Origin of the sequence: Phycicoccus flavus, from assembly GCF_004025965.2 — a bacterium.
Lineage (GTDB): Bacteria > Actinomycetota > Actinomycetes > Actinomycetales > Dermatophilaceae > Phycicoccus > Phycicoccus flavus.
The window spans coordinates 1-56,915 of sequence record NZ_SAYU02000018.1 but is presented as its reverse complement, the minus strand read 5'-3'; the positions used below and the strand labels follow the sequence as shown (position 1 = coordinate 56,915).

Here is a 56,915-nt window from a genome sequence, read left to right as displayed (position 1 = left end):
GCACCGCCACGCGCTGCCGGCGGGCCAGCCAGGCGAGGACGACGAGGCCGGCCCCGGCCGTGCCGAGGCCGCCGAGCAGCACCGGGTCCGCCGGTCGGGTCGCGAGCCCCCCGAGGCCGGTCTGCACCCCGGACACGGGCATCGTCCCGGCGCCCTGGGCGTCGGCCACGGGCTTGAGGACCACGCCGCCCTGGCCGTCGGCGAGGACGAAGACGGTGAAGACGCCGCCGGCGGGCACGTCGACCGACGCCGACACCGGGTCGCCCCCGCCGCCCGTCGTCACGTCGAGGGTCCAGGACCCGGCCTTCACCGACCGGTAGGGGGTGGGCCGTCCGTAGGGCGCGTCCGTCGCGATCGTCGGGCCGTCCTGCGCCCGGACCGTGAGGGTCGAGGCGTCGGGGACGGCCGGCAGCAGCCGGATGCTCGCGGTGCCGGCGGGCGGCGGGGACAGCCGGTCGGAGATGGCCTCCACCCGCGGGTCCTTCTTCGACCCGCCGAGCGCGGCCAGGGTGACCGCCCGCCCGGGGCGGGCGTCGAAGGTCCCGGTGAGCACCGGCGGCCCGTCGGTGCCCGAGCCGGCCGGCCGGATGGTGACGGCGTAGAGGCCGGAGGGCACCTGGCGGTAGTCACCGATGCCGCCGTAGCCGACTGCGCGCTCCAGCACCCGCGTCGTGCCGTCGGCCTGGGCCTCGGGCACGCCCTCGGTGGGGATGTCCGAGGTCGAGGAGCCGGAGAAGGGGACGAGGCGGATCGTCATCGTCCCCACGCCCGGGACGAGGTGCGCGGCCCGCACCCACGCGGTCGTCTTCGCTGCGGGGACGGCCGGGGCGGCGGCGCCCGCGGGTCCGGCGCCGACCGCGACGAGGCCGAGGGCTCCGGTGGCCGCCGCCACGGCGGCGAGGAGGCGCCGCAGCGTCCCCGGGGTGGTGCGTGCCATGGCAGTGGTCCTTTCGGGAGCCGGCCGGCGCGGTCGCCCGCGTCCGCCGGGGTGGGAGGTCACGGGGCGCCGTCGCCGAGGACGAGCAGCAGCCACGGGTTGCCCGCGGCGTCGGCGTCGAAGTACGCCTCGGGGTGGTAGTCCTCGCGCTGGGCCGCGAGCTCGTCGAGGAGGGTGCGGACGGCGGAGGCGTCCTCGACCGGCGGACCGCCGTCGACGCGCACGAGGCGCACGCCGGTCAACGGGGCGGCCGGGTCGGCGCCCTGCGCCGTGACGAAGTCGCCGACCGCCAGGCGGTGGTCGAGGGCCATCAGCGCGAGCAGCGTCGACAGCCGCGGGTCGACCCGCCCGCGGACGAGGTCGCGACGGGCGTCGGGCGCGAGGTCGAGGGCGGGGTTGCCGGCCACGGCGCGGCCGGCCTCCACGGCGGCCCGGTCGCCACGCGGCGGCCGGTCCGGGACGGCGCCGTCGGCGGACGGGCTCGGGGCCGCGGCGCTCGGACCCGGCGCCTCGGGACCCGGCGCGTCGGGGGCCGGCGCGTCGGGGGCCGCCGGTCGTGCGGCGGCCGGTCCGGCGCGCCCCGGACCGACGAGCCCGCTCAGGGCGCCGGCCCACGTGGGCGCCACGAGGCCGACGACGACCCCGGCGGCGAGGACACCGACGACGGCGCCCGCCCGCCGGACGTCGCGACCCGCGAGGCGCGTCGGACGGTAGCGGGCGACGGCGTAGACGGCCCCGGCGACGAGCAGGGCGGCGAGCGGGACGAGCAGCGTGACCGGGGTCGCGTTCCCCCCGCCGACGAGCAGCACGCCGAGGAGCAGGCCGGCGGCGGCCACCGAGTGCGGCCGCAGCCGGTAGACGAGCAGGCCGAGGACGGTGGCGAGGAGGACCGTGGCCGGCACGACGAGCGAGGAGATGCTCGGGTCCTGCCACCCGGACCAGGGCGCGAGGGTCAGGGTCTCCCCGCGGTAGACGGCGACCGCGAGGGCCACGGCGACGACCGCGAGGGCGAGCAGGGCGTCCAGGGCGTCGATGGCGCCGGCGTGCTGCCGGACCCGGTCCCGCCACAGGAACATGACGAGCGCGGGCAGGACGAGCATGGCCGCGGGGGTGAGCAGGCAGGCCGCCGCCAGGCAGAGCGCCGCGGCCTCCATCGAGCGCCGGCGTCCGCCGAGGCCGAGCACGAGACCGCCCAGCACGAGCGGCAGGGCGAGCCCGGCGGGGGTCACCGTGCGGTGCGCCTCGACCGCCGCGGGCGCGAGGCCGGCCAGCAGCACCGCGAGCGCAGCGACCCACCGGGGCAACGGCACCCGCTGCGCGAGCAGCCACAGCAGGGCGGCGTCGAGCACGGCGAGCCCGACGACAAGGAGGCGGTCAGCAGGTCCGGCGGCGAGGGCCGTGACGACCCCGGTGACGACCAGCAGCGGGAGGAGCACCGCGAGGTCGACGACGTACCCGCCGGGACGGCGGGGGTCACGGGGTCCCCCGGGGGACTGCGGCGGACCCGGCGTGGGCGTCTCGACCGCGGGAAGCCACGGGCGCGCGTCGGCGTCGCGGCGGACGGCCGGCCCGTGGTGCTCGACGACGGACATGTCCGTCCTCCCTCTGCGCGCGCGCAGGGGACGCCGGCGAAGCCCGGGCCCCTGCAAACCCGATCGCTCCTCGACGGTAACCCGCGGTCGGCGAAATGGGAAGTTCGCGACCCCGCGAAACCGCTGGTCAAGCGGGGGCCGGGCGTGCGCGCGCGAGCGTGCGGGACGCGGCGGGTCAGGCCTCGGGCAGCCCGGTGCCCTTCCCGACGACGCCGTTGGGGTCGATGAGGTCGTAGACGCGGGGCGCGACGAGCAGCTGGGCGCGGGTGAGCTCCGGCGGCCCGATCCGGCGCAGGCGCCCCGGCGGGCGGACCTGCCCGCTGCCCCCGGTGGCCGGGCGGCCCCGGCGGCGCCAGCGCACCGCCGTCCCCCGGCGCGGGCCCTTCGGCCGGGGCACGTGCACCCGCCCGCGCGGCGGACCGGCGTCACCGTAGTACGCGTCGAGGGCGTCCGCGGAGGCGGCCATGAGGTCCCACAGCTCGTCCGGGTCGTCGGGCACCTCGTCCGGGTCGAGCCCGACGTGCTCGCCGACCAGCTGCCGGCGCAGCCGCAGCGGGAAGGAGTCGTGGCCCGCGGGCTCCCCCGCCGCGACCCGCTCGTCCTGCACCGCGAGCGAGAGCTCGGAGTCGTTGGTCCAGGAGCGGCGGTTGAAGTTGTCGGACCCGATGCTCGCCCAGCGCCCGTCGACGACGCAGACCTTGGAGTGCACGTACACCGGGTACCCGGCCGGGCTGGTGAGCCCGTACAGCGCGACCCGGTCGCGACCGGCCTCGAGCAGCAGGTCCATCGCGAGCCGGCGCCCGTAGAGCTGCGCGGCCAGGGTCAGGGAGCCGTCCATGTCCGGGGCGATGGGGATGACGGCGATCATCCGCAGCTCCGGGTTGTCCCGCAGCGCCCGGCCGAAGTGCCGGCCGACCTCCTCGGACCACAGGTACTGGTCCTCGAGGTAGACGAGGCGGCGCGCGGTCCGCACGACCTTGCCGTTGGCCCGGGCCACGCTCTGCTCGCCGTCGGGGGCGAAGTCGAAGCCCTTGGTCAGCAGGTCGGGGTAGGTCCGCAGCACCTGGACGGCCTCGCGGGCGCCCTCGGGGGACGGCGGCGGCGGCGCCTGCTCGGGCAGCGGGGTGGGCTCGAGGTCCTCGCGCCGGACGAGGCTGGAGACGAAGCGCCCGGGGTTGAGGGTCAGCGGCGTCGTGTCCTCCCACCGCTCGCGGAAGGTCGTCTCGACGTCGTGGACGGCCGGGCCCTGCACCGCGCAGTGCACGTCGTGCCAGGCCGGCCGCGGGCCGAAGACGCTCGGCATGGCGATGGGCTGCGGGTCCCCGTCGTGGGCGATGGTGTCGCGGCGGCTGTGGCACAGGTCGATGCCCCCGACGAACGCGATGTCCTGCGTCGCGTCCTCGCCGTGCCGCAGGACGACGAACTTCTGGTGGTGCGAGCCGCCGGGCGCCACCCGCATGTCGCGCAGGCACTGGCCCCCGGCCCGGTCGATCTCGATGCCGAGCAGCCGTGACTTCTCGGAGTGGAAGCCGAAGTGCCGCCAGTGCGAGCGCCACAGCAGGCCGCGGACGGTGACCCCGCGCCGGGCGGCGGCGGTGAGCGTCGCCGACAGGGTGGCGCGCGCGTCGTCGGTCAGCTGCTCGTCGGGGTCGCCGCGCCAGTCGGCGAACAGCAGCAGGTCGCCGCGTCCCATCCGGCCCACCCGCTCGTGGAGCTCGGCGAAGTACGGCGCGCCGTGGACGATCGGGCGCACGCTGTTCCCGGTGCTCCACGCCTCGCCCTGCGGGTGCCGGGCGTCGACCCGGGTGTCGGGGTTGCCGCGCTCGTCGGCGCGCAGGAAGAGGTCGTCGAGCACCGTGCCATCCTGCCCGCTCGGCGACCGCCGCGGCGGCGCGGGTCAGATCGCGAAGAAGGCGATGAACACCGCGAAGACCAGCGGCACCCCGAAGACGACGTCGAGGACGTGGAACGGCACCCAGAACAGGTGGGTCACCTTCCAGCCGTAGTCGGCGTCCGGCCACTCCGGCGGCCGCCACGACCGGGCCCGGTAGAGCCGCTGCCCGACGAGCAGCAGCGCGTAGACGACGACGGCGACCCACCAGGCGTCGACGAGGCCGGTGGTCTCCCTCACGGGCCCGGGGTCGTCGGCGGCGCGATCATGCCCCGATCATGCCTGGCCGATGGACTCCAGGAGCTCGGTGAACCACGACGTGGAGGGGTCGAACGCCTTGCCGCCCTTGATCCGCGGGAACTCGATGGGCCGCAGCTCGTCACCGCGCTCCTCGTCGTGCCCGACGACCCCGGCCTCGCCGCGCAGGGCGGCGTCGACGGCGAGGTCGGTGCACTGCTTGATGAGGTCGAGGTCGGCCTCGTTCGCCGGGGCGCTGCGCGAGAAGTACCCGGACTTCTGCACCATCGTCTTCTCGGCGCCGAGGACCTCGGCGAACTGCTTGGCGAACCAGGCGCCGGGGTTGACCTTGTCCAGCTGGACGTGACCGAACGGGTCCTTGGGCACGTCCTGACCGGCGGCCTCCAGCTCGGCGACGACCTCGGCGACGCCGGCGCCCTCGGACAGGAAGATGTTCACGCAGCCGACCTCGTCCATGACGGCCTTGAGGCGCTCGCCCTCGCCCGCGATGTCGATGGGTCGCTCGGGGACGAAGACGGCGTGGACGTCCCAGGCCCGCGGGTCGTTGCCGATGGCCGGGACGTACTCCTGCTCGCCGACCCAGCGGTGGTACTCGGCGGCGGTGGCGGCGGTCAGCCAGCCGCAGTGCCGGCCCATGACCTCGTGGACGACGAGCATCCTCGGGTTGCTGGAGTGCTCGGCGACGATGTTCTGCGCGAAGCGGCTGCCCTGCTCGGCGGCGGTCCAGGCGCCGAGGCTCTGGCGGATCGGGACGACGTCGTTGTCGATGGTCTTCGGCAGCCCGACGACGGTCAGCTCGTAGTCGTTGTCGTGCAGGTAGGCGGCGAGGTCGGCGGCCGTCGTGTTCGTGTCGTCGCCGCCGATGGTGTGCAGGACGTCGACCCCGTCGGTGGTCAGCTGCTCGGCCGCGACGTGCAGCGGGTCCTGACCCTCCTGGACCAGGCCGCGCCGCACGCAGTCGGCGACGTTGGTGAGCTTGACCCGGCTGTTGCCGATGGGGCTGCCGCCGAAGCGGTGCAGGAGGTGCGCCTGCTCGCGGACCTCGGGCGTCACCTCGACGTACTCGCCCTTGAGCAGCCCGGCGTAGCCACCCACGTAGGCGATGATCCGCACGTCGGGCGCGACCTCGGTGTACCGCTCGATGAGGCCGCCGACGGCCGAGGACAGGCACGGGGCCAGGCCACCGGCGGTGAGCATGGCGACGGTCCGGACGGTCATGGGAGGTGCTCCTTCGTGAGCGGACAGGGTGTCGCCGACCATCATGGCAAGCCCGGTGGCCCGGCCGTGACGCCGGTCACGATGCTGGACGAGCGACTGTCAACGGCCGCTGTGCGCGGCGCCGGGGACGAACCGGCGCACCGACACCGGTCGGCCGCGACGTCTACCCCCTCGCGTGCCGCCACCACTCAGGTGACGTCGTCCCACCGAACCGACTGCTCCACACCCGCCCACCGCTCTGTCAGCCCCTCCCTAGTGACGACGATCGTCCGGTCAACCATCCGCCCGGACCACGTGAACCACGCGGCCAGCCCGAGCCAGGTGGAAAGGAGGCGGAGGCGACAGCGCCAGGGCGGCCACTTCGTGAGTTCCACAAAGCCCGCCGACACGCGGTGAGACGCGGGGGCGGGTCGCTCGTCGACGAGCGGTACCACCGCTAGGGCCTGACCTAGATCCCGCTGCGCGGCGCCGCCGACCTCGTTCCCGCGGCGGGCGGGGGGCGCCGTCGAGGGGTACCCGCATTCCCCGCCGCCGCAGAAGAAGGCCTCGTCCTCGTCCCTCTTCAACGCGACGACGACGATGTACGGGCGGTGCGGGTTCGACCTCGCCCGGCCCAAGGGGATGCGCAACTCGGTAATGCGGTGGACCGACGCTGCCGGCAGACCTCGTCTCTCCGGGCCGGCCGCTACGAGCGAGCCTTCTACTCGGGGCGGGTCAGGACATTGAGGAAGTCGTGGTTGACGAACAGTAGCTCTCGACCGACCTTGACGTCGCTGAGCAGCCCCGCCTCGACGAGTGCGTGCAACCAGGTTGACGCCGTCTGACGAGAGACGTCGCATCTCCTGGCAACCGTGGTGATCCGGCAGTACGGCTGCTCGAACAGCACGGCGAGGAACTGCGCGTCCCGACCGCCAGGGGTGGCCAACCGGGCCCGCTCAGCGATGTCGTCCTGGCAGGACCGAATGTTGCTGATCTTGCGCGTGGTGGACTCGGCGGAGTCCCGCACCACGTCGAGCATGTACAGGACCCATTCCGTCCATGCCTGCTCGGCCGTGACTGCCCGCAACAAGCGGTAGTAGTCGTTCTTCCGAGCGATGATCGCGCGGGAGAGGTAGAGGATCGGGTCGTTCAGCAGGCCGGCCTCGATGAGCATGAGGATGTTGATGACGCGCCCGGTCCGGCCGTTTCCGTCGTGGAAAGGGTGGATCGCCTCGAACTGGTAGTGCGCGACGGCCATTCGAACGAGGGGGTCGAGGTCGTCCTCGGCGTGGACGAAGCGCTCCCAGGCCGCGAGTTTGTCGCGGATGACGTCCGCTCCTTCCGGCGGGGCGTAGATGACCTCCCGAGTCGTCGGGTTCGCGATGCGGGTGCCCGGCAATGCCCGGACCGCCATCTCTCGGGCGTGCAGCGTGGAGCAGATCTCGCCCGCGGTCGTCGCCGTCAGTGGACGGTGCTTGATGGCTTCAACTCCCGTGAACAGCGCCGATCGATAACGCAGCGCTTCCTTTGTCGCGTGGTCGCCGCCACCAGACTCCGCGTGCTTGAAGAGCTCGTCGGCCGTGGTCACGATGTTCTCGATCTCGGAGCTCGCCTGGGCCTCGAGCAGCGGAACCGCGTGGATGAGGATGTTGGGGTTCGGCAGCAACCGGCCGGCCTGCGCCAGCGTGGCCAAAGCAGTCCGTGCCTGGATCGTGGCCTTCAGCACTGGCTTGGTCTCGAGCTCGATACCGTGCGGCGGGAGGGCCGGCAGAGCGTTGTACGGAACGTCGGGGCTCCACGGCATCTGTTCGCTCCTTCGACACGTTCACGATTCGTGTTAAGAATATCGATCAAAACTAACACGTTCTTGGAATGTGTCGAACACCTCGACATGTCCGTCGACGAAGGCCCCACCCATCGCGGAACTCACAGAACGGGCACTGCCGCGCGCTCAGAGGTCGGCGGCGACGAGCTCGGCGGTCTGCACCATGTTGAGCGCGGCGCCCTTGCGCAGGTTGTCGCCGCAGATGAACAGGTCGAGGGTGTTCGGGTGGCCCTCGAGCTGCCGGATCCGGCCGGCGAACCGGGGGTCGGCGCCGACGACGTCGTTGGGGGTCGGGAAGTCCGGCTGGTCCGGGTCGTCGAGGACGACGACGGCCGGCGCCTCGACGAGGGCCTGGCGGGCTGCCGACGGCTTGATCCGCCGGGCGAACGTCGCGTGCACGGTCACCGAGTGCGAGGACACCACCGGGACCCGGACGCACGTCGTCGCCACGGGCAGCTCCGGCAGGTCGAGGATCTTGCGCGTCTCGTCGCGGACCTTGCGCTCCTCGGAGGTCCAGCCGTCGCCGGCGTGGTGCCCGACGAAGGGGATGAGGTTGAGCGCCAAAGGCGCCGGGAACGGCGACTCCTCCCCCAGCTCGTGCTCGACGAGCCGGCGCACGTCGCCCGGCCGGGTGCCGAGCTCGCGGTCGCCGTGGACGACGTCGAGCTCGTCGTGCAGCCGGCTCATGCCGGCCCGGCCGAGCCCGGAGGCGGCCTGGAAGGTGGTGACGACGAGCTCGGTCAGCTCCCAGCCGCCGTGAAGGACGGCCAGGACGTCGATCATCGTCATCACCGTCGCCCCGGGGTTGGCGATGATGCCGCGCGGCCGGTCGCGCACCTGGTGGCTGTTGACCTCCGGGACGACGAGCGGGACGTCCTCCTCGGTGCGGAAGACCGTGCTGTTGTCGATGCAGACGACGCCCCGAGACGCGGCGAGCTCGACCCACTCGCGGGCGATGCCGGGCGGGATGTCGAAGATCGCGATGTCGAGGTCGTCGAAGAAGGCGGCGTCCACGGCCTCGACGGTGAGGTGCTCGTCGCCGACCCGGACCGTGCTGCCGACGTCCTCGGCGCCCGCGGCCACCCGGACCGCGCCCCAGTGCTGGCGGCGCATGGGCAGCACCTGGAGCACGACGCGCCCGACGGCCCCGGTGGCCCCGACGACCCCCAGCGTGGGTCGCCGGCCGAACGCCGGGGCGGTGCTCATCTCAGCGCCCGGTGCCCCCGTAGACGACGGCCTCGCCCTCGGTGGAGTCCAGGCCGAAGGCGGTGTGGACCGCACGGACGGCGTCGTCGAGGACCTCGTCGCGGGTGACGACGGAGATGCGGATCTCCGAGGTCGAGATCATCTCGATGTTCACCCCGGCGGCCGCGAGGGCGCTGAAGAAGGTCGCACTGACGCCGGGGTTGGAGCGCATGCCGGCGCCGACGAGGCTCAGCTTGCCGACCTGGTCGTCGTACTGGACCTGGGCGAAGCCGACCTCGCCCTGGATCTTCGTGAGCGTCTGCACCGCGGTGGGGCCGTCGCTCTTGGGCAGGGTGAAGGAGATGTCGGTGAGTCCGGTCTCGGTGGCGGACACGTTCTGGACGATCATGTCGATGTTGATCTCGGCGGCGGCGACGGCCTCGAAGATCTTCGCGGCCATGCCGGTGCGGTCCGGGACGCCGACGACGGTGATCTTGGCCTCGCTGCGGTCGTGGGCGACACCGGCGATGATCGGGGCTTCCACGGGCACTCCTTCGGGGGCGGGCTGGTCCGTGACGGTGGTGCCGGTCTTCTGCGAGAACGAGGACCGGACGTGGATCGGGATGTCGAAGCGCCGGGCGTACTCGACGCTGCGCAGGTGGAGCACCTTGGAGCCGCAGGCCGCGAGCTCGAGCATCTCCTCGGCCGAGATGCGGTCGATCTTGCGGGCGCTGGGGACGATGCGCGGGTCGGCGGTGAAGACGCCGTCGACGTCGGTGTAGATCTCGCACACCTCGGCGCCGAGCGCGGCGGCCAGGGCGACGGCGGTGGTGTCGGTGCCGCCGCGGCCGAGGGTGGTGATCTCCTTGGTGTCCTGGCTGACGCCCTGGAACCCCGCGACGATGACGACGTGGCCCTTGCCGAGAGCCTCGGTGATGCGCCCCGGCGTGACGTCGATGATCTTCGCCCTGCCGTGCACGCTGTCGGTGATGACGCCGGCCTGGCTGCCGGTGAAGCTGCGGGCGCTGTGGCCGAGGTCGGTGATGGCCATGGCGACGAGGGCCATGCTGATCCGCTCGCCGGCGGTCATGAGCATGTCGAGCTCGCGCGGCGGCGGCAGCGGGCTGACCTCCTGGGCGAGGTCGAGCAGCTCGTCGGTGGTGTCCCCCATGGCCGAGACCGCGACGACGACGTCGTTGCCGGCCTTCCGGGTCTCCGAGATGCGCTTGGCGACGCGCTTGATGCTCTCGGCGTCGGCGAGCGAGGAGCCGCCGTACTTCTGGACGACGATGGGCACGCTGCTACTCCGGGTCGGACGGGGCTGGACGGATCGGCGCAACTCTACCGGGGTGTCCACGGACCGGACACCGTGCCCACATCCCGGCCCTCCCCCCGGCGGACATTTCGGGGTGACCCCGAAATGTCATCGAGACAGGGGTTGCGAACGGGGGGTCTCGAGGACGAACCGGGGTGTCGGGCCCCGGGGGTGGTCGCCAGCTCGGACGGCGACGGCGGAGTCCCGGCGGCGAACTCCCACCGCGGACGGCGCGCGGCGTAGCGTCGGGCGCATGTCGATCGTCATCGTCGGAGCAGGGCTCGCCGGAGCCACCGCCGCCACCGAGCTGCGCGACCGCGGCTACACCGGGCCCGTCGTCCTCGTCGGGTCCGAGGAGCACCCGCCCTACGAGCGCCCGCCGCTCTCCAAGTCCTTCCTCCTCGGCGAGGACCCCTTCGAGAAGGCGCTCGTGCACCCCCGCGAGTGGTACGCCGAGCACGACGTCGACCTGCGGACGGGCGTCACCGTCACCGGCATCGACACCGACGCGCACACCGTGTCGACGACCGGCGGCGACCTCACCTACGAGCGGCTGCTGCTGGCCACCGGCGCCGAGCCGCGGGTCCTCACCGTCGCCGAGGACGCGGACGTGCCGGTCGCCTACCTGCGCACCCGCGAGGACTCCGAGCGGCTCAAGGCCGCGTTCGGCCGGGGCACGAAGGTCGTCGTCGTCGGGGGCGGCTGGATCGGGCTCGAGGCCGCGGCCGCGGCGCGCACGGCCGGGTCGGACGTCATGCTCTTCGAGATGGACGACCTCCCGCTGCAGCGGGTGCTCGGCGCCACCGTCGCCGAGGTGTTCGCCGACCTGCACCGCGAGCACGGCGTCGACCTGCGCCTCGGCACCGAGGTGACGCCGGCCGACCTCGAGGGCGCCGACGTCGTCGTCGCCGGCATCGGCGTCAAGCCGCGCGTCGACCTCGCCCACGCGGCCGGGCTGGCCGTCGACGACGGCGTGCTCGTCGACGCGCAGCTGCGCACGTCCGTGCCGTCGGTCTACGCGGTCGGCGACATCGCCAACCAGGCCCACCCCGCGCTGGGCCGGCGGATCCGGGTCGAGCACTGGGACACCGCCATCAAGCAGGCCAAGGTCGCGGCGCACAACCTCGCCGGCGCCGAGGAGGAGTACGACGAGATGCCGTACTTCTTCAGCGACCAGTACGACCTCGGGATGGAGTACGTCGGCCACGCCGGCGCGGACGACGAGGTCGTCGTGCGGGGCAGCCTGGAGGACCGCGAGTTCCGCGCCTTCTGGCTGCGCGACGGCGACGTCGTGGCGGCCATGCACGCCAACGACTGGGACGCCGGCGACGTCATCAAGGAGGCCGTCGAGTCCGGCGAGCTCCCCGCCGAGGACGACGACTGACCGTCGCTCGAGCACCGCGCGCCGCTCCCCCGGCCCCCTGACGCGCGGCGGCCCGGCGGGTCAGGGGTGGAGGGCGTCGAACTCCGCCTCGGACACGGTGTCCTCGTCGGCGTCGAGCCGGACGTGCGCGAGCAGGGTTTGCACGACCCGCAGCGCCGACGCCGCGCGCTCGCCCCAGACCGAGAGGTAGCTGAACTGCCACCACCACAGCGCCTCGAACGTCCGGCCGGCGTCGTGGTGGTCCAGGCCGTGCGCCAGCGCGGCGGCGACGTGGACGAGGTCGCCGGAGACCGAGCCGACGGTGAGCTCCGGGGTGGTGAGCGGGTCGGCGACGTCGGCGTACTCGTCGAGGCCCTCGAACAGGTTGGCCAGCGCGTCCTGGAGCGGCACGAGCTCGGGGTCCGGGGTGTCGGGCTCGAAACGCTCCTCGGGGACGACGTCCTCGACGGCGCCGAGCCGGGCCCCTGCCACGAGGACCTGCGAGAGCGCGAGCAGCAGCATCGGCAGGGAGGCGTCCGGCAGCGCGCCCGACGCGACGTCGCGCAGTGTCCCGAGGTAGGTGCGGGCGTCGGCGGCGGTCTCCTCGGCCAGGGCCGCCCAGTCGGCGGGGACCTCGTCCGGGCCCGGCGTGGTGGCCGCGGCGTCCGTGGCGTCAGGCATCGAGCAGCCTCCGCCCCTCGAAGGCGCGTCCCAGGGTCACCTCGTCGGCGTACTCCAGGTCGCCGCCCACCGGCAGCCCCGAGGCGAGCCGGCTGATCCGCGGCACCCCGATGTCGCGCAGCATCCGGGACAGGTAGCTGGCGGTCGCCTCACCCTCGAGGTTGGGGTCGGTGGCGATGATGACCTCCTGCACCGTACTGTCGCCGAGCCGGGCCACGAGCTCGCGGACGCGCAGGTCCTGCGGGCCGACGCCGTCGATGGGGCTGATCGCGCCGCCGAGCACGTGGTAGCGGCCGCGGAACTCGCGGGTGCGCTCGATGGCGACGACGTCCTTGGGCTCCTCGACGACGCAGATCGCCGTCTCGTCACGCCGCGGGTCGGAGCAGATCCGGCAGCGCTCGGCCTCGGCGACGTTGAAGCACACCTCGCAGAAGCGGACCCGGGCCTTGACCTCGGCCAGGGCCTGGGTCAGTCGCTCGACGTCGGCCGGGTCGGCCTGGAGCAGGTGGAAGGCGATGCGCTGGGCGCTCTTGGGACCCACGCCCGGCAGCCTGCCGAGCTCGTCGATGAGGTCCTGGACCGCGCCTTCGTACACGCCCCGAGCCTACGGCCTCAGGCGCCGACGAGCGCGTAGTCGCCGGCCTCGTCGAGCGCCGCGGCGACCTCGTCGGTGCCGAGCTCGCGCTCGGCGGTGACCGCGACGGTCGAGGTGCCGTCGGCGACGACGTCGACCGCGACGTCGGTGACACCGTCGAGGGCGGTGAGCTCCTCGGTGACGGCGTGGGCGCAGTGCCCGCAGGTCAGCCCGGTGGCCTGGAACTGCTGGGTGCTCATGTCGGTCCTCTCGCCGGGGGTTCGGATACCTCCCCAGGGTATCCCCCGGGCCCTCAGATCCCGACCGCGGCCCCCGAGGACTCCGGCGGCAGCTCGTTGTGGGTGTCCGCGCGCTCCTGCCCGGTGAGCCCGGCGATGGCGTCCATGACTTCGTCGGTGAGCAGGCGGCGGGCCTTGCCGGCCGGCTCGTCCGCGTACGGCTCGGGCCGGATCGGGGTGCCGAAGGAGACCCGCACCGTGGCCGGGCGCGGGAAGCTGCTGCCGACGGGCTGGACCCGGTCGGTGCCGACCAGGCCCACCGGGACGACGGGCACGCCGGCGGTCAGCGCCAGCCAGGCGACCCCGGCGCGCCCCTTGTAGAGCCGGCCGTCGCGCGAGCGGGTGCCCTCGGGGTAGATGCCGAACGCGCGCCCGGCCCGCAGCACCTCGAGGGCGGCGTCGAGCGACTCCTGGGCGGCGCGCGAGCTGTGCCGGTCGACGGGGATCGACTCGATGGCCTCGAAGAAGCCGCGCCGGACGGCTCCGCCGAGCCCGGTCCCCGTGAAGTAGTCGGACTTGGCGAGGAAGCTCACCGGCCGCGGCGCGACGATGGGGATGGCGAAGGAGTCGATGAAGGACAGGTGGTTGCTCGCGAGGATGACCCCGCCCTCGCGCGGGACGTTCTCGCGACCGGTGACGGTCGGGCGCCAGAGCAGCATGGCGAGCGGCGCGACGGCCAGGTGCCCGGCCCGGTAGGCCAGACGGCTCACTGCGGGTCCTCGCGGATGACCGTGCCGCCGAGGATGCGCTGGACCACGGGGACGCCGACGTCGGTGAGCTCCTCGATCGACTCGTCGTCGTCGCTGATCGCCGTGTCGTCGACGACCCGCGGGGCGCGGCCCTGCTCCTGCTCCGACTCCCGGGCGACCTCGGCCCGGGCCTGCTCCAGCGGGCTCGCCCACGACGGCCCGGAGTCCGGCGGGGGCGGCGCCTCGGACCAGCTCGGGGCGGCCGTCCGCGGCGGGCCGGACGACGCGACGCCCACGGCCTCCGCCCGTGCGGCGCCCTCGTCGCCGCCGGTCGGCCCGCTGCGGTCGCGGTCCGCGGGCCCGTCGGCCCGGCCCGGGGCGGCACCGCCGCCCGTCCGGGTGTCGGACCGGTCCGGCGGCTCCGGCGGCGGGGGCCCGGGGTCGCCCGCGGGCGGTCCGGGGTCGGCGGCGGGCCGCCCACCGGGCGGCGGGCCGTCGCCGGGACGCCCCTCGACGCGGGCGTCGACGCCGAGGACGTCGATGAGCGCCTGACGCACGTACTCGGCGTGCGCGCCCTTGCGGAACGCCTCGGCGAGCCCCGCGGTGGTGAGGGTGAGGACGAGGAGCGAGCCGTCGTACTGGCCCACCTGCGCGTTCTGGGAGACGAGCGTCCAGGTGCCGCGCCGCATCTCGAAGAGCTTGGCCAGGACGTCGGGCCAGGAGCGGCGCAGGGCGTCGGTGTCGATGCCGCCGGGGCCGCGCGCGGGCGGGTCGGCCGGCGGCGGGTCCGCGGCCGGCGGCGGGTCCGCGGCGGGCGGGGCCTCGAAGGACGGCGCCTCGGCGGCCACCGGGGTCGGTGACCCGGAGGTCGCGGCCGTCGGCCGGTCCTGCGCAGGGGACGGCTCGGGGTCCGGTTGTGTGGTCGGCTCGCCCGCCGCCGGCGGCGCCGATGACGGTGCGGTCGGGTCGGCCGGCGCAGCGGCGGGGGCCGGTGCCGGGGTGGGCGGTACCGGGCTCGCCGCGGGCGCGCTCACCGGCGGCGGGCTCGTCGCGGGCCGGAAGGGCGCCGCGGCGGGCGAGGGGACCCCGCCGACCTCGAGCCGCCGCTCCAGCCGGTCCAGGCGGGCGGCGTACCCGGCCTCGCCCGCGGCCCCCGGGAGGAGGATCCGCGCGGCGATGAGCTCGAGCTGCAGCCGGGGCGCCGTCGCCCCGGTCATCTCGGTGAGCCCGGCGTTGACGACGTCGGCGGCCCGGGACAGCGCGCCCGCGCCGTACCCGGCGGCCTGGCGGCGCATCCGCTCCAGCTGGTCCTCGGGCAGGTGGCGCAGCACCTGGCCGGCCCCCTCCTGGACCGCGGCGACGACGATGAGGTCGCGCAGGCGCTCGAGCAGGTCCTCGACGAAGCGGCGCGGGTCGAGCCCGGTCTCGACGACCCGGTCGATGGCCCGGAAGACCGCGGCGGCGTCCCCGGCCGAGAGGGCCTCGATGGTGGCGTCGAGCAACTCGGAGTCGGTGAAGCCGAGCAGCGCCGCCGCCGACTCGTAGGTGAGGCCGTCGTCCCCGGACCCCGCGATGAGCTGGTCCAGCACCGACAGCGAGTCGCGGACCGACCCCCCGCCCGCGCGGACGACGAAGGACAGCACGCCGGGCGCGACCCGCACCCCCTCCTTCTCGCACAGCGACTCCATGTAGTCGCTGAGCCGGGCGGGCGGCACGAGCCGGAACGGGTAGTGGTGGGTGCGCGAGCGGATGGTCCCGATGACCTTCTCGGGCTCGGTCGTGGCGAAGACGAACTTCACGTGCTCGGGCGGCTCCTCGACGATCTTCAGCAGGGCGTTGAAGCCCTGCGAGGTGACCATGTGGGCCTCGTCGATGATGTAGATCTTGAAGCGGCTCTGCGCCGGTCCGTAGGACGCGCGCTCGCGCAGGTCGCGGGCGTCGTCGACGCCGCCGTGGCTGGCGGCGTCGATCTCGATGACGTCGACCGTCCCCGGCCCGCCCCGGGCCAGCGCGACGCAGGAGTCGCAGGTGCCGCAGGGCGTGGGCGTCGGGCCCTGCTCGCAGTTGAGGCAGCGGGCGAGGATGCGGGCGCTCGTGGTCTTGCCGCAGCCGCGGGGGCCGGAGAACAGGTAGGCGTGCCCGACCCGGCCGGTGCGCAGCGCCTGCATGAGCGGCTCGGTGACGTGCTCCTGCCCGATGACGTCGGCGAACGTCTCGGGCCGGTAGCGGCGGTACAGGGCGGTGCTCACCCACCCGACCCTAGTGCCGGGCCCGGACACCGGGGAACGGCCGTCCTCGGCTGTGGACGGGCCCCGGGTGAGAGGCTGTCGGCCGTGAGCGGGACCGCGGCGGGCGTGCGTGTCGAGGTCGCCGGAGCGGCGAAGGCGGTGGACGGCGCCGTGCTCCTGCGGCCGGTCTCGCTGCGCGTGGAGCCGGGCACCTGCACCGTGCTGCGCGGCCCCAACGGCGCCGGGAAGACGACGCTGCTGCGGCTCGTCGCCGGCGTCACCGCCCCGACCGAGGGCGCCGTGACGCTGGACGGCCGCCCCGCCGACGAGCGCGACCCGTGGACGCGCGACGCCGTCGCGGCGCTCCTCGGCCCGCCGGCCACCTACCGCGACCTCACCCTCGCCGACCACCTCGTCCTCGTCGACGCGACGTGGGGCCGCGACCCCGACACCTGCGCCGACCGGGTCGAGGAGGCGCTGGCCCGGTTCGGGGTCGAGGGCCTGGCCGACCGGTTCACCCACGAGCTCTCCTCCGGCCAGCGCCAGCTGTTCCACCTCGCGCTCACCTGGTTCCGCCCGGCCCGGCTGCTGCTGCTCGACGAGCCCGAGCAGCGTCTCGACGACGACCGCCGCGCCCGCCTCGCCGACCTCGTCCGCGAGCGCTGCGCCGGCGGCGTCACCGTCCTCATGGCCTGCCACGACCCCGACGTCACCGCCGCGGCCGCCGACGCGGTGCTCGAGGTCCGGGAGGACGGGCGGTACCCGTGAGCGCCGACGAGCCGCCGGCCGGCCCCGGCCGCGAGCGGCTGCGCGACGCCGAGCACGTGCTCCACGGCCCCGGCGGCTCCGGGGCCTGGCGCCAGCTGCTGTACGTCGTCTACGTCGTGTCGATCCTCGCCGGCCTGTACGGCTTCACGGTGCTGCGGGCGCTCGTCGAGGTCGTCGGTCCGCGCTGGGCGGCGGACGGCCTCGTCGTCCCCACCCGGGTGGCGCTCGCGCTCGCCGCGGTCGCCGTGGTGGCGCTCGTCCGGCTCGCGGGGCGACGCCGTGGGCCGGTGACCCCGGACCTGGCCTGGGTCGACCTCGTCGTCGCGTCGCCGGTGGACCGGCGGCTGGCGCTGCGCGAGGCGTGGCTGCTGCCGTGGACGGGCCTGATCGCCGTGGGGACGGTGCTCGGCGGGGTGGTCGGCGCCGCGCTGTGGGGTGGCGGCGCGGCGGGTCCGGTGACGGCCGTCGTCGGGCTGGTCGGGGGCGGCGGGTACGGCGTGCTGCTCGCGCTCGTGTGGCTGGCCGGCCAGGTGGCCGGCGACCCGGCCGGGGACCGGCACCCGGCCGCGGCCGCGCCGGCCCTCGCCGTCCGCCCCGGTCGGGCGCTGCGGGCCCTCGGGCTCGAGGGGCTGCGGGCGCACAGCGCGCGGTCCTCGCGGCTCGGCGGGGCGGTGCTGGCCGGGGACCCCCGCGCGCTGCGGCTCGAGGCCGCGTCGCCGGTGCGGCGGGGTCGGCGGTGGCGGCTGCGCTCACGAGGGCCCGTGCGCACCGTCGTCGCCCGGGACGTCCTCGGGCTGCGACGCCAGCCGGTGCTGCTCGTGGCCGGCGGCGCGCTCGTCGTCGCCGGCTCGTCCGGGCTGGCGTGGGTGCTGGCCGAGCCCTCCGCCCCCGTCCTCGGCGCCGCAGTGGCGGTGCTCGTGTGGCAGGGCGGCGTCGGCGTCTGGGCCGAGGGCCTCCGGCTGCTCGGCGACACCCTCGGTTCCCCGCGGCTGCTCGGCGGGTCGGTGGCCCGGGAGGCGGTGGCGCACTCGGTGGTGCCGGGCGGGCTCGCGCTGCTCGTCGCCGGGGCGACGCTGGCGGGCTGGTCGGCCGTCGCGGACCCGGACGGCGGCACCGTCGCGGCGGCGGTCGTCGCGGTCCCGGCCCTGGCGGCGGTGTGCCTCGCGGCCCAGTGGGTGGCGGCCTTCCGGGTGCTCCCGCCCGAGCTCGCCCTGCTGCCTGAGGCCGGTCCGCAGGTGCTCGTGGTCTGGCTGGCCTGGCCGGTCGTGCTCGCGGTGGCCGCGGGCACCCTCGCGGTCGTCCGGGTGGCCGGCGTGGCGCACGGGGCGCCGGTGGTCCCCGCCGCCCTCGTCGTCGTCGTCGCGGTCGGGGCCCTGAGCGGGCTGGCGTCGCGCGCGCTGTCCCGGGCCGCGGTCGCGCACCGGGACTGACCGGCGGGGGCCGTCGGGGGCGTCGCCTACCCTGGAGGGGTGCGTATCGACGTCTGGACCGACATCCTGTGCCCGTTCTGCCACCTGGGACGGCGCCATCTCGAGCTCGCCCTCGAGCAGTTCGAGCACGCCGACTCCACGCACGTCGTCTGGCACAGCTTCCAGCTGGACCGGAACGCCCCGGCCGTCGACGACCGTCCGCAGGTCGAGCGGGTCGCGGCGAAGTACGGCACCTCCCCGGAGCAGATGGCCGACCAGCACACCCGGATGGCGCAGGACGCCGCCGAGGTGGGGCTCGACTTCCAGTGGGAGAGGCTCGTCGGCGGCAACTCCTACGACGCCCACCGGCTGACCCACTACGCCCGCTCGGTCGGGCGCGAGGACGAGGTCACCACCCGCGTCATGCGCGCCTGGTACTCCGAGGGCGCGTCGATCGGCGACCACGAGACGCTCGTCCGGCTGGCCGTCGAGGCCGGGCTCGAGGAGGAGGCCGTGCGCGCCGTGCTGGGCTCCGACGACTTCGGCATCGACGTGCGCACCGACGAGGCGCTGGCCGGGCAGATCGGCATCACCTCGGTCCCGATGTTCGTCCTGGACCAGAAGTACGGCGTCACGGGCGCCCAGCCGGTGGAGGTGCTGCTGCAGGCCGTCCGCCAGGTCTGGGACCTGCAGGGCACCGAGCCCGAGGAGGTCGCCGGCGGCGGATGCGGCGGGGGCTGCTGCGGCGGCGCCTGCGGGTCGGGCGCGGCGGCCGACGAGCCCGTGGCCGAGGCCGCGGGCTGCGGGTGCGGCGCCGGAGGCTGCGGCGGCGTGTGCGGTCCGGGCGAGGCGCACCCCGACGACACCCAGCAGCCGACCCCCGCGACCACCCGCTGACCCCACCACCCCTGCCGGCGGCAGGTTCGGGGCCGGGCACGGGGACACCCCGCGTACCTGGAAGAGCCCACCTGCCCTTGCTGCATTCCTGCCCTGGGGGAGTTCAGTGAGGTACCACCACGCGGGGTGCCGGACTCGATGGTACGGGTGAGCGTCCCCCGACCGGAAATCCGAACGCGCCCGAGGGCGCCGCGGGGACCTCAGCCTGGGCGGACGAGCCAGAGCCAGTGCGTCGAGTCGGCGAGCCCGGTGCCGGCCGCGGCCAGCAGCCGCCCGGCGAGGAGCATGAGCAGGAACCCGACGACCCCGGTCCAGCGGCGTGGCGCCCCGGGCTCCCCGCGACGTGGCGCGGGCCGCAGCTGCTCGAGCAGCGCGTAGGCGAGCACCCCGACGCCCATCGTCACCCACACGAGCCAGACCCAGAACCAGCGCGTGCCGCGGGTCGGGGCGGGTCCGGCGATGATCGAGCCCAGCGCCATGAGCGTCAGCGGGAAGGCCGCCCAGACCGGCCAGTTCGCGTGCCGGTCCGGCAGCCACGAAGCCCCGCCGGCGCCTCCGTCGCCGACCCCGGCGGCCCGCACCCGGTCGAGCAGCGCCCGCGGCGCCTCGGCGGACGTCGACGGGTCGACGATGCGCAGGGGCGCGAAGACCCCGCCGACGCGGTAGGCGAACGCCCGCTCACCGCTCCCGCCGGAGCCGGTGTCCCCGGTGGAGACGTCGACCCCGCCGTCCGGGACCGCGTCGAGGACGACGGTCCTCGACCAGCTCCACGTGGCGTCGCCGGCACCCGGGGAGCGCAGGTCGACGACCTGCGCGGCGACGACCCGTCCGGCGGCGAGGTCGGCCTCGAACCGGTCCGGCGTGACGAGCCGGGGCTGGGTGAGCGTGGTCGCGACGAGCCAGGCCACCCACAGGAGGACCATGACCGCGCCGAAGACCCGGTCGCTGGTGCCGCGGTCGCGCGGCCCGGCGTCCGGGAGCCCCGGCGTCGGACGCCAGAACCACGCAGGCGGCCGGCGGGCCGGCGGCTGCGGCCGCGGCTCGTCGGTGGTCGTCGGCCCGCGCCCCCCGGCGCCCTCCCCCTGGTCCATGCCGTGATGGTGACACCGTCGGCGACGCCATGTCGACGTCCCGGGCGATTTCGGGTCCGTGGCGCCGCTCGGGTAGCCTCCTCGGCGGAGGATTCGCATAGTGGCCTAGTGCGCACGATTGGAAATCGTGTTGGGGATGAAACCCCTCGCGGGTTCAAATCCCGCATCCTCCGCCGACCAGGACCCCCGGGAGCACGCGCCCCGGGGGTTTCCTGCGCCGGGGACGCCGTCAGGCGAGCAGGACCTCGACCCCCGACGCGGCCAGCGCCTCCGCCAGCGGGCCCGCCGGCGCGGCGTCGGTGACGAGCACGTCGACCTCGTCGAGGGGCAGCAGCCGCTGCGGACCGGTGACGCCGTGCGCCCCACCTCCGGCGACGACGACCACCCGGTGCGCCGCCGCCGCGAGGGCCCGGCCCACCTGCGCCTCGTCGGCGTCCGCCGTCGTCGTGCCGAAGCGCGGGTGCACCCCGTCGACGCCGAGGATGGCGACGTCGAGGACGACCTCGCGCACGGCGGCGACGGCGGCCGGCCCGACGAGCCGCAGCGAGCGCGGCCGGACGCTGCCGCCGGTGACGACGACGTGGACGTGCGGCCGGGCGGCGAGCTCGTAGGCGACGTCGAGGGCGTCGGTGACGACGGTGAGTCCGCCGCCGGCGCCCACGACGACCCCGTCGGCCACGGCCAGGGCCCGGGCGACGGCCACGGTGACCGCCCCGCCGCCGAGGCCGACGGTGGACCCCGGGGGCACCAGCGCCGTGGCCCGGCGCGCGAGCCGTGCCCCCGACTCCCCCTCCGCCCGGCCGCCGGGGGGCGACCCACCGCCGAGCGGCACCAGCGCCGACGCGCCCCCGTAGGTGCGCCGGACCAGCCGCTGCTCCGCCAGGGCGTCGAGGTCGCGGCGGGCGGTGGCGGGTGAGACCTCCAGCGCGGCGCAGACCTCGGCGACGGTGACGTGGCCCGCTCCGCCCACCATCTCGACGATGCGCGAGAGGCGCCGCGGCCTCACGAGGACACCCGGGCGCGGACCTCGGCCAGGGTCGCGGTGAGCCGGGCGTGGGCGTCGGCGGGGACCTCCCCGTCCGTCCCGGCCAGCCGAGCCAGCGCCTCGGCCGTCGCCCCGAGGGCCCCGTCGGCCGCCGTGCGCACGGTCGCCCCGGCGAGGGCGGCCCGCAGCGGTCCGTCCCCGGACCGGGCGAGGACCTGGTGCAGCACGCTGCCGCCGAGGACGAGCGGCTCGTCGTCGGGCCCGGTCCGCACGGTGTCGACGAGGGTCGCCAGCCGCCGCTCGGCGTCGTCGAGGATCGCGGCGGCGACGGCGTCCCCGGCGGAGGACGCGGCGAAGGCCGTCGGGGCCAGCCGGGCCAGGCCGACCGGCGGCTCGGCGTAGAGCCGCCCCATGAGCCGGGTGACGACGACGGGCCGGGCGTCGTGCGCCACCTCGCGCTCGTCGTCGAGGCCGAGCCCGGACAGCAGCAGCGGCGTCAGGGCGGTCTCCGGACCCAAGCCGTCGAGCGCGGCGAGCACCGCCCGCACCACCGCCCGCCCGATGGCGAACCCCGAGCCGCCGTCCCCGAGCAGCCAGCCGGTGCCCCCGACCGTCCGGGCCAGCGCGCCGCGCTCGACCCGGGCGGCGACCGACCCGGTGCCGGCGACGACCGCGGCGCCGGAGGCCTCGGGCCCGCCCGAGCGGAACATGGCGAGGATGTCGCCGGCCACGGCGACCCGCGGCGCGAGGGCGGGGTGGCCCCAGTGCGCTGCGACGGTGGCCGGGGTGAGCAACTGCTGGGCACCGGCCAGGCAGACGACGAGCAGCCGGACGCGCCCCAGGTCGGCGTCCGCGCCGGCCAGCGCCCGCGCCGCGGTCGTCGTGATGGCGTCGTGCGCCCGCTCCGGCCCCGACGAGGTCGGGTTGCCGGCGGGGCCGCGGGCCCACCCCAGGCAGGTGCCGTCGAGCCGGGCGACGACGGCGCGGGTGGTGCTGCCGCCCGCGTCGACCCCGACGACGAGGTCGCCCTCGCCCGGGGGCACGCCGCCCCCGTCCCCCCCGGGCCCCGGGGTCACGCCGCCGGTCCCCGCCCCGCGCCCGCGGGGCCGGGCCTCACTTGACGCTCCCCTGGACGACCGAGCCCTGCAGCCGCCGCTGGAAGACGAGGTAGACGACGAGGACGGGGACGATCGTCGTCACCGCACCGGCGAAGAGGGCGCCGAAGTCGACGGAGTAGCCGGCCTGGGACGCGAAGGAGGCCATGCCCTGGGTGAGGACGTAGTTCTCCTGGTCGGTGTTGAGGACCACGGGCAGGAGGAACTGGTTCCACAGCCCGACGAAGTTGAGGATGACGACCGACGCCATGCCCGGCCGCGCCATCGGCAGCATGATCTGGAAGAAGGTGCGCCACTCGCTCGCGCCGTCGATGGCCGCGGCCTCGGCGACCTCGCGCGGCAGCTCCTCGAAGAAGCTCACGAGGAAGAACACGGTGAAGGGGTAGGCGTAGGCCGTGTACGCGGCGACGAGCCCGGGCAGCGTGTTGAGGAGTCCGGCCTGCTGGAGGATGAAGAACAGCGGGACGACGGCGAGGAAGATCGGGAAGGTCAGCCCGGACACGATGAGCGTCCGCACGACCTCGCGGCCGGGGAAGTCGAAGCGGGCGAGGACGTACGCCGACATGGCCCCGAGCAGCATCGTGAGGAACAGCGCCGCGGCGACGACGACGACCGAGTTGACGAAGTAGGTCCCGATGCCCGCGAGCGTCCAGGCGTTGACGTAGTTCTCCCACTGCAGCGAGGTCGGCAGCGAGAACGGCGAGGCGAAGATCTGCTGGGTCGTCTTGAAGGACGACATGAGCGTCCACAGCAGCGGCGCGATGACCAGGACGCTCCACACCGTGAGCACCGTGTGCGAGGAGACGGTGACGGCCCGCTCGCCGCGTCCGTCGCGGTGGCGCACCGGCCCGCCGCTGGGAGCCCGGGTGCCGGCCGGCGCGTTCGTCCCGGTCGCCGCGCTCATGCCGTCCTCCCGTCCGAGCCGCGCACGAGCCGCACGACGGCGAACACGAGGGCGGTGAAGACGAGCGTGACGACGGCGAGCACGACGCCCATCGCGCAGGCCAGCCCGAACTGCCCCCGGGTGAACGCTGTCTCGTAGATCTCCTGGGTGACGACCTTCGTCGAGCCCTCGGGGCCACCGGTCGGGTTGAGCGCCTGCATGTACACGAACGCGTCGAGGGCGAGGATGCCCATGTAGACGTACGCGGTCCGCACGCTGCCGGCGATGCCCGGCGCCGCGACGTGCAGCGCGGTGCGGAACCGGCCGGCGCCGTCGAGCCGGGCGGCCTCGAACAGCTCGAGGTCGATGCTGCGGATGGCCGCGACGAACAGCACCATGTAGAAGCCGATGAAGGCCCACACGATGACGACGATCGAGGCGGGCATGGCCGTCGAGGCGTCGCCGAGCCACGCGAAGTCCTGGAAGCGGTCGAGCCCGACGAGGGTGAGCAGCCCGTTGAGCAGCCCGTTCGCCGGGTTGAACACCTGGCTCCAGATGATGCCGATGACGATGGCGGGCACGACGTACGGGAAGAACGACACGACCCGGTACACGCCCGACCCGCGCAGCCCCCGGACCCCGCCCGACGTGGGCCCGCCGAACGTCACGAGCACCGCGAGGGCGAAGCTGGCGACGATGGTCACGGCGGGCACCACGACGAGGAGGGTGAGGCTGTTGCCCAGGGCGCTCATGAAGCCGTCGTCCTGGGCCAGCCGCACGTAGTTGTCGAGGCCGACGAACGGCTGCGTCGGGCTGAACCCCGACCACCCGGTGAGCGAGTAGTACGCCGCCTGGGTGAAGGGGTAGAGGACCATGAGCACGTAGAACGTGAACGGGATCCCGAGGAAGACCGCGACGAGGCTGACCCGGTCCAGGTCCCAGCGGCGGCGACCGCGCCGCGGGGTCCTCCGGGGCGACGGCGACGACGGCTCGTCGACGGCGAGCGCCCCGGTCGGGGCCGGGTCGGCCGTCGTCATCAGGACACCTGGACCTTGGTGACCGAGTCGTCCTCCCGGATCTTGTCCGAGATCTTCTGCATGCCGGCGGCCAGCGTCTTGGCGTCGGAGGAGCCGGACAGGAAGCTGTTGAAGAGGACGTTCACGTCGGCGGTCATGCCGTAGTAGGCGACGAAGTTGTACGAGAACGTGTTCGTGCCGGCGCCCTCGAGCATCGCGACCTGCGAGGCCAGCGCCGAGGAGCCGAACGCGTCCTTCGGGACGACGCCGGAGACGATGGTCGGGGCGAGCTTGGTCTTGGCGAAGTTCGTCGCCGCCTCGGTCGAGAGCATGACCCGCAGCATCTCGAGACCGCCCGCGGTGTTCTTGCCCTTGCTCGGGACGACGTACGGCTCGTTCGGGGTGTTGTTGATCGCCTCGTACGGCATGCTCGGGCTGTCCGTCACGGTGGGCGCCGGGGCGCCGGTCATCGTGAAGTCCTTGGCCGTCGCGTTCTTCATCTCGTTCTCGATCCACGATCCCGAGGGGTAGAGCAGCGCCTCCTGGGCCTGGCTCCACTGGGCCTGGGCGGCGGTGAACTGGGTGCCGGCGCCGCCGGGGCGCATGTAGCCCTGCTTCACGACCTCCTCCATCTTGGCCAGGGTGTCCAGCAGGGCCTGGTTGCTCCAGGCGTCGGGCTGGAGGTTGGCCACCGCGAGGCGCACCTCGTCGCCGCCGCTCTTGATGGCGGAGTCCAGCAGCATCGTCAGGTAGTACGACGCCGCCTCCTTGCCCCAGGTGAAGAGGTACTTGTCCTGCTTCTTGGCCTCGGCGCCGAGCGCCAGCGCCTCGTCCCAGGTCTTCGGCGGGGCCCACCCGTTGTCGTCGAAGAGCGTCTTGGAGTACCAGAGCGCGTAGACGGTGAGGACGTAGTTGACCGCGGCGAGCTTGCCGTCGTACATGCCGACGCCGAGGACGTTCGGGTAGAGGGTGTCGGCGATCTTCGTGCCCTCGAGGTTCGGGGCGTCGATGACCTGCTGGAGGTCCTCGAGCTGGCTCGCGATGGCGGACAGGCCGATGGCGTTGGCGCCGCTGTTGTCGATGATGTCCGGCGGGTTGCCGCCGACGAACCGCGGCTGCAGCTCCTGGGCGATCTGGGTCGTGCCGCTCACCTTGACGGTGACGCCCTGCTGCTCGCCCTCGAGGGTCTTGGCCGCGAACGACGCGTAGTCGGTGCCGTACCCGCCGTCGAAGATCACGGCGTCGACGGTGGAGTCGGGGGCCACGCCGAACGGGTTCTTCGGGTCGCCGGTGTTCGCGGCCGACGTCGTCGTGCCGCTGTCCGACCCGGAGCCGGACGCCGCGCACGAGGCCAGGGACGCCCCGAGCGGCGTCAGCAGGCCGGCGGCGCTCACGGCGCGCAGCAGCGTGCGGCGCTGGACGGGACGGCCCGTCGGGGTCGGGGTCTCGGGGTGTGTCATGGGAGTCCTCTCCGGGAGTGCTGCCGGCCCGGACGGTCCGGGCCGGCGGGGTGCTGGCTCAGGCGCCGCGACGGATGCGGTCGCCGTAGCGCTCCTCGAGCGCACGGTTGTGGTCGTCGCCGCCGGGGACGTTGGCGGACACGTACAGGGGCGCCTCCTGCCCGCGCTCGACCAGCCGCGCGGAGGCCAGCACCGTGAGGAGCTGGGCGATGTAGGCGGAGGTGATCGACGAGACCGCGCCGACGGTGACGTCGCCGAGGGCGGTGAGCGTCGCGTCGCCGTAGGGGGCGGTGTTGTCGATGACGACGTCGGCGATCTCGGACAGCCGGCGGCCGCTCGGGTGCTTGGGCTCGACGGCGGCGGTGTGCTCCAGGCTCGTCACCGCGACGACCCGGTGGCCGGCCTCCTGGGCCAGCAGGGCGAGTCCGACGACCGAGCCGTTGACGCCGGAGTTGGAGGCGACGACGAACACGTCGGCGGGCTCGCGGGTCACGGTGGCGAAGAGGTCGGCGGCGATGTCCGGGTCGCGCTCCAGCGGCGGCGAGCCGTAGAGCTCGTCGACGGTGTGGTGGCCGCGCAGCACGGTGTCGCGCAGCGCCACCCGGTTGGTCGGGATGAGCCCGCCGGCCCGGCCGGCGACCTCCATGGCGAAGGCCTCGGAGTGCCCGGTGCCGAAGGCGTGGACGACGCCGCCGGCGGCGACGGCGTCCGCGACGATCTCGACCGCCGCGTCCAGGCCGCCGTCGCGGGCGAGCGCCGTGAGGCGGTCCAGGCGCGAGGTGACCTCGCGGGCGTAGTCGTCGACCAGCTGGGCCGGGGGGACGGTCGGCACGAGGGGCTCCTGACGGCTGAGCGGAGACGGTCGGGTCGGGTGACGCGAGGTGAGCGGGTCCGCTCGGGATCGCTCACCGCTGACGCTAAAGCCACGGCGCTGTGGCCGCAACCGTGAGAAATTCACATGTTGGTCACGATGGGCCGGGGCAGGGCGCCGAGGGCGCGCGTCACCGACCCGTTCCCGGCGTTCAGCGCGGCGCGGGCCCGGGCGGGCTCGACCTCGGCGAGCAGGGCGACGAGGGCGGGCTTGAGCTCTCCGCCGCTCTGCTCGAGGGCCCGGCGCGCGGTCTCCTCGGAGGCGCCGGTGGCCTCGCGCAGGATCCGCACGACCCGGCCGCGCAGCTTCGCGTTCGTCGCGACGACGTCGACCATGAGGTTTGACCAGGTGTGCCCGAGCCGGACCATGACGGCGGTGGAGAAGGCGTTGAGGACCATCTTCTGCGCCGTGCCCGCCTTGAGCCGCGTCGAGCCGGTGACGACCTCCGGGCCGGTGTCGAGCACGAGCAGGTGGTCGGCCAGCGGGGCGAGGACGGAGCCGGGGTTCGAGGTGACGAGCGCGGTGACGGCGCCGCGCTCGCCCGCCAGTCGCAGCGCGCCGCCGACGTAGGGCGTGCGGCCGGACGCGGTGAGCCCGACGACGACGTCCCGGGCGCCCACGGCGTCGAGGTCGGCCCGGCCTTGGCCGGCGTCGTCCTCGACGTCCTCGACCGCCCGCACGATCGCCTCGGCGCCCCCGGCGTGGTGCGCGACGACGAGCCCGGGCGGGGTGTTGAAGGTCGGCCGCAGCTCGGCGGCGTCGAGCACGGCGAGCCGGCCCGAGGTGCCAGCGCCGACGTAGTGGACGGTGCCCCCGGCCCGGACCGCGTCGACGGCGGCGTCGACGAGGCGGGAGAGCACGGGCAGGACCGCGCGCACGGCGGTGGCGACCCGGGCGTCCTCGTCGTTGATGACCCGGAGCAGGTCCAGGGTGTCGAGGGTGTCGATCCCCTCGGTCCCGGGGTGACGCTGCTCGGTCGGCGCGAGGACGGTCTCGATGCTCACCGGCCCGATGGTACTTTCCTACGCAACCAGCGTCAATCGTGTGAACGGTTCACGACCGGCGGCCGGCGGGGCGGGCGTCAGTGGCGGACGTGGTGGCCCGCCACGGCCCGGCGGGTCCCCTCGACGGCCTCCTCGGCCCGGGGCAGGTCGTGCTGCGCGACGGCGATGTAGAGGCAGTCGACGACGGTGAGGGCGGCGATCCGGCTCGCCGTCGCCCCCGAGCGCAGGCTCGACTCCCGTGCCGCCGTCGCCAGGACGTGGTCGGCGTCGGCGGCGAGCCGGGAGAGCGGGAAGTTGGTCAGCGCCACCGTCGTCGCCCCCCGCTCGCGGGCCAGGGCGAGCGCCTCGATGGTCTCGGTCGTCGTCCCCGAGTGCGAGATCCCGATGGCGACGTCTCCGGGCCGCAGCAGGGTGGCGCTCGTGAGGGCGATGTGGGGGTCGTTCCAGGAGAAGCACATCGAGCCGATCCGGTGCAGCTTCTGCTGGAGGTCCATGCCGACGAGCGCGCTGGCCCCGATCCCGTAGACGTCGACCCGGCCGGCGGCGGCGATGGCGGCGGCCGTCGCCGACAGGGCGTCCCGGTCGATGGTCTGCGCGGTCTCCTCGACGGCGCTGGCGTCGGCGAACGCGACCTTGGTGATGACGTCGTCGACGCTGTCCCCGGCGCTGATGTCGGTGCTCGGGGCCGTCGCCGACCGCGGGCCCGCGCCGGCCGCCGCCAGCGCGAGCCGCAGCTGCGGGTAGCCGCGCAGCCCCAGCCGCTTGCAGAACCGCAGCACCGTCGTCTCCGAGGTCGAGGCCGCGACGGCGAGCTCGGAGATCGTGAGGTCCGAGGCCGCCCCCGGGTCGGCGAGCACCTGCTCGGCGACCCGGTCCTCGGCCGGCGACAGCGACGGACGGAGCCCGCGGAGCCGGACGAGGAGCGAGGGGGACCCGTCGGCGGGACTGCTGGTCATGCGCCGACCCTAGGCGTCGCGGCGCAGGACGCTCCAGCCTTCGGCGACGAAGACCCCCGGGCGGCGCTCGCCGTCGAGGACGACCCCGGCCGGTGCCGTGGCCTTCACCCCGTCGACGACGACCCCGCGGCCGAGGTAGGCACCGTCGGTCTCCATCCGCCAGCGCAGCAGCAGGTCGCCGGCGGGCAGGTCGGCCCGCGCCTGCGTCCAGCGCCGCTCGGAGGTGCCGGAGACGACGCCGTCCGGTGCCGTCGTGGTCTCGCCGCGGTCGCGCACCTCGACCGGCAGGGCGGTCCACGTCGCGCCGCCGTCGGCCGAGGTCTCCAGGTGCAGCCGGTCGGTGGTCTCGGTGTCCAGCAGCAGGTCGAACCCGAGCCGGGCACCTCCCGCCGGCACGGCGACCGGCGCGGTGAGCGTCGAGGTCGTCGCGTTCTCGTCGCCGGTGTACCAGGCGCTCGCGCCGTGGCGCGGCGCGATGGGCATGGCGGCGGCCAGCCCGTGCGCCCAGGCGCGACGGGCCTCGTTGTTGCTGCCCCAGCTGCGCGAGGGGTGCACCCGGTTGGTGAGCAGGATCGCGAACGAGCGGCTCGCGAAGTCGATGACGATCGAGGTGCCGGTGTACCCGGTGTGGCCCGCGGTGCGCGGTCCGGAGAGGGCGTCCATGTACCAGCGCTGGTCCAGCTCGAAGCCGAGGCCGTGGGCGTCGCCCGGGAAGGCCTCGGTGAAGTTCGTGACGAGCAGCTCGACGCTGCGACGGTCGAGGATGCGCGCGCCGTCGTACGTGCCGCCGTTGAGCAGGGTCTGCGCGAGGACGGCCAGGTCGTCGGCCGTCGAGAACACCCCGGCGTGCCCGGCGACCCCGCCGAGCGACCAGGCGTTCTCGTCGTGCACCTCGCCCCAGACGAGCCCGCGGGGCGGGGTGGCCTGGTACTCCGTGGCGGCCGTCCGCTGCCGGTCGGTCGGGTTGTACCCGGTGTCGTCCATCCCGAGCGGCGCGGTGATCCGGTCGTGCACGAGCACGTCCAGGCTCTGCCCGGTGACCCGCTCGGCGAGGACCCCGAGGGTGATGAGGTTGAGGTCGCTGTAGAGGTAGGTCGAGCCCGGCGGGTTCGTCGGCGGCTGGTCCATGACGGCCTGGATCCGTGACGCCTCGTCGGGGTAGCGGCTGTAGAGCGGCAGCCACGAGGTGAACCCCGAGGTGTGCGTGAGCAGCATCCGTACGGTGACGTCCTCCTTGCCGTTCGCCGCGAACTCGGGCAGGTAGGTGGCCACCGGCGCCTCGAGGTCGACCTCGCCCTGCTCGATGAGCTGGACGGTGACGAGCGAGGTGAAGAGCTTGCTCACCGACGCCAGGTCGAAGACGGTGTCGTCGCGCATCGGGACCCACTGCTCGCGCGGCAGCTCGGTGCTCGCGTCCGCGTAGCGCAGGGCGTACCCGCTGTGGTGGCGCGCGACGACCGCGCCGTCGTGCCCCATGAGCCCGACGGCCCCGGCGTACATCGGGTGGCCGTTCGCCTGCGGCTCCTCGAAGCCGTCGATCTGCGCCGTCGCCGTCGCGATGGGCGCCGGGTCCAGGCCGACGCTGCGCGGCGGGGCGTCCTGCAGGACGGTGTTGGCGGGCATGAATCCGTTCTCCGGGCGGTCAAAGTCGTGCGCGGTGGCCGGTCCGGCGGCCGCGACGCCCGAGGCCAGCAGCCCGGCCACCGCGGCGACGGCCGCGAGGGAGCGCCTCATCGCGTCGGCCCGCCGTAGAGGAGGTACTGCTCACGGGTGGCGACGAAGTCGGCGAGCTCGGCCCGCCACGCGCCGACGACCTCGTCGGCCGAGGCGCCGGCGTCGACCATCGTCCGCAGGCGCGGGCTGCCGGTCAGCTTGTCGACCCAGTAGGGGCGGGCGGCGTCCCAGCTGTCCTTGCGCCAGGCGAAGTCGCTGCCGTAGAGCGCCTTCGCGGCGACGAGCATCTCCGCTCCGAGGCGCGGGCCGTCGACCGCCTGTGGGTCCTCGATGTGCACCTGGACGCCGCTGCAGACCGCGCCCTGGTGCTTGCTGAAGGTCGGGGTGAAGTACGCCTCGCGGAAGGCGACGCCCGGGACGTCGCGTCCGGCGAGCCGCTCGGCCCAGCGGAAGTCCGCCCACGGCGCCCCGACGAGCTCGAACGGGCGGGTCGTGCCGCGCCCCTCGGAGAGGTTCGTCCCCTCGAACAGGCAGGTGCCGGGGTAGACCAGCGCGGTGTCCGGCGTCGGCATGTTCGGGCTCGGCATGACCCACTGGAGGTCGGTGCCCTCGAAGGTGACGTCCCGGCGCCAGCCCTTGACCTGCACCACCTCGAGCGAGGAGAGCCGCTCGCCCTCGTCGGCGGTGAGGAACTCGCCGTCGAAGAACCGCGCGAGTTCGCCGACGGTCATGCCGTGCGCCTGGACGATCTCCTTGGCGCCGACGCCGGAGGTGTACTCCGGCGTCATCATCGGGCCGCGGGCGGTGCCGCCGACGGGGTTCGGCCGGTCGAGGACGACGAACGCGGCGCCGGCGCGGACGGCCGCCCGCATCGCCGTGTACATCGTCCAGATGTAGGTGTAGAACCGGGCGCCGACGTCCTGGATGTCGAAGACGACGGTGTCGACGCCGGCGTCGCGCATCATCGACTCGAACGTGGCGACGCTGGCGCCGTAGGCGTCGTACACGGTGACGCCGGTGCGCTCGTCGGTGGACGTGCCCTCCGAGTCGCCGGCCTGCGCGGTGCCGCGGAAGCCGTGCTCGGGCCCGAACACGCCCCGCACGTCGACGGCGCCGGAGGCGACCATCTCGTCGACGACGCTGTGCAGGTTCTGCAGGATGCCGGTCGGGTTGGTGACGACGCCGACCTTGCGCCCGGCGAGGACGGACCACCCGTCGGCGGCGGCCCGGTCGGCGCCGGGGGTGACGGGACGCTTCGGCATCGGGGTCGAGGCCCCCGCCGCCCAGGCGCCGGGAGCGGCGGCGGCGGTGGCGGCCACCCCGGCGGCGGAGGCGGCGGAGACGGTGAAGAGCTGGCGGCGGTCGAGGGTCATGACGGATCTCCTAGCGGTGGCCCGGCTCAGTAGCCGAGGCCGAAGCCGAACGGGTAGAGGACGGTGTCGGGGTCGCCGGCGACGGGGATGTCGACCGGCAGCTTCCCGGTGGGCGAGACGGCCCCGGCGATGACCCGGGCGGCGGCCTCGAGCGCCACCGGGCTGTAGCTGTACGTGGCCAGGTACGTCGGGGCGTCGCCGAGGTAGGCGACGTCGTAGGGGTCGCGGACGGCGACGACGACCACCGGCACCCCGGTCTCGCGCAGCGCGGCCACGAGCCTCTGCTGCGGCGCCGAGGTCCAGGCCTTCATCGTCGTGACGACCACGGCGTCGCGGCCGGCGGCAGCGGCCACCGCCGCCGCGATCTGGGCGTCGGACGGCGAGGTGCCGGTCTGCCGCACGGTGGTCGTGGCGCCCTGCTCCTCCAGCGCCGCCGCCAGGGTCGCCGTCGTCGACACCCCGTAGCCGGTGACGAGGAGGTCGGCGCCCGCGGCGTCCAGGGGCAGCACCGCGTCGTCGTTGCGGACCAGGGTCGTGGTGCGGTCCGAGACCGCGTCGGCGGCGGCCAGGTGCGCGGGGATGCCGACGACGTCCCACAGCGCGCCCGGGTCGGCCATGGCGTCCTTGACCAGGCCGCGCCTGGCCTTGAGGGTGAGGACCCGCGCGACCTTCTCGTCGAGCGCGGCCCTCGTGATTCGGCCCGAGCGGACGGCGGCGACGACGGCGTCGAAGGCCTCGTCCATCGCCGGGGTCATGAGCAGCTGGTCGGCGCCGGCCAGCAGGGCGCGGACCGGGACCTCGGCGTCGCCGTAGCGGTCGCGCACCCCCTGCATCTCCAGGGAGTCGGTGATGATGACGCCCTCGAAGCCGAGCTCCTCGCGCAGGACGCCGGTGAGGATGGGGTGGCTGAGGGTGGCCGGGTCGCCGGAGTCGTCGAGGGCCGGGAAGGCCAGGTGGGCGGTCATCACCATGTCGATGCCGGCGGCGATCGCGGCCTCGAAGGGCGGGGCGTCGATGCTCTCCCACTCCGCGCGGGTGTGGGTGATGACGGGGAAGGCGACGTGGCTGTCGGTGGCGGTGTCGCCGTGGCCGGGGAAGTGCTTGGCCGACGACATCACGCCGCCGTCCTCCTGGTAGCCCCTGACCTGCGCGGCGGCGAGCTCGGCGGCGAGCGCCGGGTCGGAGGAGAACGAGCGGGTGCCGATGACCGGGTTCAGCGGGTTGACGTTGGTGTCGCACACCGGGGCGAAGTCCGTCGTCAGGCCCATCGCCTTGAGCTCCATGCCCGTGATGGCGGCGGCGGTGCGGGCGTCCTCGGCGCTGCGGCCGGCGCCGAGGGCCATGCCGCCCGGGAACTGCGTGGCCGGCGGACCGATGCGGGTGACGATGCCCTGCTCCTGGTCGACGCTGAGCGTCAGCGGCACCTCGACCTTGGAGTCACGGGACAGGGCGGCCCGCTGGAGGCCGTTGGAGAGGCCGAGGATCTGCTCGGGGTCCTGGACGCTGTCGGTCCAGGCGAAATAGATGACGCCGCCGAGCGCGTACTTCTGCACGACCTCGGCGGGCGTCCGCACGCCGTAGAGCGGCAGGTTGCGGGCGTCCGGGGTGGTCGCGTCGCTGCCGTAGACCTGCTGGACGAAGAGCTGGCCGACCTTCTCGTGCAGGGTCATCCGGGCCAGGGTCGAGGTGACCCAGCCGCGGACTCGGCCGTCGTCGGGGCGGCGGCCGGAGGCGTCGGCCCAGGGGGCGGTGGCACCGGCGAACGCCAGGGCGAGCGCTCCGGAGAGGGTGGTACGGCGGGTGGTCGTCCGGGACACGGGTCCTCCATGTGTGACTCGTTCACGTCGTTGTCGAGTAGTAGGTAACTTAGTCACGCTCGGCGACATCGGCCACTCGAACGGGTCCCGGCCGGCGCTCGACGGGTCCGCGCGGGGGGATCGACCGCCGCCCGGCGAGGCCCGCCGGTCGGACGGTTCTCGTCCCGGACCCTGGTCCCGCCGCCCTCCGCCGACGACGATGGGGGCATGAGCACCGGCGCCTACGCAGCGGCATTCCAGCGGTCCCTGTCCGACCCCGAGGGCTTCTGGGGCGAGGCCGCCCGGGCGGTCGAGTGGAGCACCGAGCCCACAAGCGTCCTCGACGACTCGAACCCGCCGTTCTACCGGTGGTTCCGCGGCGGCCGGCTCAACACGTGCTTCAACGCCGTCGACCGGCACGTGCGCGACGGCCGCGGCGACCAGGCGGCGCTGCACTACGACTCCCCCGTCACCGGCACGAAGGCGACGGTCACCTACGCCGAGCTGCAGGAGCGGGTCGCGCTCGTCGCGGGCGCCCTGCGCCGGCTCGGGGTGGCGCCCGGCGACCGGGTCATCGTGTACATGCCGATGGTCCCCGAGGCCGTCGTCGCCATGCTGGCCTGCGCCCGCATCGGTGCCGTCCACTCCGTCGTCTTCGGCGGGTTCGCCCCGGCCGAGCTCGCCGCCCGGATCGACGACGCGCAGCCGGTCGTCGTCCTCTCGGCGTCCTGCGGCATCGAGCCGACCCGGGTCGTCGACTACCTCCCGATGCTCCGCGGCGCCCTGGAGCGCAGCAGCCACGTGCCGGACGCCCTCGTCGTGCTCCAGCGGGAGCAGTCACCGGCCGACCTGCGCGACGACACCCCCTGGCGGGAGCTGACCTGGGACGACGCGCTGGAGGGCGCCGAGCCCGCCGACTGCGTCGACGTCGAGGCCACCGACCCGCTCTACGTCCTCTACACCTCCGGGACCACCGGGCGGCCCAAGGGCATCGTCCGCGACCACGGCGGGCACGCGGTGGCGCTGCGCTGGTCGATGGAGAACGTCTTCGACATCGGCCCCGGCGACACCTTCTTCACCGCCTCCGACGTCGGGTGGGTCGTCGGCCACTCCTACATCGTCTACGCGCCGCTGCTCACCGGGGCGACGACCGTCCTCTACGAGGGCAAGCCGGTCGGCACGCCGGACGCGAGCGCGTTCTGGCGGGTCTGCGCCGAGTACGGCTGCAAGGCGATGTTCACGGCGCCGACGGCCTACCGGGCGATCAAGCGGGAGGACGCCGCGGGGGCGCTGCTCGCCGGTCACGACCTGTCGCGGCTCGAGACGGTGTTCCTCGCCGGTGAGCGCCTCGACCCCGACACCTACGAGTGGGCGACGACGACGCTCGGCGTGCCGGTCGTCGACCACTGGTGGCAGACCGAGACCGGCTGGCCGATCGCGGCGAACCTGCGCGGCCTGGAGCCGATGCCGATCAAGGCCGGCTCGCCGTCGGTCCCGGTGCCGGGCTACGACGTGCGCGTCCTCGACGAGCGCGGCGAGCCCGTCCCGCCGGGGACCGAGGGCGCCATCGCCATCCGGCTGCCGCTGCCCCCGGGCACCCTGCCGACCCTGTGGCAGGACGACGAGCGCTACGTCGCGTCGTACCTGTCGGTGTACGAGGGCCACTACCTCACCGGCGACGGCGGGCTCGTCGACGAGGACGGCTACCTCTACGTCATGGGCCGCACCGACGACGTGCTCAACGTCGCCGGGCACCGGCTGTCGACCGGGTCGATCGAGGCCGCGCTGGCCGGCCACCCCGCCGTCGCCGAGTGCGCGGTCATCGGCGTCGCCGACGACTTCAAGGGGCAGGTGCCGCGCGGGCTCGTCGTCGTCAAGGGGTCGGTGGACATCGAGGCCGACGGCGACCGGATCCGCTCCGAGCTCGTCCAGCGGGTGCGCGACGAGGTCGGCGCCGTCGCCAGTCTCAAGCAGGTCGACATCGTCCCCGCGCTGCCGAAGACCCGCTCGGGCAAGATCCTGCGCAAGACGATGCGCGAGATGGCCGACGGCAAGACCCCGGCGGTCCCCGCGACGATCGAGGACCCGTCCGTGCTCGACCGGCTGGCCCCGGTCCTGCGTCCGCAGGCCTGACCGGCCCGTCGCGGTCGTCGCGGTCGTCGGAGGGAGCGTCGTGGGTGGCTTCGGAGGCTGGTTCCGGCGGCGGGTGGTGCGGGCCGACCTGCGCGACCGGGACCTGCTGTGCGCGTCGGGGCGGTACCACTGGAGCGACTACCTCGAGGACCGGCCGGGCTGGCGCCGCTACTGGATGAGCGCCGGCCTGTTCGAGGGCGCGGTCTTCGCCGTCGTGGTCGTCAGCATGCTGGGCTTCCCGTGGATCCGTCCGGCGGGCGACGGTCCGCGTCTCGGCTGGTGGCTCGTCACCGTGCCCGTCGCGGCGGTCGGGGCCTGGATGCTGCTGCTCGTCCAGAGCTCGCTGCGGGGGATGCTCCGGGGGCTCCACGACCCGGTGCGCCCTGCGGACTGACGGGCCGCGCCGCCGCTCACGCCGTCCCGGTGCGGCCGTCGCGGTACTGCCCCGGCGGGAGGCCGACGAGCGCCGCGAAGTCCCGGGTGAAGTGCGCCTGGTCGTACCACCCGTGCCGGTGGGCGAGGTCGGCGAGCGACCCGTCGTACCCGGCGTCGAGCGCGGTGACGACGTCGTGCATCCGGTAGCGGGCGAGCACCCATTTCGGGCCGACGCCGACGTACCGCTTGAAGAGGCGCTGGAGGGTGCGGACGCTCGTCGCGTGCCGGGCGGCGACGTCGGCCACCGTGACGAGGCCGCGGTCCTCGAGCATGTCGGCGACGACGCCGATGAGGCGTGCGTAGGCGGGGTCCGGGTCGCGCCCCGCGGCGACCGCCGCCAGCGCGGCCTCGGCGGCCTCGCGCCAGGCCGGCGGGTCGTCGACGAGGACGTCGTCCGCGAGGTCTGCGACGGTGCCGGCGGGGAGGACTTCGCGCGCCGGCACCGTGCGGTCGGTCCAGCCGGCGGCGTGGTGACCGGTCAGCGCCGCGAGCCCGCCCGGGCGGAACCGGACGCCGTGCACGACCCCGGCGCCGCGGATCCCGACGTCGAACCGGCGGGTGGCGACCCCGGTGACGACGACCCGCTCCCCCGGCGGGAGGTTGGGTCGCGGGTGCGACGCCCGCTCCACGGTGAGGTTCGCGGTCGGGTGCGGCACGACCTCGCTGGCGAACCAGCGCCCGTCCGGCAGGTCCCACGCCAGGCCCCAGTGGTTCTCGGCCCACGGGGCGACGGCCTCGCCCACGGGGTGCCGCTCGAGGGCGACGTGCCGGGCGAACTCCTCGGGGCGCAGCACCCCGTCGGTCGACGCTGTCGCGTTCGTCCAATCCGGCACGCCCGACAGCGTAGGAGGGTGGGGGCAGGACACCGAGGGAAAGGACCCCCATGGCACTCGCCTCCCTGAAGATGGTCACGCTCGACAGCTCCGACGTGCGCCGGGACGTGGCGTTCTGGGCCGAGGTGCTCGGCTGGGACGTCGCGCACACGGAGGAGGAGTACGGCATGCTCACCTCGCCCGACGGGCTCGCGCTCGGCTTCGGTCTCGTCGAGGGGTACGAGGCCCCGGGCTGGCCGAACTCCAACGGCAGCAAGCAGTTCCACCTCGACCTCGCGGTCGACGACCTCGACGGCGCGGCCGAGCGGGTCGTCGCCCTCGGCGGCACGCTCCCGCAGGACCAGCCCGGCGAGACGTGGCGCGTCGTCCTCGACCCCAGCGGACACCCGTTCTGCCTCACCCGGGCCGCCAGCTGGGCCTGACCCCCTCGCCCCCGGCCGCTCGCCACCCCCGCCCGCCCGCCCCGGCCGCCAGCTGGGCCTGACCCCCTTGCCCCGGCCGCGGGTCACCCCCACCCGCCCGCCCCGGCCGCCAGCTGGGCCTGACCCCCTTGCCCCGGCTGCGGGTCACCCCCACCCGCCCACCCCGACCTACCCCTTGCGGACGCGTGTGAACTCGCCGCACATCCGCTGCCGCCTCACACGCGTCCTCGCGCGGGCAGAGCGGATCGCCCCGGGGTTTCCGCGGACGCCGTCCTCTTGTGAGGATGGGGGCGTGATCTCGAACCAGCTGGCCCGCGACCTCGCCGCCACGGGGGTGCTCTGGGAGCCCGCCGCCGGCGACCGGTTCGTCATCGACACCGAGCTGCTCACGGAGGACGTCTTCTGGATCTCCGACCTCACCGTCGAGGTCCACCACTACGGCGGCCAGTCGCTGCTCGGCTTCAACGGGACGACGGAGTGGGCGCTGGACTCGGTGACGCTGGACCAGGCGCTGTGGCTGCCCCGAGAGGACCAGCTGCGCGGGCTGATCGGCAACCGCCTCGTCAGCGTGCGGCGCACCGACGAGGCGTGGGAGGTGACCTTCACCCCCGAGCCCGGCGGCGAGGAGCGGATGGTCCAGGACCCAGACCTCGAGTGCGCCTACGCCCGCGCCGTCCTGGCCCTCTAACCCACCCGCCAGCCGGACGTCGGGGGCGGGCAGACGACACGACTCCCCCACCAGCCACCGCACCCTCACCGACACGCCGTTCCCCCGCTGCACGTGTCGTCCGCTGGACGGCAGGGCTGCCCTGTCGACAGCCAGCCAGGACACGCCGGCGGGACGACGAACGGACGACACGACGCCCCCCACCAGCCACCACACCCCCACCGACACACCGATCCCCCGCTGCACGTGTCGTCCGCTGGACGGCGGCGCTGCCCTGTCGACAGCCAGCCAGGACGAGCCGGCGGGACGACCGGCGGACGACACGACGCCCCCGCCAGCCACCACACCCCCACCGCCACGCCGTTCCCCCGCTGGACGTGTCGTCCGCTGGACGGCAGAGCTGCCCTGTCGACAACCGGCCAGGACACGCCGGCGGGACGACGAGCCGACGACACGACGCCACCCACCAGCCGCCACACCCCCACCGACATGCCGTTTCCCCGCTGGACGTGTCGTCCGCTGGTCGAGGCCGCCGGGGGCCTGTGGATGACGCCGGACCGGAATCGCGTCGGCGGACCACACTGGCGGGCATGCGAGTCGCAGAGCACCTGACGCGGCTCGGCGGTGTCGCCCGGCGCCACGAGCTCGAGGCGTGCGCCGGGCGGGCCGCGCTCGAGGCCGCGGTCGCCGCCGGCACGGTGCGACGGGTCGCGCGCGGCCGTTACGCCCTGCCGACCGACGACGAGGCGCGCGCCGCGGCGCATCGCCTGTCCGGGACGGTCGTCCTCCTGAGCGCCGCCGCCCACTGGGGCTGGGCCACGAAGGTCCCTGCGGGTCTCCCCCAGGTGGCGGTCCCGCGCGGGCGCAAGGTCCCAGCCGACGTCCAGCGAGAGGTCGACATCCGGTGGCGGAGCGTCCCGCCGGCTCAACGGGTCGACGGCTGGGTCACCTCCAAGGCCCGGACCGTGCACGACTGCGCCGCGCTGCTGCCCTTCGACGAGGCCCTGTGCGTCCTCGACTCGGCCCTGCGTTTCGGCGACGTGTCCCCGGTGGACCTGCACGACCTCACCGAGGTGCCGCCCCGCATGCGGCCCCGGATCCAGCGGGTCCTGGACTGCGGCAGCGACCTGGCCTTCGGACCCTTCGAGACCGTCCTGCGCGCCATCGCCCTCGACGTCCCGGGGCTGGACGTGCGCCCCCAGGTGGCGATCCGTGACGCGGACGGCTTCGTCGGTCGGGTCGACCTCGCGGACGAGCGGCTGCGCATCGTCATCGAGGCCGACTCGCACGCCTTCCACGCCGGCGCCGCGGACTTCGCCCGGGACTGCGAGCGCTACTCGCGCCTGACCTGCGACGGCTGGATCGTCATCCGGGTGCCGTGGCGGATGGCCATGCACGAGCCCGAGCGGGTGCGTCGCCTTCTCGAGCGCGCCGTCGCCCTCCGGACCCGCTGCCTCATCTGCGCGATCAGCTGACGAACCGGACGGCGAGCCGACGACACGGCCACCCTCGGCGGCTCCCCAGAACGCAGGACACGCCGGGCTCGGGCTGGACGTGTCGTCCGCTCGCAGGTGACGAGGTCTGATGACTCCAGCGAGGAGAAGGGTGACGCGCTTGGGACGACCGGGAGGCGGGGAACCGGGGCTGGGCTAGGCGAACGGGGGGACGACACGATGACCCCCGGCGGCTCCCCAGAACGCAGGACACGCGGGCGTCTGTCTGGACGTGTCGTCCGCTCGACAGCGACGACAGCAGGTGACTCCCGCGAGCAGAAGGAGCAGGCACGCCGGGGATGACCGGGAGGCCGGGGACGCGGCGGGGAACCGGAAGACGGGCGAGGCGACGGGGGGACGACACGATGACCCTCCCGGACCTCGCAACGGCCGGGACACGCCGGGCTCGGGCTGGACGTGTCGTCCGCTCGTAGGCGACGACGCCTGATGACTCCGGCGAGCAGAAGGAGCAGTTACGCCTGGGACGACCGGGAGGCGGGGGACGCGGCGGGGACCGGAAAGCGGGTGACGCGACGGTGGACGACACGATGACCCTCGCGGGCGTCGCAGCTGGCGGGACATGCCGGGTTTGGGCTGGGGGTGTCGTCGGGTCGCGCGCGGGGGCGGTGTGGGGTCAGCGGCGGCGGGAGGTGCCGAAGAGGGAGCGGGTGATCTCCCGGCCGATGACGGTGCCGGCCGAGCGCAGCGCCGACCGGAAGGCCGAGGACTTCACGACCTGCTCGACCATCCCCGGCTCGGCCGCCTTCCGGCGGGCGGCGGACGCGGCGGCCTTCTCGGCGGCGGCGCGCTCCTTGGCCGCGGCCTTGTCGGCGGCGGCCCGGGCCTTCTCGGCCTCCTTCGCCGCCGCGGCGTCGGCCTTCGCCTTCTCCTCCGCGGCGCTCGCGGCCTCCTCGGCGGCCACCCGCTCGTCCGCCGCGCGCCCCAGCATCTCGAGGGCGCTGTCCCGCTCGACCGGCTGCCCGTACTCGCCGAGCAGCGGCGAGGCCGCGACCGCGGCGTCGACGACGGCGTCCGGCGAGGGCGCCATGAGCGACTCCGGGGCGCGCATCCGGGTCCAGGCCACCGGCGTCGGGGCCCCCTTCTCGGACAGCACGGTGACGACGGCCTCGCCGGTGCCGAGCGTCGTCAGCAGCTCCTCGAGGTCGTAGGCGGTGTGCGGGTAGGTCTTCACGGCGGCCTTGAGCGCCGCGGCGTCGTCCGGGGTGAACGCGCGCAGCGCGTGCTGCACCCGGTTGCCGAGCTGCCCGAGGACATCGGCGGGCACGTCCTTGGGCGACTGGGTGACGAAGAAGACGCCGACGCCCTTGGACCGGATGAGCCGGACGGTCTGCGAGATGGCGGCGAGGAAGTCCTTGGAGGCGTCCGCGAAGAGCAGGTGCGCCTCGTCGAAGAAGAACACGAGCTTCGGGCGGTCGGCGTCGCCGACCTCCGGCAGGTCGTGGAAGAGGTCGGCGAGCAGCCACATGAGGAAGGTCGAGAACAGCTGCGGGCGGTCCTGCACGGCCGGCAGCTCGAGCATCGAGCACAGCCCCCGCCCGTCCTCGGCGGTCTTCAGCAGGTGCGAGGTGTCGAACTCCGGCAGCCCGAAGAAGGCGTCGGCCCCCTGGTCGGAGAACGCGATGAGCTCGCGCAGGATGACACCCGCGGTGGCCGAGGACAGCCCGCCGAGCTCCTTGAGGTCGGCCTTGCCCTCGCTCGAGGTGAGGTGCTGGACGACGGCGCGCAGGTCGGCGATGGTGTCGAGGTAGTAGCCGTGCTTGTCGGCGTAGTGGAAGACGAGCCCGAGGCTGGACTCCTGGGTGGCGTTCAGCCCGAGGACCTTGGCCAGCAGCGTGGGCCCGAAGGTCGACACCGCCGCCCGCACCGGCACGCCCTTGCCCTGCCCGCCGAGGGAGTAGAACTCCACCGGGTAGGCCGTGGGGCTCCACTCCAGCCCGACGTCCTGCGAGCGCGCCGTGATCCGGTCGTTCGGCGTGCCCGGGCTCGCCATCCCGGACAGGTCGCCCTTGACGTCGGCGAGGAACACCGGCACGCCCTGCGCGAGCAGCTGCTCGGCCATGAGCTGGAGGGTCTTGGTCTTGCCGGTACCGGTGGCGCCCGCGACGAGCCCGTGGCGGTTCATCGCCGACAGCGGGATGCGGACGACCGCGTCCGGGTGCGCGGTGCCGTCGGCGACGGCGGCGCCGAAGGTGAGGGCCGGGCCGTCGAACGCGTAGCCGGCCCGGATCTCGTCGATGAGGGTGTCGTCGCTGCTCTCGCTCACGCCCGCCAATCTAGCCGTCACCCGGGTTTCGCACCCGGGCCCGGCGCGGCCCTCCCCATAGAGTGGGTGGGGTGATCTTCAAGGCCGTCGGCGACCACCGCCCGTACCCGGACCACGGGTACTCGGGGCGGCAGTGGTCGACGGTCCCACCCCGGCTCGTCCGCCTCGACGACCTCGTGACGACCAAGCGCGAGCTCGACCTGCAGCAGCTGCTCGCCGAGGACTCCACCTTCTACGGCGACCTGTTCGCGCACGTCGTCGAGTGGGAGGACACCCTCTACCTCGAGGACGGGCTGCACCGCGCGCTGCGGGCCGCCCTGCAGCAGCGGCCGACGCTGCACGCCCGGGTGCTCTCCCTCTGAGGCCGTGATGACCGACTACACCACCGAGTCCCCGCTCTCGCTCGAGCGACGCCAGCGGCGCCGGCGCGCCGTCATCACCATCGGCACCCTCGTCCTCGGCCTGTTCTTCGCCTTCTGGTACGCGCTGTCCTACTACGAGGCGGACGAGTCCCGCGCGGCCCCCCGCACCCCCACCCCGACGTGCAGCCCGTACGACCCCAAGGTCCGCACGCCCGCCGACATCACCGTCAACGTCTACAACGCGACGAACCGCAGCGGCCTGGCCAGCCGGACGGCCACGGCCCTGGAGAAGCGCGGGTACACGGTGAAGAAGGTGGCGAACGACCCCTCGAGCCGCAAGGCCCCCAAGGTCGCCGAGCTGCGCTACGGCAAGAAGGGACGCGCCGGGGCCCTGACCATGCTCGACGGCGACCTGCCGAAGGGCACCCGCGGCCACGTGCTCTCGTCGCGGACGTCGCGCACCGTCGACGTCGTGCTCGGCGCCGGCTTCGACGGCCTGCCACCGAAGGCGCAGTCGACCGGGCTGCCGATGTGCCCCAAGCCGTCGGCGTCGCCGTCGTCCTGACCGGCGCGGGTCAGGCGGTGCGCTCCGCCGCCCCCACGTCCTGCGCGTCGTCCCGCTCGCCCCGGCGACGGCGGTAGACGACGTAGGCCCCGACGGCGAGAAGGACCACGACGACGGCCGGCCCCACCCCGAGCCAGTGCTCGAGCGTCCGGTAGGAGTGGCCCGCGAGGTAGCCGCCGACGACGCAGGTGACGCCCCAGGCGAGACCGCCGAGGGCGTTCCACACGAGGAACGTCGGGTACGGCAGCCGCGAGGACCCGGCGAGGGCCGGGACGACGGCCCGCAGGAACGCGGTCCAGCGGGCGAGGAAGACCGAGACCGGGCCGCGCCGGCGGATGAACTCCTCGGCGGCCTCCAGCCGGGGCCGGGCCCGGCGCAGCAGCCGCAGGTCGACCAGGCGCGGGCCGAGCACCCGCCCGATCTCGAACCCGACGCTGTCGCCGATGACCGCCGCCGCGACGACGACGAGGGCGACGACGACGAGCGAGGTGTTGCCGAGCGCGGCCGACACCCCGCCGAGGATCGCCGCGGTCTCGCCCGGGACGACGAAGCCGACGAAGATCGCGTCCTCGACGAAGACGACGATCCCGACGACGAGGTAGACGATCCAGGCCGGCTGGCCGAGCACCTGCTCCAGGAGTCCGCTCACGCCGTCATCATCACGCCGCCGCCTGTGCCTCGGCTGTGCGGCGCATCGGCCGACGGGTCGAGGTCGCCTCGGCCGTCCGGTCCCCCACCGGGCCGAAGCGCCGGTGCCGGGGCCACGGCGCGCCTACGGTCGGGCCACCGGAGCCGTCGGACGTGCGGGGACACCCGTGCGGCCCGGCCACCGGACCGCCGAGCCACCACCGAGGGGTCCTCCACATGCACACGCGCCAGCTCTCGCTCGCCGCCGCCGCGGGCGCCGCCGTGCTCGCCCTGCTCTCCGGGTGCGGGTCCGTGGACACCTACGCCGCCCAGGACGTCGGGTCCGAGGCGGGGACGACGAGCAGCGCCCCCCGGTCCGCGGCGTCGTCCAAGACCGCGAAGCCGGCCAAGAAGGGTCCGTCGCTCACCAAGGAGCAGCGGAACGCGGTCCGCCAGGCCCGCAACTACCTCGACCTCACGCCGTTCTCGCAGAAGGGCCTCGTCGAGCAGCTCGTCTTCGAGGGCTACAGCAAGAAGGACGCGACGAAGGCCGTCGGCACCCTCCGGGTCGACTACAGGAAGCAGGCCGCCCGGGCGGCGAAGAACTACCTCGACCTCAGCCCGTTCTCGCGCAAGGGCCTGGTCGACCAGCTCGTCTTCGAGGGGTACACCAAGGCCCAGGCCGGATACGGCGTCGAGCAGTCCGGCCTCTGAGGTCACCCGTGTCCGTGCCGCACGACCGGGCCCACATCCGACGGCGGGGAGATGACTTCTGTCACGTCGGCGGTCATAAGGGACCCGGTTCGGGGCATAACGCCCTGGCTGAGCCCCGCCGTGTGCTTGACTACCGCCCGTGAGCACCGACGTCGCACCCGGTGGGTCGGGAGGGACCGGCGCCGGTGACCTCCTCCACCTCATGCTCGACGGGGTGCCCCGCACCCGCGCCGAGCTGATCTCGCTCACCGGGCTGGCCCGCTCCACCGTAGGTGCCCGGGTCGAGGCGCTGATGTCCGCGAACCTCCTCGTCCCCTCCGGCGAGGCCGCCTCCACCGGCGGTCGGCCCCCGGCCCGGCTGGCCTTCAACCCGGACGCCGGCGTCGTCGTCGGGGTCGACGTCGGGGCGACGCACGCCCTCGTCGCCCTCACCGACCTGCGCGGCCGGGTCGTCGGCGAGCGCGCCCTGGCCATCGACATCGCCTCCGGGCCCAAGGCCGTCCTCGACGACGTCGTGCGCGCCGCCCGCGAGCTGCTGCGGTCGGGTCGGCGCCGGGTCGGCGACGTCAGCGGCGTCGGCATCGGCCTGCCCGGCCCCGTCGAGCACGCCACCGGCCGCCCCGTGCTGCCGCCGATCATGCCGGGCTGGGACACCTACGACGTCCCGGGGCACCTCTCGAGCGCGCTGCGCGGCCCGGTGCTCGTCGACAACGACGTGAACCTCATGGCCCTCGGCGAGCACGCGACGGTCTACCCGCACGTCGACCAGCTGCTCTTCGTCAAGGTCGCCACCGGCATCGGCGCGGGCATCATCAGCGGCGGCCGGCTGCACCGCGGCGCCCAGGGGTCGGCGGGCGACCTCGGCCACGTGGCCGCCCCCCACGGCGGCGACGCCCGCTGCACCTGCGGCAACACCGGGTGCCTCGAGGCCGTCGCCAGCGGACCGGCCATCGTCCGCCGGCTGCGCGCGCAGGGCCTGGACATCGCCGACAGCCAGGGGCTGGTCGACGCCTCCAAGGCCGGCGACCTCGTGGCCACCGAGGCCATCCGCGACGCCGGGCGGGAGATCGGGCGGGTGCTCGCGACGTGCGTGAGCCTGCTCAACCCGTCGGTCATCGTCGTCGGTGGCGTCCTGGCCCAGACCGCCGAGCACCTGCTCGCCGGCGTCCGGGAGGTCGTCTACGGCCGCTCGCTGCCGCTGGCCACGGGCGACCTGCAGATCGTCGCCTCCCGGACCGCCGGGCACGCCGGGGTCGTCGGCGCGGCGACCATGGTCATCCAGCACGTCCTCGCGCCCGGGCAGGTCGAGGACCGCCTCGGCTCCGCCGCCGCCGTCTGAGCGCCACCCCTCCGCGCGCTCCGACGCCGGCACCACGACGCCGAGCGGCCCCGCACCCGGCCGGCGGGATGCCGGACCGGGTACGGGGCCGGCGGCCGGACGGCCGCCCCCGGGCAGGGTCAGACCTGCGAGCGGACCGCCCGCAGGTAGTCGTAGCCGACCCGCGCCGTCGTGATCGGGTCGATGTCCGGCCGGTCGTTCTCGACGATGAACTCCTTGGTCATGTGCGAGCCGAAGATCAGCGGGAAGTCGACGAAGCCGGTGCCGACGTCGGCGAAGGCGTTGCCGGCGAACGGGTCCGCCCCGGCGTCGCGGTCCTTGACGTGGTACTGCAGCGTCTGCTGCGGGGCCGCCGCGATGACGTCGGCCGCGAACCGGCTCGCCGTCGCCTCGGTCGCCTCGCCGGTCTGCAGACCGCCGGTGACCGCCCAGAACAGGTCGACCTCGAGGTGCACGAGGGCCGGGTCGAGGGTGCTGGTGAGGATGTCCCAGCCGCGCGAGCCGTCGTCGAGCTCGAGGCTGAACTCGTGGGCGTGGTTGTGGTAGCCGTACGCCAGGCCGTAGGTCTTGGCGACGGCGGCCTCGGCGTTCATCGCCTCGGCCCAGGCGCGCCACTGGTCCGCGGAGTCGCTGCGGAGGTAGGGCACGTTGATGAAGCGCTGGCCGAGGGTGACGGCGTTCTCGAACTTGGCGTGCATCGCCGCCTCGCTGCCGCTCAGGCCGTCGTGGCTCGAGGACGCCGAGATGTTGTTCGCGGCGAGCAGGGCGCCCAGCTGCTGGGCGGTGTAGCCGTAGTACCCGGCGAGCTCGACCTTGCGGTAGCCGATGTCGGACAGCGTGCCGAGCACGCTGTCGACGGTCTGGCCGTTGGTGATCGAGCGCAGCGTGTACATCTGGATGCTGATCTGGCCGGGCGGCACGGGGCGGCCCTTGCCGCCGGGGGCCGCGGAGGCCGTCCCGGCGCCGGCCAGGGCGGCGGCGCCGCCGACGAACGACGCGCCGACGCCGCGGAGCAGCGAGCGGCGGTCGGGGCCGGTGCCGCGCTCGGCGGCCTCACGCAGCGGGGCGAACCCGTCGAATCCGAAACACATGGTGGTGGTCCTCTCGAGAGTGGTGGTGCTACCGGCCCTCCGGGGGGTCGGGGGGCCGGCGTCCTGGTGGTGCTGAGTGGTGCGGGGGTGCGAGGTGGTCCTGCCGGAGCCGGTGGGCCCTCGCCGCGACGGGCGGGCGCCCACCGGCCGGTGCCCCCGGCCGGGGACCGCGACGGATGCGGTCCCCGGCCGGCGGCGCGTGGCTCAGTTGGTCGGGTTGAGCCGGATCTGCGCGGTCCCGGTCTGCGGCGGGATGTCACCGGCGCCGGGGTCGGTGTAGCTCGCCACGAGGACGGCGCTGATGTCGTCGAGCACCGGGTCGTGACCCTGCGGCAGCGAGGTCGTGATCGTCCCCGTGCAGCCGGACGCCGTGGTCACGGGGTGACCGTGCTGGTCGTGACCGACGATGTAGGTGACGGTGACCTGGTCGCAGTCGACCGGCTGGTCGTCCGTGACCTCGATCTCGTAGGAGATGGTGTCGCCCCACGTGAACGAGCTGCCGTTGGTCGGCGTCACGAAGCGGACCACCGGGGCCTCACCGCCCACGGAGATGACCGTGTAGGTGGAGGCCGAGCGCCCGCGGTCCTTGCCGCCGACGTCGGTGACCTTGAGGCTGGCGCGGTACGTGCCGTAGTCCTCGTAGGTCCAGGTCCCGCTGGCCTTGCGGCTGTCGACGGTGCCGTCGGAGTCGAAGTCCCACTCGTACTTGAGGCGGTCGCCGTCCGGGTCGCTGGACCCGGTGCCGTCGAAGCTCACGGTGAGGGGGGCCTCGGCGCCGCTCGTGGTGTCCGTCTCGATGACCGGCTTCGGGCTGCGGTTGCCGCCCTCACCGATGTAGTCGAAGCGGGAGAGCTGCGCGTCGGGGTTCTGCGCGAAGTAGCCGTCGCCGTACTCGAGGACGTAGAGCGCGCCGTCGGGGCCGAACTCCATGTCCATCGGGTTGTCGAAGACCATCGACGGCAGGACGGAGTCGATCTGCGTGACCTCGTCGTTGCTGTCGTTCAGCGTGAACATCTTGATGTAGTCCCGGGTCCACTCGCCGAAGAGCGGGTGGCCGGCGTACTCCTCGGGCCAGGCGACGGTGGGGCGGCCCTTGGTCGCCTTGCGGTTCTTGGTCGCCGTGCCGTGGTAGACGGGGCCGGCCATGGGGCCGATGCCGCCGGTGCCGAGCTCGGGGAACTCGGCGGACAGGCCGTAGGAGTACTTGACCTCGCTGTCGGCCACCGGGGGCAGCTGGGTGAGCCCGGTGTTGTTCGGCGAGTCGTTCACCGGTGCCGAGCAGTCGAACGGCTCGCCGGAGGTGCGGGTGGCGAAGTCGAAGTCGACGTAGGGGGTCTCGGGGTCGACGCAGTACGGCCAGCCGTAGTTCTCGCCGCCCTCAACGACCATCCACCGGCCGGTGCCGGCGGGGCCGCGGTCGGGGTTGGCGCGTCGCGCGTCGGGCGAGTAGTCGCCGACGAAGAGCAGGCCCGTGGTGCGGTCCAGCTCGATGCGGAACGGGTTGCGGAAGCCCATGGCGTAGATCTCGGGCTTGGTCTTGGCCGTCCCCGGCGCGAACATGTTGCCCTCGGGGACGGTGTAGCCGCCGCCCGCCTTCGGGGTGACCCGCAGGATCTTGCCGCGCAGGTCGTTGGTGTTGGCGGAGGACCGCTGGGCGTCGAACGCCGGGTTGCGGGTCTCCCGCTCGTCGATCGGGGTGTACCCGTTCGACTGGAAGGGGTTGGTGTCGTCGCCGGTCGACAGGTAGAGGTTGCCCTCGGCGTCGAAGACGATGTCACCGCCCACGTGGCAGCAGATGCCACGGGAGACGGGGACCTGCAGGATCTGCTCCTCGGTGTCGAGCGCGATCTCGTCGCCCTCCATCTTGAAGCGGGACAGCTGCAGGTGACCGTCGTAGGGGGCGAAGTCGGCGGCGGTGCCGTTCTCCGGGGCGTCGCCCTCGTTGCGGTTCGGCGACGTCGGGTCGTCGGTCGGGGTGTCGAGGACCGGCGAGTAGTACATGTAGACCCAGTGGTTCTTCTCGAAGTTCGGGTCGATGGCGACGCTCTGCAGGCCCTCCTCGTCGTGCAGGTAGACGTCGAGCTCGGCGGCCGTCGTCGTCAGCCCGGAGTCCGGGTCGTGCAGGCGGACCTCGCCCGCCCGGGTGACGTGCAGGACGCGGGAGTCCGGGAGGACCGCGAGGTCCAGCGGCTCGCCGGGGGTGTCGTCGATCGTCACCTTGTCGAAGGCGGAGTCGGGCGGAAGGGCGGCGTTGCTCTGCTCGTGGTTCTCGTGCGCCACGGCAGTCGCCGAGAAGCTGAGTGCGACGAGGCCGGTGGCAAGACCAGCGGCCCCGACCCGTCGTCGTATCGGTGTCACAGGGGTGTCTCCTAGTCGTCGTTGACAGGCGCTCCGCGGACTAACGTATTGCAGGGCAACAAAAGTGTCCACTCGGAGAGCAAAAGAGTTTTCGGATGCGGTCAGAAGCGGCCACGACCGGGCCCTGACCTGCCGGTAGGTGCGCCGGACCCGGGCCCGGGACCGACGTGCGTCGTCGGTCCCGGACCCCGTGTCGCGGGGTCGTGGTCGGTCAGAGACCGGCCTTCGCGAGCCCCTCCTGCCACTCGACGAGGTCGGCGATCTTGCCCGAGATCTCCTGCCCACCGGTCAGGCCGTTGGCCTTGCCCCGGGCGGTCCGCAGCGCGGCGAGGGCCGCGTCCCGGTCACCCGCGTCGGCCGCGGCCTCGGCCGCGTCCAGGCGCTCGGCGAGCTGGGCCAGGAGGTGCTGCGAGCGCACCGACCCGTCGTCGGCGGCCTCGAGCCACTCCTCGACCTCGGCGAAGGTCACGCAGTCGCCGCCACCGTCGACCTTGCCGGCCGTCCACTCGATGCCACCACGGAGGTGCTCGAGGAAGACGGGGTCGGAGTACGAGGAGTCGACGTGGCCGGCGCCCTCGTACCAGGCGCGTCCGCCCTCGAAGTTGTGGCACCACGCGATCGGGTGGTCCTCACCCATCCGGCCGCCCGAGTACGTCGACTCGTCCAGCGTGATGAGCACCCGCACGTCGTCACGCGGGTTGGCGGTGAAGTTGTACCACTCGTCGTAGCGCTCCCACTGCAGCGGCAGGTGCTCCGTCGACGGGTGCGTCGGGTCCTCGACGACCATGGTCGCCGTCTGCTGACGCGGGTGGTTCGCGAAGCGCGCCCCACCGCCCGAGAGCTCGCTGTACCAGGGCACGCTGTGCATCGTGTCCGTCGCCGCGTGCAGCCCGACGTACCCGCCGCCGCCGCGGATGTAGCCCTGGAAGGCGGCGAGCTCGGAGTCGTTCAGCAGACGGGGCTTGTTCGGGTCGAGGTCGTTGGTGTTGTCGACCGGGGAGGCGAAGAGGATCGTCGCGTACTGCGAGAGGTCCTCGGCGCTCGTGAACGGGGTGCTGTCCATCGTCAGCTCGGGCTGACCCGGCGAGCCGGGTCCCCACCACCCACCGGAGGTGTTCGGCGGGTCCCACACGTCGACGGTGAAGCCGTTCTCCTCGCCCATCTCGATGACGGCGTGCGTCGTCTCGTCGATGTGCGAGTGGCGGAAGCCGAGCGTCTTGCCCACGACGAGCACCTTGTACTCGCCGCTCTCCTCGTCGGCCTTCGGCGCCGCGGCCTGCGGTGCCGCCTGCGGGACGGCCGCGGGAGCGGCCGCCGTGGCCGGGGCGCCGGTGAGGCCCACGAGGAGCGCGGCCCCGGCGGCCAGGCCGGCACCGAGACGTGCCGTGCTGACACGTCGCTGTGTCGTTGTCATGTCTGGATCTCCCTGTCATCGGGTGTTTCTTCCGGCGGCTGTCCACCGCCGGGCGGTCCGGCCGGGAGGCGCTCCTCCCCCGGCCAGGTGGTCACCGGGAGGTGACCACCTCCACCGGCGACTCGGCGCCGGCGGTGCTGAGGACGAGGTCTCGGACCTCGGTGGCGGCGACCGTGCCGTGGACCCGGCCGGCCGCGGAGGTGAGGACGACGGGGCCGTCCTGGGCGTCGTCGGGGAGGCGGCCGTGGCTGCCCTTGACCCAGCGCGCGTCCAGCGGCACGACGCGCATCGCGTAGCGCAGGCCGACCTTCTTGCGGACGAGCGAGAGGCCCGCCCGCGCCTTGGCCGAGCGGTCCGCGGGGTCGAAGAACAGCTCCGCGGGGTCGTAGCCGGGCTTGCGGTGGATCTCGACGCCGCGGGCGAAGTCGGGCGCGCGGCCGTCGTCGAGCCAGTAGTAGTAGGTGAACCAGGCGGTCGGGGCGGCGACGACGACGAGGTCGCCACTGCGCTCGTGGTCCAGTCCCTGCTCGGCCTGACCCGCCCGGTCCAGGACGGCCTCGACACCGGGCTCCCGCTCCAGCAGGGTGCGCACGTGCTCGAGGTCCTCGCCGTCACGGACGTAGACGTGCGCGACCTGGTGGTCGGCGACGGCGAAGGCGCGCGAGGCCCACGGGTCGAGGTACTCCATGCCCGCCTGGGTGTGGACCTCGAGCAGGCCGGCCCGGCGCAGCACCCGGTTGAGGTGCACCGGCCGGTCGACCTCGGTGATGCCGTACTCGCTGACGACGACCACCTCGACCCCGAGCTGCTCGGCGTCGTCGAGCAGCGGGGCGAGGACCTCGTCGAGGTCCCGCGCGGCCTGGCGCGCCTGCTCCGAGCGCGGGCCGAAACGCTGGAGGTCGTAGTCCAGGTGCGGCAGGTAGGCCATCGTGAGGTCGTGCTCGGGCAGGAGGCGCCGGGTGGCGCCGACGATCCAGCGGGAGGACGCGATCGACGCCGTCGGCCCCCAGTACTGGAAGAGCGGGAACTCGCCGAGGGCGGCGGTGAGGTCGTCGCGCAGCCAGGCCGGCCGGGTGTAGCAGTCCGGCGACTTGCGGCCGTCCGCGTGGTAGACCGGCCGGGGCGTCACGAGGGTGTCGACGTCCATGCCCATCGCGTACCACCAGCAGACGTTGGCGACCCGGGCCCCGGGGTGGGCCCGGCGCAGCAGGTCCCAGAGCTTCTCGCCCGCGACGAGGCTGTTCGGCTGGCGCCAGAACATCACCTCGCCGAGGTCGCGGAAGAACCAGCCGTTGCCGACCGCACCGTGCTCGGCGGGCGGGGCGCCGGTGAGGAAGGTCGACTGGACGGTGCACGTCACCGCCGGCAGGACGGTCGCCAGCGCCGCCTGCGAGCCCTCGGCGGCGAGCCGCGAGAGCCGGGGCATGTCGGCCAGGGCGCGGGGGGTGAGCCCGACGACGTCGAGCAGGAGGACGGGGCGGGGCGTGGTCATGGCAGCTCCTTGAGTCCGAGGTCGACCAGGACGTCCCGGGCCCAGCCGAGCTCGCCCGCGATGCGGGCGGCGAGCTCGTCGTCGGTGCTCGGGCGCAGGTGGTCCGGCAGGACCCCCCACGTGTAGGTCTCGACCTCGAGGTGGTCGGTCCGGGGGGACGGTCCGCCGACGAGGGCCTCCAGCGAGGCGCAGGTGTCGGCGAGGGTGGAGTCGAGCGGGGCCTCCAGCTCGGCCCCGAGCGGCACGTGGACGTGGACCCGCCAGGGCACGGGGACGCCGTCGGCACGCACCGGCAGCGGCGCGTCGCCGCGCAGGGCGTCCGGCAGGTCGTCCCGGCTGCGGACGGTGCCGTCGGCCTCGCGGCCGCGCACCTGGTGCAGGAAGCGGGACTCGTCGAAGTCGGCGAGGGCGGTGAGGGTGTCCGGGTCGGAGGGGTCCGCCCCCTGCAGCGCCGCGGACACCTGGGCCTTGACGACGGACAGCCCGGCGTCGCCGACCCGGGCCACGGCGGCGTCGGGGTCCTCGAAGCCGGTGGCCAGGTGGCAGAGGTCGAGGGTGACCCCGACCCGCTCGTGGTCGACGTCCCCGAGGTGGCGCACGGCGTCCGACGTCGTCTCGACGACGCAGCCGGGCTCGGGCTCCATCCCCACCCGCACGGTGCGGCCGGTGCGCTGCTCCAGGTCGGCGAGCCCCTCGCCGAGGCGGGCCAGGTTCGCGGCGGCCCGCTGCGCCGACTCCTCCTCCCACGGGGTGCGCCACGCGAAGGGGAGCGTCGAGACGCTGCCGCGGGCGGCGTCGTCGGGCAGCAGCCCGGCGAGCGCCTCGGCGCAGTCGAGGGTGTAGCGCAGGCGCGCCGGGTCGGCCCAGTCCGGGTGGTAGACGCGGTGCTTGACGACCGGCTCCTGGAACCCGCGGTAGGGGAAGCCGTTGAGGGTCACCGTCTCCAGGCCGCGCTCCTCCAGGGCGGTCCGCAGCCGGGCCGTCGCCGCCGGGTCCGCGGCCAGGGCGGCGGCCGCCGGTGCGGCGAGCCACAGCCCGACGCCGAGCAGGTCGACCCCGAGGTGCCGCCGGACGGGCAGGCAGAAGCGGTCGAGGTGGTTCAGGACGTCCTCGAGGTCGTCCCCCGCGTGCACGTTCGTGCAGTACGCGAGGTGGACGACGGTGCCGTCGGCGTGGCGCAGGCGCATCAGGCGTCCCGCGACCCGCGCAGCACGGAGTTGCCCTCGAAGGTCGCGCCCGACGTCGCCGCCACCGGCTCGCCGGCCTCGAGCACGCCGTCGAGGTCGAGGCGCTCGCTCTGCCCGTAGAACTCGACGGGGTTGCGCCACAGGACGCGGTCGACGTCGTCCTCGGTGAACCCGCCCTCGAGCATGGCCTCGGCGGTGCGCAGCGTGAGCAGGGGGTCACTGCGCCCCCAGTCCGCGGCCGAGTTGACGACCATCCGCTCGAGGCCGTACTCCCGCAGGACGGCGACCATCCGGTGCGGGTCCATCTTGGTGTCGGGATAGATGGAGAAGCCCATCCAGCAGCCGCTGCCCGCGACCTCGCCGACGGTGACCTCGTTGAGGTGGTCGACGAGGACCCGCCCGGGCGCGAGGCCCGACTCGCGGACGACGTCGAGGGTGCGCCGGGTGCCGGCCAGCTTGTCGCGGTGCGGGGTGTGGACCAGGGCCGGGAGGCCGTGCTCGACGGCGAGCGCCAGCTGGTGGGCGAAGACCTCGTCCTCCTCGCGCGTCATCGAGTCGTACCCGAGCTCCCCGACGGCCACGACCCGGTCCTTCTCGAGGTAGCGCGGCAGCTCGGTGAGCACCTCGCGGCAGCGCGGGTCGTTGGCCTCCTTGGGGTTCAGGCCGATCGTCGCGAAGTGGGCGATGCCGAACTGCTGGGCGCGGAAGGGCTCCCAGCCGAGGATGGAGTCGAAGTAGTCGCAGAAGGTGCCGACGCTCGTGCGCGGCTGCCCGAGCCAGAAGGACGGCTCGACGACGACCCGGACGCCGGCGGCGTGCATCCGCTCGTAGTCGTCGGTGGTCCGCGAGGTCATGTGGATGTGCGGGTCGACGATCCTCACGACGCCCTCCCCGGGACGGTGGCCTCGGCCGCGTCGGCGTCGACCACCCGCCAGGCGTCGTCCGGCACGTCGCGGCCGGCGGCGCGGCGCTCGGCGACGAGGTCGGCGACCATCCGGCGCAGCGTCGCGTCGGAGCGGGTCGAGAGCTCCTCGACCTCGTCGAGCGGGACGCCGGTGAAGAGCGCCTTGACGACGCCCTGCCGCCAGGTGGGGGCCTCGAGGTGGTCGGCGCCGTAGCGCCCGAGGGCCGCCCCGACCAGCCGGGTGTCGTTGGTGCGCAGGGCGTCCCGCAGGAGGTCGACGAGCGCGCCACCGACCGGCGGGCGCCGCCCGGTGGAGTGGTCGAGGTCGGGCAGGGCGCGCAGCACCGCGAGCTTCTCGACGTTGTCGCCGCGCTGGTAGACGAGGGTGACGAGCCGGGCGACCTCGTCGACCGGCCCGGGGATGGCGACGAGCAGGTCGGCGCGCACCCGCTCGCCGTCGAGCCCCTCGGTGCGGGCGTGCCGGGCCGCGGCGGGGAAGAGGGCGAGCACGCTCTCCCCGTCGGCCGCCACCGACCGTCGTGCGTCGTCGGTCCAGGTCATGAGGTCCTCCTCGTGAGTCGGTCTGCGGTGTGGGCGCCCTCGCGCAGCGCCCGGATGCTCTGGGCCGCGAGCACGGGCGCGGCGAAGGAGTGCCGGGGGAGCTCGACGTGGACGAGCCCGCCGAAGGCGATGTCGTCGAGCGCGGCGAGGACGTCGGGCAGGTCCACCTCGCCGTCGCCGAAGGGCAGGTGCTCGTGGACGCCGCGGACCATGTCGTCGATCTGGACGTTCGCGATGAGGTCCCCGTGGCGGCGCACGACGTCCTCGGGCCGCTCGTCCTCCGTGCAGACCAGGTGCCCGACGTCGACGGTCAGCCCGAGCCGGCGCGGCCGGCCGAAGGCCTCGACGACGCCCGCGACGTCCCCGACCCGCTCGAGGAACATGCCCGGCTCGGGCTCCAGGGCGAGGGTGACCCCCACCTCGTCGGCGACCGGGAGCAGCTGCTCGACGGCCCGGCGGACCCGGGCGTGACCCTGCTCGGCGGTCGCCGTCGGGGGCAGCGTGCCGCTCCAGCAGGACGCGACCGGCGCGCCGAGGTCGCGGGCGACCCGCAGGGCGGTGGCGACGAGGTCGATGCGCCGGTGCGCGCCCACGTCGCTGACGAAGGTCGGGTGGTGCTTGTTCCGGGCGTCGAGGACGTAGCGGCCCCCGGTCTCGACGACGACGTCGAGGTCGAAGCGCTCGAGCAGCCGCCGCGCGTGGTCCACCCGCTGCGCGAGCCCGGGGCCGCACGGGTCGAGGTGGGCGTGGTCGAGGGTCAGGGCGACGCCGTCGTACCCCAGCTCGGCGAGGACGACGAGGGCGTCCTCGAGCCGGTGGTCCGCGAAGCCGTTGAGGCCGTACCCGAAGCGCAGGCTCATGTCGGCGTCCCCCTCCGCGTCAGCGATCTCGCGGACCAGGTGAGCGCGGCCAGGCCGGCCGCGACCCGGGGGGCGCCGGCCGCACCGAGCAGCGCGGTCTGCAGCGGGACCATGCCGCGGATGCCGGAGACCGTCGCCGCCCGCGCGGTGGCGGCGGTCGGCTCCTCGACGGCGCGGGCCTGCGCCCGTCCGACGGCGGCGGCGTAGAGGCCGGTGCCCACGGTGGCGACGGCGGCCCGGACCGTCCGGGGCAGGCCCGAGCCGTTCGGGGCCAGGGCGAGGAACGGGGTCGCCGCGGCGACGGCACCGGTGGTCGCGAGGGCGCCGCGGGCGACGAGCGCGGAGGTGCCGCGGACCTCGCCGCGGCTCAGGGCCGTGACCCCCGCGGTGTGCAGGGTGAGCAGGGCGGCGGGCCCCGCGGCGGCGCGCAGCCCCGCCCGGCCGCCGGCGGCCGCCCCGAGGAGGACGTCGAGCCCGCGGGTGCTCGCCATGACGGCGGTGCTCACCGGTCCGGACTTCGGCGACAGGTCGTAGGCCCAGACGGCCCCCGCGAGGACGGTGGCGAGCGCGGCGGCCCGGGGGCCCCCGCCGGCGGCGGCCAGCCCGACCCCCGCCGCGGACAGCGCCGCGGCGAGCCCCAGCGCCGTGCGCGGGCGGACCCGCCCGGAGGGGATCGGCCGCTCGGGCCGCTCGAGCGCGTCGAGGTCGCGGTCGGCCCAGTCGTTGAGGGCCATGCCGGCCCAGTACAGGCTCACCGAGGCCAGGGGCAGGACCGCCGACCGCGCACCGCCGGGCCAGCCCGCCGCCGCGCCCCCGGCGAGCGAGTCGCCCGGGACGGTGAGCGCGGCGGGGGCCCGGACCAGCTCCGCGAGGTCGGCGAGGGTCACGGCGTCACGGCCGTCCCGGTCCGCACCCAGGTGCGCAGGGCGTCGTGCTGCGCGGCGAGCGCGTGCTCGTCGGAGCCGACGGGGTCCTTGAAGAAGAACCCCAGGGCGTCGACCGGCCCGCTCTCGCCGCGGCGCAGGGCGAGGTCGAGCAGCCGGGCGAGGTCGATGACCAGGGGCGCGGCGAGCGCGGAGTCACAGCCCTGCCAGGTGAACTGCAGCGTCATCCGGGTGCCGAGGAAGCCGGCGAAGGTCACGAGGTCCCAGGCGGTCTTCCAGTCGCCGAGGTCGGTGACCTCGTCGATGTGCAGCGGGCCCTCGACGGGGTAGCCGAGCATGGCCCCGAGCCCGGCGGCCTTGCTGCGGGCCTTGCTCTCGCGGGCGTCGGCCGAGGCCAGCGTGGCCCCGTCGCCGCCGCCGAGGAGGTTCGTGCCGCTCCACGAGCGCACCTGCAGCGCGCGCATGGCGAACATCGGCGCGAGGACGGACTTCAGCAGCGTCTCGCCGGTCTTGCCGTCGCTGCCGCCCCAGGGCAGGCCGGCCTCGGCGGCCATGGCGGCGAGGACGGGCAGCCGGGCCCCGGCCGACGGGGTGAAGTCGACGAACGCGCAGCCGGCGGCGAAGGCGGCCGCGGCGTAGACCGACGACGCGGGCAGCGGCGACTCGCCGCGGTCCCACGCCGCCTCCAGGGCGGTGCGGTCCTCGTGCGCCGGCTGGGGGTCCACCGGCGCCTCGGTCGAGGAGACGTTGACGACGACGACCCGGGCCAGGTCCTCGCGCTCGGCGAACTCGCGCAGGTCGGCGGCGAGCCGCTCGACGGCGGCGCGCTGGTCCTCGCTGCCGGCGACATAGCCGGGCCGCACCCGGGCCGACGCGGCGTCCAGGTCGGCGGACACCAGGGCCGGGAGCCCGTGCGGGACGACGCCCGCGGCCGCGAGCTCCTCGGCCCGCTTGGCCA

The 56,915-nt window shown here is 74.5% G+C and carries 52 protein-coding genes, 1 tRNA gene and 1 other RNA gene (1 of these 54 running past the window's edge); 14 read left to right on the top strand and 40 right to left on the bottom strand.

Features of this window, described 5'->3' with window-relative positions:
• From EPD83_RS07545 to EPD83_RS07505, 9 genes are all read right to left on the bottom strand, one after another.
• Window positions 1-937, bottom strand: partial view of a DUF4397 domain-containing protein gene (locus tag EPD83_RS07545; protein WP_128366240.1) — the 5' portion only. The gene continues 14 nt to the left of window position 1, outside the view; 937 of the gene's 951 nt are visible here — the first part of the coding sequence; the start codon lies at window positions 935-937; its stop codon lies beyond the left edge, outside the window.
• A gap of 59 nt (window positions 938-996) precedes the next feature.
• Window positions 997-2,529: a hypothetical protein gene (locus EPD83_RS07540; protein WP_128366239.1), complete on the bottom strand. Its 1,533-nt coding sequence runs from the start codon at window positions 2,527-2,529 to the stop codon at window positions 997-999.
• 175 nt (window positions 2,530-2,704) lie between these two features.
• A complete protein-coding gene (locus EPD83_RS07535; RefSeq protein ID WP_128366238.1) occupies window positions 2,705-4,384 on the bottom strand; it encodes a phospholipase D family protein in 1,680 nt (559 codons plus the stop codon).
• Window positions 4,385-4,426: 42 nt separating this feature from the next.
• Entirely contained in the window at window positions 4,427-4,660 is a 234-nt protein-coding gene (locus EPD83_RS07530) for a hypothetical protein (RefSeq protein WP_128366237.1), read from the bottom strand.
• Window positions 4,661-4,696: 36 nt separating this feature from the next.
• Window positions 4,697-5,896, bottom strand: a complete 1,200-nt coding sequence (locus EPD83_RS07525; protein WP_128366236.1) for a pyrophosphate--fructose-6-phosphate 1-phosphotransferase — start codon at window positions 5,894-5,896, stop codon at window positions 4,697-4,699.
• A gap of 188 nt (window positions 5,897-6,084) precedes the next feature.
• Complete coding sequence (locus EPD83_RS07520) at window positions 6,085-6,525, bottom strand: hypothetical protein (protein WP_128366235.1); 441 nt, start codon at window positions 6,523-6,525, stop codon at window positions 6,085-6,087.
• 71 nt (window positions 6,526-6,596) lie between these two features.
• On the bottom strand, window positions 6,597-7,679 hold the full coding sequence (locus EPD83_RS07515; RefSeq protein ID WP_128366234.1) for a Fic family protein: 1,083 nt from the start codon (window positions 7,677-7,679) through the stop codon (window positions 6,597-6,599).
• Window positions 7,680-7,826: 147 nt separating this feature from the next.
• On the bottom strand, window positions 7,827-8,906 hold the full coding sequence (locus tag EPD83_RS07510) for an aspartate-semialdehyde dehydrogenase (RefSeq protein ID WP_128366606.1): 1,080 nt from the start codon (window positions 8,904-8,906) through the stop codon (window positions 7,827-7,829).
• A gap of 1 nt (window position 8,907) precedes the next feature.
• Window positions 8,908-10,182, bottom strand: coding sequence for an aspartate kinase (locus EPD83_RS07505; RefSeq protein ID WP_128366605.1), 1,275 nt, complete (start codon window positions 10,180-10,182; stop codon window positions 8,908-8,910).
• Window positions 10,183-10,453: 271 nt separating this feature from the next.
• Between EPD83_RS07505 and EPD83_RS07500 the strand changes: the two genes are divergently transcribed.
• Window positions 10,454-11,584: an NAD(P)/FAD-dependent oxidoreductase gene (locus EPD83_RS07500; protein ID WP_128366604.1), complete on the top strand. Its 1,131-nt coding sequence runs from the start codon at window positions 10,454-10,456 to the stop codon at window positions 11,582-11,584.
• A gap of 60 nt (window positions 11,585-11,644) precedes the next feature.
• On the opposite strand, the gene EPD83_RS07495 is transcribed toward EPD83_RS07500, so the two are convergent.
• The 5 genes from EPD83_RS07495 to EPD83_RS07475 are packed head-to-tail and all read right to left on the bottom strand — an operon-like array spanning window position 11,645 to window position 16,055.
• Window positions 11,645-12,244, bottom strand: a complete 600-nt coding sequence (locus EPD83_RS07495; RefSeq protein WP_128366603.1) for a DUF5063 domain-containing protein — start codon at window positions 12,242-12,244, stop codon at window positions 11,645-11,647.
• Complete coding sequence (recR, locus tag EPD83_RS07490; protein WP_128366602.1) at window positions 12,237-12,839, bottom strand: recombination mediator RecR; 603 nt, start codon at window positions 12,837-12,839, stop codon at window positions 12,237-12,239. The genes EPD83_RS07495 and recR overlap by 8 nt, the downstream gene beginning before the upstream one ends.
• A 17-nt stretch (window positions 12,840-12,856) precedes the next feature.
• On the bottom strand, window positions 12,857-13,078 hold the full coding sequence (locus EPD83_RS07485; RefSeq protein ID WP_128366601.1) for a cation transporter: 222 nt from the start codon (window positions 13,076-13,078) through the stop codon (window positions 12,857-12,859).
• 53 nt (window positions 13,079-13,131) lie between these two features.
• Window positions 13,132-13,818, bottom strand: coding sequence for a lysophospholipid acyltransferase family protein (locus EPD83_RS07480; protein ID WP_407676018.1), 687 nt, complete (start codon window positions 13,816-13,818; stop codon window positions 13,132-13,134).
• A 5-nt stretch (window positions 13,819-13,823) separates the two neighbouring features.
• The gene (locus EPD83_RS07475) at window positions 13,824-16,055 is read right to left on the bottom strand and encodes a DNA polymerase III subunit gamma and tau (protein ID WP_165566413.1); all 2,232 of its coding nucleotides are present in this window, start codon (window positions 16,053-16,055) and stop codon (window positions 13,824-13,826) included.
• Window positions 16,056-16,139: 84 nt separating this feature from the next.
• Between EPD83_RS07475 and EPD83_RS07470 the strand changes: the two genes are divergently transcribed.
• The 3 genes from EPD83_RS07470 to EPD83_RS07460 are packed head-to-tail and all read left to right on the top strand — an operon-like array spanning window position 16,140 to window position 19,108.
• The gene (locus EPD83_RS07470) at window positions 16,140-16,802 is read left to right on the top strand and encodes an ABC transporter ATP-binding protein (RefSeq protein ID WP_235950399.1); all 663 of its coding nucleotides are present in this window, start codon (window positions 16,140-16,142) and stop codon (window positions 16,800-16,802) included.
• Complete coding sequence (locus EPD83_RS07465; protein ID WP_165566412.1) at window positions 16,799-18,232, top strand: hypothetical protein; 1,434 nt, start codon at window positions 16,799-16,801, stop codon at window positions 18,230-18,232. The genes EPD83_RS07470 and EPD83_RS07465 overlap by 4 nt, the downstream gene beginning before the upstream one ends.
• Window positions 18,233-18,271: 39 nt before the next feature.
• Window positions 18,272-19,108: a DsbA family oxidoreductase gene (locus EPD83_RS07460; RefSeq protein WP_128366188.1), complete on the top strand. Its 837-nt coding sequence runs from the start codon at window positions 18,272-18,274 to the stop codon at window positions 19,106-19,108.
• Between the two features lie 37 nt (window positions 19,109-19,145).
• Here EPD83_RS07460 and ffs read toward each other — a convergent pair.
• Window positions 19,146-19,242: signal recognition particle sRNA small type (gene ffs, locus EPD83_RS07455), an RNA gene on the bottom strand.
• 66 nt (window positions 19,243-19,308) lie between these two features.
• Entirely contained in the window at window positions 19,309-20,199 is an 891-nt protein-coding gene (locus EPD83_RS07450) for a hypothetical protein (protein WP_128366187.1), read from the bottom strand.
• 86 nt (window positions 20,200-20,285) lie between these two features.
• Here EPD83_RS07450 and EPD83_RS07445 point away from each other — a divergent pair.
• Window positions 20,286-20,372 (top strand) — tRNA-Ser (locus EPD83_RS07445).
• Between the two features lie 56 nt (window positions 20,373-20,428).
• On the opposite strand, the gene EPD83_RS07440 is transcribed toward EPD83_RS07445, so the two are convergent.
• The 11 genes from EPD83_RS07440 to EPD83_RS07390 all read right to left on the bottom strand — a co-directional run bounded on the left by EPD83_RS07440 (window position 20,429) and on the right by EPD83_RS07390 (window position 33,353).
• Window positions 20,429-21,205 (bottom strand): DeoR/GlpR family DNA-binding transcription regulator, encoded by a 777-nt coding sequence (locus tag EPD83_RS07440; RefSeq protein WP_128366186.1) that lies wholly within the window; start codon window positions 21,203-21,205, stop codon window positions 20,429-20,431.
• A complete protein-coding gene (locus EPD83_RS07435; RefSeq protein WP_164896239.1) occupies window positions 21,202-22,227 on the bottom strand; it encodes an N-acetylglucosamine kinase in 1,026 nt (341 codons plus the stop codon). The genes EPD83_RS07440 and EPD83_RS07435 overlap by 4 nt, the downstream gene beginning before the upstream one ends.
• A 70-nt stretch (window positions 22,228-22,297) precedes the next feature.
• Window positions 22,298-23,203, bottom strand: a complete 906-nt coding sequence (locus tag EPD83_RS07430; protein WP_128366184.1) for a carbohydrate ABC transporter permease — start codon at window positions 23,201-23,203, stop codon at window positions 22,298-22,300.
• Window positions 23,200-24,219 (bottom strand): carbohydrate ABC transporter permease, encoded by a 1,020-nt coding sequence (locus EPD83_RS07425; RefSeq protein ID WP_128366183.1) that lies wholly within the window; start codon window positions 24,217-24,219, stop codon window positions 23,200-23,202. Before EPD83_RS07425 ends, EPD83_RS07430 begins: the two co-directional genes overlap by 4 nt.
• On the bottom strand, window positions 24,219-25,658 hold the full coding sequence (gene ngcE / locus EPD83_RS07420) for an N-acetylglucosamine/diacetylchitobiose ABC transporter substrate-binding protein (RefSeq protein WP_128366182.1): 1,440 nt from the start codon (window positions 25,656-25,658) through the stop codon (window positions 24,219-24,221). The genes EPD83_RS07425 and ngcE overlap by 1 nt, the downstream gene beginning before the upstream one ends.
• 58 nt (window positions 25,659-25,716) lie before the next feature.
• Window positions 25,717-26,490 carry a sugar isomerase domain-containing protein gene (locus EPD83_RS07415; RefSeq protein WP_235950398.1) on the bottom strand — a complete coding sequence of 258 codons (774 nt, stop codon included), beginning with the start codon at window positions 26,488-26,490 and terminating at the stop codon, window positions 25,717-25,719.
• 122 nt (window positions 26,491-26,612) lie between these two features.
• Window positions 26,613-27,533 carry an N-acetylmuramic acid 6-phosphate etherase gene (gene murQ, locus EPD83_RS07410; protein ID WP_128366181.1) on the bottom strand — a complete coding sequence of 307 codons (921 nt, stop codon included), beginning with the start codon at window positions 27,531-27,533 and terminating at the stop codon, window positions 26,613-26,615.
• Between the two features lie 77 nt (window positions 27,534-27,610).
• Window positions 27,611-28,489, bottom strand: a complete 879-nt coding sequence (locus EPD83_RS07405) for a MurR/RpiR family transcriptional regulator (protein ID WP_165566411.1) — start codon at window positions 28,487-28,489, stop codon at window positions 27,611-27,613.
• 9 nt (window positions 28,490-28,498) lie between these two features.
• A complete protein-coding gene (locus EPD83_RS07400) occupies window positions 28,499-30,223 on the bottom strand; it encodes a serine hydrolase domain-containing protein (RefSeq protein ID WP_128367026.1) in 1,725 nt (574 codons plus the stop codon).
• Window positions 30,220-31,536 carry an exo-beta-N-acetylmuramidase NamZ family protein gene (locus tag EPD83_RS07395; protein WP_128367027.1) on the bottom strand — a complete coding sequence of 439 codons (1,317 nt, stop codon included), beginning with the start codon at window positions 31,534-31,536 and terminating at the stop codon, window positions 30,220-30,222. The genes EPD83_RS07400 and EPD83_RS07395 overlap by 4 nt, the downstream gene beginning before the upstream one ends.
• A gap of 26 nt (window positions 31,537-31,562) precedes the next feature.
• The gene (locus tag EPD83_RS07390; protein WP_128367028.1) at window positions 31,563-33,353 is read right to left on the bottom strand and encodes a glycoside hydrolase family 3 protein; all 1,791 of its coding nucleotides are present in this window, start codon (window positions 33,351-33,353) and stop codon (window positions 31,563-31,565) included.
• A 207-nt stretch (window positions 33,354-33,560) separates the two neighbouring features.
• Between EPD83_RS07390 and EPD83_RS07385 the strand changes: the two genes are divergently transcribed.
• Together EPD83_RS07385 and EPD83_RS07380 are read left to right on the top strand one after the other, a co-directional pair.
• Window positions 33,561-35,465: a propionyl-CoA synthetase gene (locus EPD83_RS07385; RefSeq protein ID WP_128368412.1), complete on the top strand. Its 1,905-nt coding sequence runs from the start codon at window positions 33,561-33,563 to the stop codon at window positions 35,463-35,465.
• A 40-nt stretch (window positions 35,466-35,505) separates the two neighbouring features.
• Entirely contained in the window at window positions 35,506-35,859 is a 354-nt protein-coding gene (locus tag EPD83_RS07380; RefSeq protein ID WP_165566410.1) for a hypothetical protein, read from the top strand.
• Window positions 35,860-35,875: 16 nt separating this feature from the next.
• On the opposite strand, the gene EPD83_RS07375 is transcribed toward EPD83_RS07380, so the two are convergent.
• Entirely contained in the window at window positions 35,876-36,733 is an 858-nt protein-coding gene (locus EPD83_RS07375) for a helix-turn-helix domain-containing protein (RefSeq protein ID WP_205859449.1), read from the bottom strand.
• A gap of 50 nt (window positions 36,734-36,783) precedes the next feature.
• Between EPD83_RS07375 and EPD83_RS07370 the strand changes: the two genes are divergently transcribed.
• The 3 genes from EPD83_RS07370 (at window position 36,784) to EPD83_RS07360 (ending at window position 39,297) form a co-directional block, all read left to right on the top strand.
• Entirely contained in the window at window positions 36,784-37,155 is a 372-nt protein-coding gene (locus tag EPD83_RS07370) for a VOC family protein (protein ID WP_128366447.1), read from the top strand.
• Between the two features lie 292 nt (window positions 37,156-37,447).
• Window positions 37,448-37,843, top strand: coding sequence for a hypothetical protein (locus EPD83_RS07365; protein ID WP_128366448.1), 396 nt, complete (start codon window positions 37,448-37,450; stop codon window positions 37,841-37,843).
• A gap of 569 nt (window positions 37,844-38,412) precedes the next feature.
• On the top strand, window positions 38,413-39,297 hold the full coding sequence (locus tag EPD83_RS07360) for a hypothetical protein (protein WP_128366449.1): 885 nt from the start codon (window positions 38,413-38,415) through the stop codon (window positions 39,295-39,297).
• A 652-nt stretch (window positions 39,298-39,949) separates the two neighbouring features.
• Here EPD83_RS07360 and EPD83_RS07355 read toward each other — a convergent pair.
• Window positions 39,950-41,599 (bottom strand): helicase HerA-like domain-containing protein, encoded by a 1,650-nt coding sequence (locus EPD83_RS07355; protein ID WP_205859448.1) that lies wholly within the window; start codon window positions 41,597-41,599, stop codon window positions 39,950-39,952.
• 71 nt (window positions 41,600-41,670) lie between these two features.
• On the opposite strand from EPD83_RS07355, the gene EPD83_RS07350 reads away from it, so the two are divergent.
• Window positions 41,671-41,961, top strand: a complete 291-nt coding sequence (locus EPD83_RS07350) for a type II toxin-antitoxin system VapB family antitoxin (RefSeq protein ID WP_128366451.1) — start codon at window positions 41,671-41,673, stop codon at window positions 41,959-41,961.
• Between the two features lie 7 nt (window positions 41,962-41,968).
• Window positions 41,969-42,526: a LytR C-terminal domain-containing protein gene (locus tag EPD83_RS07345; RefSeq protein ID WP_165566409.1), complete on the top strand. Its 558-nt coding sequence runs from the start codon at window positions 41,969-41,971 to the stop codon at window positions 42,524-42,526.
• Between the two features lie 10 nt (window positions 42,527-42,536).
• Here the strand turns inward: EPD83_RS07345 and EPD83_RS07340 are convergent, their stop codons facing one another.
• The gene (locus EPD83_RS07340; protein ID WP_165566408.1) at window positions 42,537-43,175 is read right to left on the bottom strand and encodes a DedA family protein; all 639 of its coding nucleotides are present in this window, start codon (window positions 43,173-43,175) and stop codon (window positions 42,537-42,539) included.
• Window positions 43,176-43,390: 215 nt separating this feature from the next.
• Here EPD83_RS07340 and EPD83_RS07335 point away from each other — a divergent pair, with 215 nt between their 5' ends.
• A complete protein-coding gene (locus tag EPD83_RS07335) occupies window positions 43,391-43,867 on the top strand; it encodes an Ltp family lipoprotein (RefSeq protein ID WP_128365797.1) in 477 nt (158 codons plus the stop codon).
• Window positions 43,868-44,006: 139 nt separating this feature from the next.
• Window positions 44,007-45,206, top strand: coding sequence for an ROK family protein (locus EPD83_RS07330; RefSeq protein ID WP_235950397.1), 1,200 nt, complete (start codon window positions 44,007-44,009; stop codon window positions 45,204-45,206).
• Window positions 45,207-45,325: 119 nt separating this feature from the next.
• Here the strand turns inward: EPD83_RS07330 and EPD83_RS07325 are convergent, their stop codons facing one another.
• The 10 genes from EPD83_RS07325 to EPD83_RS07280 all read right to left on the bottom strand — a co-directional run.
• Window positions 45,326-46,297, bottom strand: a complete 972-nt coding sequence (locus EPD83_RS07325; protein WP_128365796.1) for a sugar phosphate isomerase/epimerase family protein — start codon at window positions 46,295-46,297, stop codon at window positions 45,326-45,328.
• Between the two features lie 204 nt (window positions 46,298-46,501).
• On the bottom strand, window positions 46,502-48,577 hold the full coding sequence (locus EPD83_RS07320; protein WP_205859447.1) for a PQQ-dependent sugar dehydrogenase: 2,076 nt from the start codon (window positions 48,575-48,577) through the stop codon (window positions 46,502-46,504).
• 289 nt (window positions 48,578-48,866) lie between these two features.
• Complete coding sequence (locus EPD83_RS07315) at window positions 48,867-50,069, bottom strand: ThuA domain-containing protein (RefSeq protein ID WP_128365795.1); 1,203 nt, start codon at window positions 50,067-50,069, stop codon at window positions 48,867-48,869.
• 91 nt (window positions 50,070-50,160) lie between these two features.
• A complete protein-coding gene (locus EPD83_RS07310; protein WP_128365794.1) occupies window positions 50,161-51,561 on the bottom strand; it encodes an alkaline phosphatase family protein in 1,401 nt (466 codons plus the stop codon).
• Window positions 51,558-52,748, bottom strand: a complete 1,191-nt coding sequence (gene eboE, locus EPD83_RS07305) for a metabolite traffic protein EboE (RefSeq protein WP_128365793.1) — start codon at window positions 52,746-52,748, stop codon at window positions 51,558-51,560. The genes EPD83_RS07310 and eboE overlap by 4 nt, the downstream gene beginning before the upstream one ends.
• A complete protein-coding gene (locus tag EPD83_RS07300) occupies window positions 52,748-53,629 on the bottom strand; it encodes a TatD family hydrolase (protein ID WP_128365792.1) in 882 nt (293 codons plus the stop codon). Before EPD83_RS07300 ends, eboE begins: the two co-directional genes overlap by 1 nt.
• A complete protein-coding gene (locus EPD83_RS07295; RefSeq protein WP_164896176.1) occupies window positions 53,626-54,213 on the bottom strand; it encodes an EboA domain-containing protein in 588 nt (195 codons plus the stop codon). Before EPD83_RS07295 ends, EPD83_RS07300 begins: the two co-directional genes overlap by 4 nt.
• Window positions 54,210-55,073 carry a sugar phosphate isomerase/epimerase family protein gene (locus tag EPD83_RS07290; RefSeq protein ID WP_164896174.1) on the bottom strand — a complete coding sequence of 288 codons (864 nt, stop codon included), beginning with the start codon at window positions 55,071-55,073 and terminating at the stop codon, window positions 54,210-54,212. Before EPD83_RS07290 ends, EPD83_RS07295 begins: the two co-directional genes overlap by 4 nt.
• Window positions 55,070-55,960, bottom strand: a complete 891-nt coding sequence (locus EPD83_RS07285) for an SCO3242 family prenyltransferase (RefSeq protein WP_128365791.1) — start codon at window positions 55,958-55,960, stop codon at window positions 55,070-55,072. Before EPD83_RS07285 ends, EPD83_RS07290 begins: the two co-directional genes overlap by 4 nt.
• The coding region (locus tag EPD83_RS07280; RefSeq protein WP_165566407.1) for an inositol-3-phosphate synthase at window positions 55,957-56,915 on the bottom strand (959 nt) is incomplete at its 5' end. The genes EPD83_RS07280 and EPD83_RS07285, both read right to left, overlap by 4 nt.

Excerpts from the sequence above, each read along its gene's own strand:
- EPD83_RS07540 (WP_128366239.1), bottom strand. The coding sequence starts at position 2,529 with ATGTCCGTCGTCGAGCACCACGGGCCGGCCGTCCGCCGCGACGCCGAC.
- EPD83_RS07525 (WP_128366236.1), bottom strand. The coding sequence starts at position 5,896 with ATGACCGTCCGGACCGTCGCCATGCTCACCGCCGGTGGCCTGGCCCCG.
- EPD83_RS07515 (WP_128366234.1), bottom strand. The coding sequence starts at position 7,679 with ATGCCGTGGAGCCCCGACGTTCCGTACAACGCTCTGCCGGCCCTCCCG.
- EPD83_RS07510 (WP_128366606.1), bottom strand. The coding sequence starts at position 8,906 with ATGAGCACCGCCCCGGCGTTCGGCCGGCGACCCACGCTGGGGGTCGTC.
- EPD83_RS07500 (WP_128366604.1), top strand. The coding sequence starts at position 10,454 with ATGTCGATCGTCATCGTCGGAGCAGGGCTCGCCGGAGCCACCGCCGCC.
- EPD83_RS07495 (WP_128366603.1), bottom strand. The coding sequence starts at position 12,244 with ATGCCTGACGCCACGGACGCCGCGGCCACCACGCCGGGCCCGGACGAG.
- EPD83_RS07485 (WP_128366601.1), bottom strand. The coding sequence starts at position 13,078 with ATGAGCACCCAGCAGTTCCAGGCCACCGGGCTGACCTGCGGGCACTGC.
- EPD83_RS07450 (WP_128366187.1), bottom strand. The coding sequence starts at position 20,199 with ATGGACCAGGGGGAGGGCGCCGGGGGGCGCGGGCCGACGACCACCGAC.
- EPD83_RS07430 (WP_128366184.1), bottom strand. The coding sequence starts at position 23,203 with ATGAGCGCGGCGACCGGGACGAACGCGCCGGCCGGCACCCGGGCTCCC.
- EPD83_RS07425 (WP_128366183.1), bottom strand. The coding sequence starts at position 24,219 with ATGACGACGGCCGACCCGGCCCCGACCGGGGCGCTCGCCGTCGACGAG.
- ngcE (WP_128366182.1), bottom strand. The coding sequence starts at position 25,658 with ATGACACACCCCGAGACCCCGACCCCGACGGGCCGTCCCGTCCAGCGC.
- EPD83_RS07405 (WP_165566411.1), bottom strand. The coding sequence starts at position 28,489 with ATGACCAGCAGTCCCGCCGACGGGTCCCCCTCGCTCCTCGTCCGGCTC.
- EPD83_RS07400 (WP_128367026.1), bottom strand. The coding sequence starts at position 30,223 with ATGAGGCGCTCCCTCGCGGCCGTCGCCGCGGTGGCCGGGCTGCTGGCC.
- EPD83_RS07395 (WP_128367027.1), bottom strand. The coding sequence starts at position 31,536 with ATGACCCTCGACCGCCGCCAGCTCTTCACCGTCTCCGCCGCCTCCGCC.
- EPD83_RS07385 (WP_128368412.1), top strand. The coding sequence starts at position 33,561 with ATGAGCACCGGCGCCTACGCAGCGGCATTCCAGCGGTCCCTGTCCGAC.
- EPD83_RS07370 (WP_128366447.1), top strand. The coding sequence starts at position 36,784 with ATGGCACTCGCCTCCCTGAAGATGGTCACGCTCGACAGCTCCGACGTG.
- EPD83_RS07360 (WP_128366449.1), top strand. The coding sequence starts at position 38,413 with ATGCGAGTCGCAGAGCACCTGACGCGGCTCGGCGGTGTCGCCCGGCGC.
- EPD83_RS07345 (WP_165566409.1), top strand. The coding sequence starts at position 41,969 with ATGACCGACTACACCACCGAGTCCCCGCTCTCGCTCGAGCGACGCCAG.
- EPD83_RS07335 (WP_128365797.1), top strand. The coding sequence starts at position 43,391 with ATGCACACGCGCCAGCTCTCGCTCGCCGCCGCCGCGGGCGCCGCCGTG.
- EPD83_RS07325 (WP_128365796.1), bottom strand. The coding sequence starts at position 46,297 with ATGTGTTTCGGATTCGACGGGTTCGCCCCGCTGCGTGAGGCCGCCGAG.
- EPD83_RS07315 (WP_128365795.1), bottom strand. The coding sequence starts at position 50,069 with ATGACAACGACACAGCGACGTGTCAGCACGGCACGTCTCGGTGCCGGC.
- EPD83_RS07310 (WP_128365794.1), bottom strand. The coding sequence starts at position 51,561 with ATGACCACGCCCCGCCCCGTCCTCCTGCTCGACGTCGTCGGGCTCACC.
- eboE (WP_128365793.1), bottom strand. The coding sequence starts at position 52,748 with ATGCGCCTGCGCCACGCCGACGGCACCGTCGTCCACCTCGCGTACTGC.
- EPD83_RS07295 (WP_164896176.1), bottom strand. The coding sequence starts at position 54,213 with ATGACCTGGACCGACGACGCACGACGGTCGGTGGCGGCCGACGGGGAG.
- EPD83_RS07290 (WP_164896174.1), bottom strand. The coding sequence starts at position 55,073 with ATGAGCCTGCGCTTCGGGTACGGCCTCAACGGCTTCGCGGACCACCGG.